We start from the raw sequence: 57,671 nt of genomic DNA, 5'->3' as shown, positions 1-57,671 counted from the left end.
ATGGTTTTCCCGCCGCTTCGCACCACGACCACGTTCAGGGCCCAGTCGAACGCGTCCGGCGGCAGGAACATGTCGTCCAGCCAGGCTGCGCGGACGGCCGGCTCGGCATTGTGCGCCAGCATCTTGGTTGGCAGCGGCAGCACCCCGTCGCTGACGACCAGCACGTCGATCTCGCCGATCTTCAGCGCGTAGCGCGATGGCACCAGTTCGCTGGGTCCCGGTCGGCCGGTGCGCGAGACATTGTCGAGGCTCATGCTTGTCTCCTGCTGCGTGTTGCGGATCATCTGGTTCATCGTTGAAAACTCCTGCGTTCGATCCTGATGTCGATCCCGGCGGGTGTTTCCGCCCGTGGATTGGACATGGTGATGATCTAGCGGATCGGGTGTGGCGCTGCCCCAGAGCGGTTGCCGTCGCTGTAGAGCGATTGCTGCCAACGCATGCGCGCCGCCGCAGGCGAGCGCCGGGGACGAAACGGGAGGCAGCAGGCCATCGCCATGCCCCCAGCCACATGCGACACTTCGGATTGGCGAAGCCGGTTCAACCCAGGACTAATATTTCCTCGTCGAGACCCCGGAATTCGAACGTTCGGAGCAATTCATGGCCAAGCATCGGATCTATACGACGAGCTTCGCAAGCGTTTACCCGCTCTATGTCGCGAAAGCGGAGAAGAAGGGACGCACCAAAGCGGAAGTCGATCAGGTGATCTGCTGGTTGACCGGCTACGGTCCAAAGGAGCTAAAAGCTCAGTTGGAAAAACAAACCGACTTCGAAACGTTTTTCGCAAGGGCGCCTGAAATGAATCCTGCGCGGGCCCTGATCAAGGGCATGGTGTGCGGTGTCAGGGTGGAAGAAATCAAAGAGCCAACCATGCGGGAAATTCGCTACCTGGATAAACTGATCGATGAGCTGGCGCGTGGAAAGGCCATGGATAAGATCCTGCGCAAGGAATGACGCCGGATCGACCGGATTCCGTCCGTTCGGCGAGGCGACACTGGACGCTAATGCGTCGCCCGCAATGACGAAAGGACCGAGGGAGGGCCGCTGCCACTGATTTGCCCGACGGCGCAAGTCCCCGCAGCAAAAATATTTCGCTTTATCCGAAGCGTGACCCAGTGTATGAATTCCCCGTCTCACCCGATCGAGGGGCGCTTCGCGGTCGTCACGAACGTGGGTCGAGATGCGGTGGACGCTGAGCGTGGTGCTGACGAGAGCGCGCAAGGCGGACGGCGAAATCGTGCAGGCCTGACGCCCTAACGGCAGGTGTCTTTTCACATTGCGCGATGCGCGTTGTGGAGACGGTGACAACAAAGCCCAGTCTCGCCGGGGAGAGCACGTATAAGCCGTAACCCATCGCGCAGGGAAAGCCGGGTTGTTTCCGGTTACACCTGTGGTCCTACCCCCGAGCTTACTACCCATTGCTCGGGGCCCATGGGTGCGATCGGCACCCGGCTTTCCCTGCGCCCTCTGCTCAAGAGAGGGCGGAACGAAGAGCAAGACTCGGACAAGTCATGTCGCGAGAACGCGGATGTGTGACTCACAAGCGGCGCCACAAACTCCGCGTCGTCCCGGCGAAAGCCGGACCCATAACCCCAAATGCTGCTTGTTGCGCGATGTTGGAACGACGGTCCCGTCACAACTTCCGTCGCGGCGTATGGGTCCCCTGCTTTCGCTGGGACGACAGCCGGCAAGAAACGCGCAGCATTCGCGCCCGGCGAACCCGCCATTGCCAAACCTCGCATTGACCTCATCGCCGTGGCCGGGCACAGCGTGCGGGCGGTGTCATTGAACGGTCGCAAGAGCCGAAAGGGATACCGTCGCAGCGAATTTTGCAGTGCAGCAATGGTGCAATTAGCCCCTGCTAAAGGGGCAATGGCAATCGTCGTTGCTTGTCTGTAATGGTGCGACCGGATGTGCCCGGGGCCGGTATTCGTGCTCCGCAATACGCGGGAGGAAACATGCGTAAATTCATTCTGGCTGCGGCGTCGATCGCTGCGCTGACTTTCGTAGGACCGGCGTCGGCGCAGTCGCCGATCGTCATCAAATTCAGCCACGTGGTGGCCACCAACACGCCGAAGGGGCAGGCGGCCGAGAAGTTCAAGGAGCTGGCCGAGAAGTACACCGGCGGCAAGGTGAAGGTCGAGGTCTATCCGAACTCGCAACTCTACAAGGATAAGGAAGAGCTCGAGGCGCTGCAGCTCGGCGCCGTTCAGATGCTGGCGCCGTCCAACTCCAAGTTCGGCCCGATCGGCGTGAAGGAATTCGAAGTCTTCGATCTGCCCTACATCCTGCCCGACCTGAAGACGCTGCGGAAGGTCACCGACGGCCCACTGGGCGCCAAGCTGCTCAAGAAGCTGGATTCCAAGGGCATGACCGGTCTCGCCTATTGGGACAACGGATTCAAGCAGATGAGCGCGAACAAGAAGCTGGTCGCGCCTGCCGACTACAAGGGGCTCAAGTTCCGCATCCAATCGTCCAAGGTCCTGGAAGCCCAGTTCCGCTCGCTCGGCGCGATTCCACAGGTCATGGCGTTCTCGGAAGTCTACCAGGCACTGCAGACCGGCGTGGTGGATGGCCAGGAGAACACCTGGTCGAACATCTACACCCAGAAGATGCATGAGGTGCAGAAGTACATCACCGAGACCAACCACGGCTATATCGGCTACGTCGTGGTCGTGAACAAGAAGTTCTGGGACGAACTGCCGGCCGATATCCGTGAGCCGCTCTCCAAGGCGATGAAGGAAGCCACCGAGTTCGGCAACAGCCAGTCGGCCAAGGAGAACGAGGACGCGCTGGCCGAGATCAAGAAGAGCGGCAAGAGCGAGATCGTCAAGCTGACGCCGGAACAGGACGAGGCGATGCGCAAGGCGATGATGCCGGTCTACAAGGACGTCGCCTCACGCGTCGGCCAGCCCTTGATCGACGAGTTCCTGAAGGAAACGGGCCGCGGCCCGATGAACTGAGCGGACGTCATAGACCGCAAATGAGATGGAGCCAGCGGCCGGAACGGCCGCTGCAGGGGCCACGGCGCGGCGTATCCGCCCGACCGTGAGGGGGGAGCTTTGATGCTGCTGCGTATTCTTGACCGGCTCGAAGAGATACTGATCGCGACATTGATGGCGGCAGCGACGTTGCTGATCTTCGTCGCCGTCATGCATCGTTACCTGATCGGCATCCCTCTGCTTTATCCGATCCTGTTTCCGATCAACCTGTCCTGGGCGCAGGAGCTCTGCATCTACATGTTCGTATGGGTCGCCAAATTTGGCGCCGCGTACGGCGTGCGCACCGGCATCCATGTCGGCGTCGATGTTGTCGTCAATCAGCTCAAATCGCCGTGGAAGAACACGGTCATCCTGTTCGGCTTGCTTTGCGGCGCGTTTTTCACGGTGGTAATCGGCACCATGGGCGCCAAGTTCGTGTGGGGTCTGATGCACACCGACCAGGTCTCGCCGGATCTCGAGATCCCGAGTTGGATCGTCTATCTCTGCATTCCACTCGGCTCCTATTTGATGTGCTTCCGCTTTCTGCAAGTCGCGTACGTCTATTTCCGCACCGGCGACCTGCCGCATCATGACCATGCCCGTGTCGAGGGCGTTGAGGTCGATGGGCCAGGTGTTGGCGCCGCGGAGGTAACGCGATGACCAGCCTCATCATCTTCGGCCTTCTGATCGCGCTGATGCTGACGGGCATGCCGATTTCGATCGCGCTCGGCCTCACCGTGCTCACCTTCATCTACACGATGACCAACGTGCCGACGGAGTCGGTCGCGCTGAAGCTGTTTACCGGCATCGACAATTTTGAGATCATGGCAATCCCGTTCTTCATCCTCGCGGGCAATTTCCTGACCCATGGCGGAGTAGCGCGGCGAATGATCAACTTCGCCACCTCCATGGTCGGACACTGGTATGGCGGGCTGGGACTTGCCGGCGTGATGGCCTGCGCGCTGTTCGCCGCGGTGTCGGGATCTTCGCCCGCGACGGTGATCGCGATCGGCTCAATCATGATGCCGGCGATGGTCAGGCAGGGATTTCCCAAGCGCTTCGGCGCCGGCGTCATCACTACGTCGGGCGCACTCGGCATCCTGATCCCGCCCTCGATCGTGATGGTGATCTATTGCGTCGCCACCGGCGGCAGTATCGCGCTTGATCCCGCCGGCCACCGGGTGTCGTCTGCGTCGGTCGGGCAGATGTTCATCGCCGGCGTGATACCCGGCCTGATGCTTGCGACGCTGCTCGGGCTGACTACCTTCTACCGCGCCTGGCGCAACGACTACCCGCGATTGCCGAAGGCGAGCTGGGCGGAGCGGATCACCGCCTTCCGCAAATGCGTGTGGGGACTGTTGCTGATCCTGATCGTGCTGGGTGGCATCTATACCGGCATGTTCACGCCGACCGAGGCGGCCGCGATCAGCGCGGTGTATGCGTTCGTCATCGCCGTGTTCGTCTACCGCGACATGTCGCTGAAGGACGTCCCGAAGGTGCTGCTCGGCTCGGCCAACATGAGCGCGATGATCCTCTACATCATCACCAATGCAGTGCTGTTCTCGTTCCTGATGGCGAACGAGAACATTCCGCAGCAAATCGCAACCTGGATCACTTCGGTCGGTGTCGACTGGATCGTGTTCCTGCTGATCGTCAACGTACTGCTGTTGATCGCCGGTAATGTGATGGAGGCGTCCTCGATTGTGCTGATCATGGCGCCGATCCTGTTTCCGGTGGCGGTCAAGCTCGGCATCCATCCGGTGCATCTCGGCATCCTGATGGTGGTAAACATGGAGGTCGGCATGTGCCATCCGCCGGTCGGTCTCAACCTCTATGTCGCATCCGGCATTGCCAAGATGGGGATCACCGAGCTGACGATCGCGGTATGGCCGTGGCTGCTGACGATGCTGATCTTCCTCGGCGTCGTGACCTACGTGCCGGAGATCTCGCTGTGGCTGCCGCGCCTGCTCGGAATGCTCTAGCGCAAACAACAGACATCCAAAGCGCGACCTCGCGCCGTGGATGTTTCTGCGGTGCAATGAAAGCGGATTACATCTTGGTAACAGAGCTCTCTCTGTCCAATCCGTAAGTTGAAGGCGCGGGCGGGCGGCATCATCTTCGAGCAACCTTCAAAGGAGGTTCGTATGAAGAAAGTTCTGCTCGCCGGTATCGCGGCGCTCACGATTGCCGGTTCGACCGCGGTCTATGCCCAGCATCGTCCCTGGTTCCACGGCCATATGCGGATGAGCCCCGAGGATCGGGCCGCCTTCCTCGACGCGCGGATCGCTGCCGTCCACGCCGGGCTGAAGCTCAACGCCGATCAGGAGAAGCTGTGGCCGCCGGTTGAGGCCGCGGTGCGCGACTTCGCCAAGATGCGGCTCGATCGCGCCAACGCGCGCATGGCTGCCGAGAAGACCGATGCGGACAGGTCGCAGAAGCCGGACGATCCGGTCGCCCGCCTGCGCGAGCGCGCCGACAACATGGCGTCGACCGCGACGTCGCTGAAGAAGATCGCCGACGCCGCCGACCCGCTCTACAAGACGCTTGACGACAACCAGAAGCGGCGGCTGAGCATGCTGACCCATATGGAAGGGCGCGGCTTCGGGGCCGAAGGCTGGCGCCGCCACCGCCTCGAGCGCGGTATGGACCGCTGGGAGCACGGCGGCCGCGGCTTCGATCACGACCGTTTCGACCGCGACGACGGCCCTGATCAGGACCGCTCCGGCCGGCTCTAAGCGCCGTCCGCCGGCACCCTCGCCAAGCCCATGAAAGGCCGCCGGATTCCGGCGGCCTTTCGGCTGTCGGGAGGAGGCGCAAAAGTCGGGAAAACTTGCGCGAGCTTGCTGGACATCGGGGAATCGCTTTGCTAAACGACCGCTCTCTTGCGAGGGTCATTTCCGGACAAGTTCCGGGCGCATAGCTCAGTTGGTAGAGCAGCTGACTCTTAATCAGCGGGTCCCAGGTTCGAGCCCTGGTGCGCCCACCAAGCTTTTCAATAGCTTAGGTTAGCCCTCGTAGTTGTCATTCCGACAAGCAGCGGCGTCTATTCCGACAAACCGGCTGCTTTTGTTCGCTCCTCGCGCCGTTTCCTGGTCCCCGAAATCAGCTGTTTTCGCGTTCGCTTTGCATAGGTCGGCAATTGCCGTGCTGACCTGTGGCGGCCGGCGGCCCGCAGTTCCGCGTCGGTGAGGTCGCTGTCGGCACCCTCGGTGAAGCCGCCGTGGCGGAAAGAGGTGAATGAAAGTTCACCTCGAATGCCGGCTGCGGCGACGATGTCCTTTACGACGCTGCGCAGGTAGCGGAGGTCCTTGCGCTCAGTTGTCCACGGTAGCGGAGTACGCGACTTGCGGTGCGCGTGATCGCGCCTGAAGACCAGACCTGAAACCGTCACCTGCTTGATGGCATCGAGTTCGGCCATCAGTTCGGGGAAAAGTGCTTCGCCCCGATCATCGAACAGCGGCCACCCGGCTCCCTCGCCGTTCTTCGGATGCACGATCTTCACGCTATTGGGCCGCTCCTTGGGGCGGTAGTGCGAGATCTCAAAGGCGCCGAAGACATGCCCCTCGCGCTGCGGTCGCCGCGCTGGGGGACAACGAGTATCCAGCAAGATGTTGATCTTCTTGCACTCAAACCTGCAACCAGAACGTTATGAGTGGCCGAACGAGGATCGTTGACCTTTCGTTTCAGGGGCGAAGTCGCACTGACGGTCTCATGCTCCGAGCACCGGCTCCTTGCCGGTGAAGGCCCTGAGTATATTCGCCGTCAGGCGCGAAAGACCGTTGTCGCAGCCGTTCCAGGCCAGGGCGCCGGCATAGGCGATGGAGCCGACCGAAAACACCCAGCCGCCTCCATCGATCGGAAACAGGACCATGTCCGATCTCACCACGTCAGGCCGCTGTGCGCCTCCCTGATCCGGGAGCGAGAGAGTGAGATCCTCGATGACGAGCTGATACTCGTTGCCAAGCCCGGTCGAAGTCCCGAGCACATAGGCATGCTCGGGACTTCCGAGCGTAACGTCGTACCTGTCGACCTCGTCTCCCACCGCTCCGCCCAGCACATAGCCGTAATCGCCGACGATTTCCTCAGCGATGCCGTCGAACAATTTCGCGGCGGGCGAATTGTAGCTCGCCTCCAGACGCCGATAGCCGCAGCCCTTCGACCATCCCTCCGATGCGAAGCCCACGCCTAGCATCTTGTTCGGGGCGCGGCCGCGCGTGCGCCAGATGCCGCCGGCTTCAGTCGTCGCAACATGGGTCCGTTCGCCATAGGGGGCATCCCAGCAGCGCGTGCCGCTGTTGTCGCGGCGCACCTCGATGACCCAGGGCTTTGCACCGAGCCGGCTCGTTACCCAGTAGAAGCCGTTGCCGCCAAGATACATGACCCGGCCGCCGTCATGCAGGTATCCGTCGAGGATATCGAGGCCGGTTCGTGTCCAGTATTCCGGGTGCGAGCCCGTGACGATCGCCGCGTACCGGTCGGCCAGGTTGCGGCCGCCACGTTCGAAATCCTCGTCGGTTGCGACATGATATTCGATGCCGAGGTGCTCCAGCCATTCGATGATGTACATGTCGACGGGAAAGTGACGATACGAGCCCGTTAGCCAGTTCGGAAAACCAGGGCGGACGTTGAACAGCGGCCGTCTGCGGCCCGAATAGCGAACCGGCGTTCCGTCGGCATGGGTATCGTAGCAGGAGCGGCCCGGCTCCGGATGTGAGAACAAGTACTGTTCGTCCTCGGGCACCACCTTGTCATGAGGCATCACCGATGAGAAATCGAGCGAGGCCAGGTGGTCGTTCGCATAGGCCAGATAGGTGTTGGTCGGCACCAGGAACAGCACGGGTGCCGAGGTGCCCGGGACCGGCCTGACAAACAGCGGAAAATGATTGCGGCTTCCGCCGGCCTCGAGCTGAACTGCATAGACTCCGCTTTGAAAGTCCTCCGGCAGGTGGAATTCGAGATTATACCGCCAGCCGGCATCCACCATGTCGTCGTCGTGGAATTGCAGCGCACAGTAATGCTCGGGAACTTCGACGAAGGAGTCGCTTCGCCCGTCCCAGTTACGTCCGGTCACACCGCGCTCGACGCCGTTGACAAGGTGCCCCTGTCCGCCTCCAGCGTCCGGCTCAATCGTCTCTGACGCGAAGTCCCTGCCGAGTTTCCATGCTGCCCATGCCGGTTGCGCGGGAGTCTTTCCTGCGTGCCATGCGGCGATCGTCTCTGCGGATGGCTTCGCGAGGTGCAGCGTCGGCGAGTCGATCTTGCCGTTATATGGCTCCAACGGCGACCCGGACCGGCCGATGCCGGCCGCCGCGAGCAGGAGCGTCGCCGCATTTGCCGTCGCGCCGGTTGCCGCGCAGAGCGTGCGTTGTGCCCCAACCTTGGCATCAAGACGCCTGAGGTCGATGCAGACTTCGCCGTCGCCGATGGTAGTCAGGATCGAATACCAGTGTTTGGCGATGATCGCATCCGGCAAGACCGCGAGCGTTGCGCTGCCCATTCGAAGCGCAAGACCGCCTGAGATGATGACGAGCGCAATGTCGCCAATCGACCAGATGGCCTGGGGCGCGCTCCGCTCGGGGACGGTCGGCCATGCCCAGCAATGGACGCTGATCGCCGCATCCTTGATCGGTGAGGGAAGCGGAAATTCGGCGTGCGAGCCGACCACCGTGGATTGCACGCCGCCGGAAACGGTGCGGTCGAGCACCGACGAGAAATCGACCACCTTGCCCTCGATCGCTTCGTCGCGCCCGGGACCCGAGACCAGTCGCACGAGGCTTGCGCGGACGGTGGCGTGCGGCGTGCTGATCGCAAGCCGGACGACATCGCCGGGCTCGCAGGACCACTCCTCGAAATAAGCCTGGATATCCATCTGACGCCGCCCACGCTCGCTGGTTAAGTCCGCTTCGGACGCGCAATGTCCGAGCGCGCGCCCATCATTCGCGGATCAAAGCCGGCGGGGAAACATCTGTTGCGGCATTCTGGAGTCCGGGAGCAACAACACTGGAGAAGAGGACAGGCGCGCCGCGGCTGGTCCCGAAAGTCCGCGTCACAATCCGCGCAGGAACCGGTCGCCGAGCGCGACCGTTCCGTCGGTGTAGCCCGTACCCAGGCGCCGTGCGGTTTCGGTGTCCGAATGCGAAGCGAGCCAGGCCGTCAGCAGCATGCGCCTGAGCATCACGAACGCAGGCAGCATGGCCTCGTCGTCGCGCGAGACCGGTGCGACGGTCCGGTATCCCGCAAGCCACGACTGCTGGAGCAGGTCCATCACCGGCTCGTGCTCGATGAAGCTGACGGCCGCGGCGAAGTCATAGAAGAACCACGAGAAGCCGCAATCGTCGAAGTCGATGACGCCGAGCCGGTCGCCTTCGACGAGCAGGTTGGCGAGGCGGAGGTCGGCATGAACGAGGCCAAACCGCTGCTCGCCCCGTCCGTAAGCCTCGACGCGCCGTTCAAGTTCGTCGGCGACCCTCTGCAGCAGCCTGCGGCCATCGTCGCGCAGGCCAAGACCGGCGCGCCAGTCACCCCATAGTGGCCGGCGGCCCAGCATGGCATCGAAATCCCAGACCTTGCGCTGGAACGTTGATGGCATTGTCCATCGGCGGCTGTGCGCGTGAAGCCGCGCGCTGGTCGCGCCGAGCTTGCCGAACCAGGTGGCCAGATCGCCCGAGGCGTCCGGCTCCTTGCCGCTGAGGAATTCGAACGCAACGACGTGTCGCGTCGCGCCACTCAGGGGAATGGGGCACAACAGGTGTCCCTCCCGATCGGCGACCGGGCGCGGCGTGAGCACCACGTTGTCTGCGATCACGGCGTCGATCCAGGCGAGCTCGGACGCAATCTCGTCCGGCGAGTGATAGCCGGGCCGCTGCACGCGCAACACGAGTTTTTGCCGAGCGGCCGGGTCCTGCGCAAGAAAGGTGGTGTTCTCGGAATGGCTGAGAAAGACGAGCGTCGATTGCGATGATAGTCCCCAGCGCGGCAGGCTCGCCGCGAGAGAGGCCTGCATGCTCTCGATGAGGCCGGGAGTCATCATCGCGGCCAACCGACCGTCTCGGGGGGCGCGAGGTCAAGAAGGCTCGCGATGATGCGATCGGGAACGACGTCTGCAACCGCATTGAAAGGGACGTCGCTGGCGAGCAGGATCGACCGCATGCCGGCGGCCTTTCCTGCGGCGATATCGGTGCCGATCTGGTCGCCGACCATGACGGTCTCATGCCGGGCGGTGCCGAGATGCGCCAGCGCCTGTTCGATCAGGAACGGTTGCGGCTTGCCTAGCACGATCGGCTTCGTATTGGGAACGGCCGCCGCAATCGCGGCCGTGATCACGCCGACGCAAGGATCGTAGCCGTCATGAACCGGCGTCAGGACATCTGGATTGGTGGCGATGACGGTTGCGCCGGCGAGTGCGGCCCTGACCGCGGTACGCAGCTTGACGTAGTCGAACGCGGCATCGAATCCGAGCACGACGATCTTGGGTTCGACGCAGGTCAGGCGATAGCCGCTGTCCTCGATCGCCTCGAGCAGTGGTCGCTCGCCGATCGCAAACACGGGCGTGGTGCGCGCCCAGCGCCGTTCGAGCAGGGATGTGACCGCCGAAATCGTCGTGAAGACCTGTGACGGCTCGGCCGGAATGCCGATGCGGCTCAGCTTGGCTGCAAATTGCGCGGCGGATTTGGTCGAATTGTTGGTGACGAACGCATAGGGCAGGCCCCGCTCGCTCCATCCGAGAAATGCCTTGACGGAGTCTTCGATCGGAGTGTCGCCGCGATAGGCGACACCGTCGAGATCCGAGATGATGCCGCGAATGGGATGGTCGGCCGGAGCAACACGCTGTTCCAATGCTGGGATTCCGTTCAGTTCCGCGAGCGTGATCATACGGTTGCCGGCATGGCGTTGCTGCTCTGTGCATCCATGATTTGTGTGCTGCACACTGGAGAGGCGTCCTTGCTTGCCGTGCGTCATGTTTCCGGGAGCGGAAAACCTCTGTGCGCGACTGCGGCGCCCGGGAGTGTCAGCAACGGAATCGTGGAGCAGCAGGAATCGGGCGATTGCCGTCTTTGGTCTAGGCTTTGCAGGCGTGAAAGCCACGATTTGTGCAAGACGATCGAAACGGCTGAGTGCCTTGCGGCCTCGAGAGCAGTTTCAGCGTTGCCGAAATCATCGAGGGATTACCATATGATCAACCGCAGAGACTTGATGTTAGGGGGACTGGCCGGGGCCGCGGCGTTCGGCTTCGGGCGGGTCAATCCCGACTTTCTTGTGAATTCCGCCTTTGCCGCCGAGGGCAAGAAACTGCGCTTTCTTGGCGCGGAAGCGCTGACCGGCAACTGGGACCCAACCACCCATACCAATCTCGGCCAGCTCATCGTCGAGGGCTTCGTGTTCGGCTATCTGACGCGGGCGCCGATGCGGCCGGAGAAACCGGACGAGCTGATCTTCGAGCTGGCTGAATCGATGAAGCCCATCGACACCTATAAGATGGAGGTGAAGCTCAGGAAGGGCGTCAAATTTCATGACGGGACCCCGTTCACAGCGGCCGACGTCAAGGCGACCTACGAATATGGCTGCCAACCCGATCGTCCGGCGCAGTGGTACCCCGGTCTCGTCACCGTCGACGTCGTCGACGACTACACCTGCCACATCAACACCAAGGCGCAGGGCTATCCGGCGACGCTCTACTACTATCTGTCGTCCTTCCTGCCGATCATGTCGGCCAAGGACGTTGCCAACAAGGCGCAGCTCTCGGCGCGCATGAACGGCACGGGCCCCTACAAATATGTCGAGCAGAAAGGCGACACCACCGTTCTCGCCGCCAATCCCGACTTCTTCCTCGGCGTAGCGAAGATCCCGGGTGTCGAGTATCACTTCGTCGGTGACACCACGACGCGCACGCTGTCGCTGTTGAACGGCGAGGCCGACATCATCGAGCGGCTCGAGCAGGAGCAGGTCGAGACCATCTCGAAGGATGCCCGCTTCAGCATCCACAAGGCGGTTTCGGTCGAGAACAAATACCTGTTCTTCCGCTGCTCGAAGAAGCCGTTCGACGATCCGCGGATTCGCCTCGCCGCATGCTACTCGATCGACCGCAAGCAGGTGCTCGACGTGCTCGGCGTCTCCGGCATCTATTCCAAGGCGCACATCTCGCCGGTCAAGTTCGGCTATGCCGAGGTGGCCGACTATCCTGAATTCGATCCGGACAAGGCGCAGAAGCTGCTCGCGGAGGCCGGCTTCCCCAAAGGCCAGGGCCTGCCCGAGCTCACCTATTACACGTCGGTCGGCTTCTATCCGAAGACGAAGGAATATGCCGAGTTGATTACCGGCATGCTCCAGGAGCAGGGGTTCAAGGTCAATCTGCAGACGCTCGAAGTCGCGGCGTGGGGTAATTTGCTTTACGACAAGCCCGGCGGCGGTGAGGGCAACATGATCGACTGCGGCTGGTGCACCGGCTCGCCCGAGCCGGATCTCGTCCTGCGCACACACTTCCACTCCTCCTCCAAGCGCATCACCGGCATCGTCGACAAGGACATCGACGCGGTGCTGGACAAGGAGCGCAACGCCACGACAATCGAGGAGCGCAAGAAGATCCTGCAGACCGAGACGCTGCCGACCATCGCCAAGAAGGCCCCGGCGCTCGCGTTGTTCACCTCGGTCTTCATCCATGCCTACAGCAAGAAGCTGGATGGTCTGTACATCTATCCGAACGGCATGCAGGACATGACCAAGGCAACATTGGCATGATGATTGCTCGGCAGGCCGGGTAGGCCCGGCCTGCCGGTTCGCGTCGGGTCTGGTCCTCATGAATTGCAAGGGTAGCCCTTCTCGATGTTGATCCTGGAATTCCTGGTCAAGCGGATCGCGCAGGGCATCCTGATCGTCTTCATCACGTCGTTGATCATCTTCACGCTGCTGCGCGTGGTGCCGGGCGATCCCGTGCGCCTGATCGTCGGCGGCATGGCGCCGGCCGACGTGGTCGAGAAGGTCGCGACCAAGATGGGGCTGCGCGACCCCATCATCGTGCAATATGGTCGGTACATGCGCGGGCTGGTACAGGGCGATCTCGGGCAATCCTATTTGCGGCCGCGCAGCGGCATGATCGCGACCGGCGGGCAGTATGTTGACCCGACCAAGTCGGATATGGCGCCGGTGATCGATCTCATCCTCGAACGCCTGCCGTTCACGCTGCAACTGGGCGGCATGGCGCTCGTGTTCGCGCTGCTGCTGTCGTTTCCGATTGGCATCGCGGGCGGGCTGCACCAGCATCGCTGGCAGAATGCGTTGGCGTTCGGAATGCAGTCGCTGTTCGTCTCGATTCCGAATTTCTGGCTCGCGATCGTTCTGATCCTGTTTCTGTCGGTGAAGCTGAAGCTGCTGCCGGCGCTCGGTTACCAGGGATTTTCCTATGTCATCCTGCCGGCCTTCGTGCTCGCGGTGGAGATCGCCCCCTTCATCATCCGCACGCTGACGACCTCGCTCGGCGAGGTCATGCAAGCGCCGTTCATCGATGAGGCGCGGGTACGCGGCCTGTCTCGCCGCCGTATCGTCTATTCGCACGCCCTGCGCAACGCGGCAGTGCCGCTAGTCAACCTGCTCGGGATCCAGCTTTCGACGCTGATCGGCGGCGTTCTCGTGATCGAATACATTTTCGACTATCCTGGCCTCGGCAATCTGACCGTGGTCTCTGTCGTCGGGCGCGACTTTCCGGTCATCCAGGGCATCGCCATCACGACCAGCGCCGTCTTTGTCTTCATCAATATCATCGTGGATTTGGTCGCCTATCTGATCGATCCCCGCGTGGAGATCTGAGCATGACGGCCACCACGATCATCGCCGAGGAGCCCGCCTTGCCGGCGGCCCCAATCCGTTCGGTCAACCGCCGCATCATGGCCGCCGCCTGGCGCATGCCGAGCTTCAAGATCGGTTTCTTCATCTTCATGGCGCTGGTGCTGGCCTCGGCCATCTATCCCGAGGTGTCCTCGATCAGTGCGACCAAGATGGTGGTGAAGGACAAGTTCATGTCGCCGGTCTTTCTCGGCGACAAATGGACCTGGGATCATCCGCTGGGTACGGATCAGCTCGGCCGCGACATGCTGATGCGCAGCCTGATCGGCCTGCGCTATTCGCTGCTGGTCGGCGTCGTCACGGTCCTGCTCATCTTTGTCATCGGCTGCGGCCTTGGCCTGTTCGCCGGCTTCAAGGGCAAATGGTGGGACACCGTCATCATGCGGATCACCGATGCCCAATTGTCGATTCCGATGATCATCCTGGCGATCACCATTCTCGGTGTGTCGCGGCCGACGGTGCCGACCATCATCATCGTGCTGGCGCTGTCCGGCTGGCCGCTCTACGCGCGCGTGGCGCGCAGCGCCGCGGTCACCGAGCGCAGCAAGGAATATGTCCGCGGCCTGCGCGTGCTCGGCGCCGGGGACTGGCGGATCCTGTTTCTGTTCGCCGCGCCGAACATCCTGCCGCCGATCGCATTCGTCGCCGTGCTCGACGTCGCACGCATGATGATCTTCGAAGCGATTCTCGGCTTCCTGGGGCTTGGCATCCAGCCGCCGACGCCGAGCTTCGGCAGCATCATCGCCGACTCCCGCAAATACCTGATCAATGCCTGGTGGATCGCGACCACGCCGGGCGTGTTCCTGGCTATCGCGCTTACCTCGATCAACCTGATGGGGTCGGCGCTCGAGAAGGCGCGCAACCGCATCTATGGAGGTCTCTGAGATGGATCTCTCGCTCATTCTGGAGGTCGACGACCTCACGGTCGGTGCTTCGGCGCCGGGCGCCGCGCCGATCCTCGATCACATCTCCTTCCGCCTCAACACGTCGGAGATCTTCGGCATCTATGGCGAAAGCGGCGCCGGCAAGACCGTGCTCAGCCGCGCATTGGCGAACTGGCTGCCGGAAAGTCTGGCGTATCGCTCCGGACGGGTCACGTTCGCCGGCCACGACATTCTCGGCGCCGGGGCGCGCGAGGTGCGGATCGGCCGCGACATCGCCTATATCGGCTCCAAGCCGCAAAGCTCGCTCGATCCGACGATACCGGTCGGGACCCAGATCGCGGAAAAGCTGCACAGCGTCAGGCCCGAATGGAATCCGCGCGAATGCCGCGAGCGGGTCGTGCAGCTCCTCGGCGAGGTCCGGATTCCATCGCCGAAAGAGCGCTATTGGGACTACCCGGCAAAATTTTCCGGCGGCATGATGCAGCGCGCGATGATCGTGGACGCGATCTGCGCCGAGCCCGCCGTCCTGATCGCCGACAACATTACCCAGCCGCTCGATGTCACCATCGCGGCACAGATCGTGGCGCTGCTCCACGACCTGTGCCTCCGCCACAGGATGGCGACAATCTATCTGTCGTCTTCCTTGCCCACGCTCGGCCAGTTCGGCGACCGCACGGCCGTGCTCCATCAGGGCCGGTTCGTCGAGCAGCAGGCGTTTGCCGGCCTGCTCGCCTCGCCACAGACCGACTACACGCGCAAGGCCATTGCCAGTGTGCCGCGCATGTGGGCGACCACGGAGGGTCCGCTGGCCCGCCGCAAGGCGCAAGACGAAGTGCCGCTGATGAAGGTGGAGCACGTTGTTCGGACCTATCGCGCGCGCAAGCGGGGGACGTTCAATACCTACAGCAACGTGCAGGCGGTGCGCGGCGTAACGCTCGACATCATGCCGCGCGAGAATTTCGGCATCGTCGGGGAATCCGGCTGCGGCAAGTCGACCCTCACGCGCCTGCTGGCCTGGCTGGAGGTTCCCGACAACGGCAGCATCGTCCTCAACGGCACGTCGCTCGGGACGTTGTCGCCGCGCGAGCTGATCCGCACCCGCAGCGAATTCCAGCTGCTGCTGCAGGATCCGTACAATGCGCTGCCGCCGCGCACCACCGTCGGCCGCATGATCGAGGAGAGCCTGCTGATCCGCGGCAATGTCGCCCGCGCGGACCTGCGCAGCCGGGTCATCGCAGCGATGGCCGAGGTCGGTCTTGCCGCCGAGCTCTATGACCAGCTCCCGAACACGCTCTCCACCGGCGAGCGCCAGCGCATCTCGATCGCGCGTGCCCTGATCCTCGATCCCAAGCTGCTGATCCTCGACGAAACCTTGTCCGCGCTGGATCAACGCGAGCAGTCAAGGCTGATCGACCTGTTCTCGAAGCTGCAGGAGAAGAACGACCTCACCTATGTCTTCATCTCCCATGATCTCGCAATGGTGCGCAGGGTCTGCACGCGCATTGCCGTGATGTATCTCGGTGAGATGGTCGAGATCGCCGACAACCGCGAGCTGTTCTTCGATCCCCGGCATCCCTACACCAAGGCATTGCTCTCGGCCGCCCCGACGCTGGAGGAGAAGCCGTTCAACCCGGCGGACTTCTTGCTGGAGGGCGAACCGCCGAGCCCGATCGATATCCCGGCGGGATGCAGCTTTGCCTCGCGCTGCCCGAAGGCGTTCGGCCGCTGCCGGCTGGAGACGCCGAAGCTGGTCGAACACGCGCCGGGGCGCTTCGCCGCCTGCCACCTTCTCGACGGCGAGCCGGCGCAGGCCGCGGCCTGAGCGCTCAGGGCCGTGGCTTGAACGGCCAGTCCATCGCGACGGTGCGCATGTCTTCCAGCGCCTTGGTCACCTGCAGCACGCCGAGATCGTCGAAGCGGTGCCCGGTCACTTGGACGCCGATCGGCAGATGGCGGGAATCGAATGCCATGCAGACGGTGGAGGCGGGCTGGCAGGTCTGGTTGAACATGGCGGTGAACAGCGTGTGCGCGAGCGGCATCTCACGCGACACGCCGGGCTCCTCGGCCGGGAAATTCACCACCGGCAGCGTCGGGGCGATGACATAGTCCCAGCCCTCGAAGGCCGCGAGCAGCGCCGCCTTCATCTTGGCGATCTGGCCCAGCGCCCGGTAGAGGTCGGCGCCCGAATGTTTCGCCCCGCCAAGGCACCATGCGCGAACGTAGGGATTGATGTCGCGTGCGGTGTCGCCATGCGGCGGCAGCGATGCATATTCGAGATAGCCGCGCACCTGGAGGAACAGATCGATCGGCGCATAGGCGTCGTCGGTGAGCGGAGAGGTGAACGGCTCGACGATCGCGCCGGCGCCCGCGAGCAGCTTGCCGGCCGCTTCGACCGCGCAGCGAACCGCCGCCTCCGCCTTCATGCCGAAGCCCATGTCGGTGAGGACGCCGATCTTCAGTCCCTTCACGTCGCGCTTCAGATGCTCGTGATAGCGCACGCCATCGGCGGGCAGGCTCCAGGTGTCGCGCTCGTCCTGCCGCGTCAGCACGGTCAGGAGGCGCGCGATATCGTCCACGCTGCGGCCCATCGGGCCTGCCATGCGCATGGTGTCGGCCGGCAAATGCGGCACACGGCCATGGGTCGGCTTCAGTCCGGCCAGTCCGCAATGGGCGGCCGGAAGGCGGACCGAGCCCGCGATATCCGTGCCGACGGAAACATAGCCGGCGCCGGCGGCGACGGAGGCGCCTGCGCCGGCCGACGAGCCGCCGGTATTCCAGGCGAGCCCCCAGGGATTACGGGTAACGCCGTGCAGCGAGCTGATGCCCGACGCCATTAGACCGCAATCCGGCATCGTGGTCTTGGCAAAGATCACCGCGCCGGCCTCGCGGAGCGCGATCGTCGGCGGCGAATCGTAGTTGGAGGGCGGCAGGGCACGGTTGGCGCCGATGCCGTGAAAATAGGGCCAGCCGATCATGGCGACGCTGTCCTTGACGGTCATGGGGACGCCGTCGAGCGGACCCAGCGCCGCTCCCGCCTTCCATCGCGCTTCCGAGCCTTGCGCGGTTGCCATGGCTTGCTCCGGACGGAAGCAGAACAGCGCATTGATCGCGGGATTGACCGCCTCGGCATGGCCGAGCACGGTTTGCAACACCTCCACCGGCGACAATGCGCGCGATGCGTAGGCCTCCGTCAGCCCCGCAAGGCTCATCCCGATCAGTTCCGCAGCAGACATCTTGGCCTCGACAAATGGCGTTTTGGATCAGTGTCCGGATAGCGAAAGTCGCCCCTGTCGGGGTAGTGCCGCTGCCGCAACGGCATGATTTGGTGGAGTGCGAGGCATCCCTTTTGCATCTGTCTTGATCGAATTTGTCATCAAACCGGGAGGCCCGCGACACGCGGGCCGAACGATATTCGCGAGAGATCAGAAGTCGTCATGAGTCAATCTGGAACGCAAATCGCCACGGTCCGGAACTACATTGCCGGGCTCCCGGGATGGGGGACGGGCGATATCGTGATCGAGCCCGCCATTCCGGTCCTCGCCTCGCCAAGCTGGCGCGGGGTCGACGGCGCTCCCTGGCGCGCCACCAGGAACGGAAGCGGCGAGAGCATCTTCATCAAGAGCATGGATGTGGATGCCAAGCTCTACATCGACGTTGCCTGCGCGTTCGAGGCGGCCCGGCGCGCATCCGATCTCGGTATCGGTCCCAAGGTGCTTGCGGCGGATCCGGACGCGGGACTTCTGGTCATGGAGGATCTCAACCGTGGCTGGCGGGTCGGCACGCTGGAGCGGATGCTGGAGCCGAGGATCGTCGACGCGGTCATCGCGGCGCGGCGCCTGTTCCAGGCAGGGGCGCCTCTGCCGCGGCGCATGGGAGTCTTCGACGAGATCGAGCATTTCTACGAGGCGGCAAAGGCCGCGAAGGCGCAACTGCCCTCGGATGCGGAATGGCTGGTCAAGGAGCTGCGTTTTGCGGCCGATGCCTTCGGGAAGCTCGACATCAAGCCGGTGCCGATCCATGGCGACGGCAATGTCTCGAACATCCTGATCAGCGACACCGGCGAGGTTCGCCTGATCGATTGGGATCGCGCCACGACGGCCGACCCGCTGGAGGACCTCGGCAGCTTCCTCGTGGAAGCCTTCGCGCAGGAGCCAGAGGCGCGCGAGGCCTTCAGCCGCAGTGCCGGCGGATTCGACGAGCGCGCATTCAGCCGCGCCCGCATCTACGGTGTGGCGGATGATCTGCGCTGGGGCCTGATCGGCGCCGTGCTCGCCGCGCGGTCGGCGCGCAACACCTTTGAGTTCTACAAGTTCGCCAGCTGGCGCTTCGTGCGTTGCCGCATGACGGTCCGGGAGCCGCGCTTTGGCGAGATGCTTCGGAGGATCGCATGACTGTCCGCAGGAAGCTCGGCGAGGGAGCGACAGTCCACGAGCGCAATGTCGAGGCGGCGATCGCCCGCGTGCCGCAATGGCACGGCAAGGGGGCCGCCTATACCCCGCTGGTCGGCGGCCTCATGAATCAGAACTGGCTGGTCGAGATATCCGGCGATGGACGGCGCTACTTCATCAAGGTACCCGGCGAGGGCTCGGAGATGTTCATCGATCGCGTGACCGCCAACGAGGCTGCGCGCAATGCCCACGCCATGGGCGTTGCGCCCGAGGTGATCTTTTTCGACGCCGCGGACGGGCTCGAGATCAGCGAGTTCCTCGAAGGCTATCGCGCCTGCACCAATGCCGATTTCGGCGATGCCACCATCCAGGCCGACGTTCTCGACCTTTACCGCCGCCTGCACGCCGGCCCGAAGCTCGGCCAGACCAAGACCATCTTCGACATGATCGAGGAACATATCGAGCAGGGCAGGGAGCTCGGCGCGCATTTCCCGCAGGACATGCCCTGGCTGATGCATCGCTACAATCAGGCCAAGTCGGCGTTCCTGGCGTCGGGTCTCGATCTCGTGCCGTGCTTCAACGATCCGATGCCGGGCAATTTCCTGATCTCGGCGGAATCAGGCGCCCCAAAGCCGATGAAGCTGATCGACTACGAGTTCGCTTCCAACAACGAGCGTAGCTATGAGCTCGGCGTGCTGTTCGCCGAGATGTTCTTCGACGAGCATCTGACGGAGGCCCTGATCGAGCAATATCTGGGCGAGGTGCGGCCGCAGATGGTCGCGCGCGTGATCCTCAACCGGGCGCTCGCCGACATGAAATGGGCGTCATGGGCGGTCGTGAACCGGAAGCTCAAGGACTGGGATTTCGACTATCAGAAGTACGGCGTCTGGAAATACATGCGCGCCCGTGACGTGATGTACGATCCCCGCTGGGACGGCTGGTTGCGGCTCGTCTGAGCCGCGCCGCAGGATGGTCTCCGCAACCTACTGATCGAGGATCGCGAGTGCCTGCTCGAGCAGGCTGTCGTTCGCAGCCGCGATGACCCGGCCATCGGAGTCCGGCGACAGCGGCTGCCCCTGCCAGTCGCGGACGATGCCGCCGGCGCCCTCGACCACCGGAATCAGCGCCATGAAGTCGAACGGCTTGAGGGAGGTTTCGACCACGAGATCGCAGTGGCCGGACGCGAGCAGGCCATATTGGTAGCAGTCGCCGCCAAATCGCCGGAACATGGCTTTCTGGCTCAGCGCGTCGTAGCGGGCCCAGTCGCCCGGCGTGAAGAAGTCCGGCGATGACGTGTAGATCTGTGCGTCTTCCAGTCGCGTCGTGCGGCTCACTTTTGCCTGCTTGCCGTTGAAGGTGGTGCCTTGCCGGGTGCCGTACCACCGCTCCGCCAGCGCGGGCATATCGATCATGCCGGCGGCGACCGAGCCGTCTTTCCCGTCGGCGAGCGCGACGAGCGTGCCGAACAGTGGCATGCCGGAGATGAAGCTCTTCGTTCCGTCGATCGGATCGAGATACCATGTGTAGCGGTCCCCGGCAGTCGATCCCATCTCCTCGCCGAGGATGCCGTGATCGGGGAAGCGCGCGCCGATCAGTCGCCGCAGCTCCATCTCGATCGCACGATCGGCGATGGTGACCGGCGTCAGGTCCTGCTTGCGTTCGAAGTCGACGCTGGAGCGGAAGTGCGTCACGGCGATCCGTCCGGCCACGTCGGCAAGTTCGTTGAAGAACGAAGCGAGCTCGCTTGCGGATAATCTGTCTTGAATGTCGTCCAATGATCGCTCCGGGCGGGAGGCGCGCCGGCGTCGCAGGACGCTCGACGCCTTGCCTTGGGATGGGGTGCTACGCCGTCTCGTGGACCGGCTGCTTGTCGATCTCCCAATAGGGGGAGCCGTATCCGTTACGCGGCGCCACCCGGGCAGCAGGGCTCTTTGGCTGCGGCGAGCGCGCGCTTGCCGCCGGCTGCGGCGCCGCCACCGGCGTCTGGCGAACGTCGCGCGGCGCCACCTTGAAGTGCCGGCTGAAGCAGCGCGAGAAATGCGACACGTTCTTGAAGCCGACCTCGTAGGCGACCTCCGAGACGGTCCGCCTTCCCTTCGGGTCGGCGACCAGGATTTCATACGCCCGCTGCAGCCGCTTGGTCTGGACGAACTGGCTGACCGTGGTCTCGTTGTCGTTGAACAGGCTGTAGAGATAGCTGAGCGAGATGCGGCTCGAAGCCGCGATCTTCTTCGGCGACAGCGACTGGTCGCCCAGATGGCTCTCGATGAAGTCGACGATCCGGCGGCGCAGATGATATCGCGCGTTGCGTACATCGGTTGCCGCGCCGCGATCCTCTGATCCGATCGTCAGCGCGACGAAGCTGATCATTTCGGTTGCGAGCGCCTGGGGGTTCGGCGGCGGCGAGGCGACGAACAGCTCGGCCACGCTGCGGATCATGCCCGCGAGCAGGTGCGTCATCTGTTCGTTCGGCTTGAAGCGCCGGCTGATGTGATCTTCAACCGAGACCAGCCGGCCGCGCAGCTCGGCGGCCGGAATGCGCAGCATCAGGAAGCGCGCGGTCTTGTCGGACGACAATTCGTAGAAGGCGAGCTCGCTGAGCAGGACATATTCGCCGGGACGGGCGATCCCGATGCGGCTGTCCTGGCTGAATGCGACGCATCCGGTCAGGGGAAACACCAGCACATAGGCGGCATCGTGGATGCAGGCGACGCGCTCCCAGTTGCGGGCAAAGGCGTGATCCGGCCCGATCAGCTCGAGATCGAGGCGTCCTATCCGGGTCCGCCAATCTTGCGTGAGACCGGGGCCCTTGTCGTTGCCAGCATGAAGGCCGGTGTGGTCCTCGCGGGAAGCGACAGATGTCAGGCGTGCCATGGCTGGGCCTTTCTCAGGGTTGCGCAACGATGATCTCCGTTCCGGCCGCACGGAGAGCGGTTGCCAGGGCTCCCTCTGGTTGCCGATCGGTAACCAGACGATCGATATCGGTCCAATGTGCGAAGACGGTGAGCGCACGCTGGTCGAACTTGCTGTGATCGGCCACCAGGATGGCCTCCGCGGCGCGCTTGGCCATCGCGCCATAGATGGCGCCGGCCTCGTCGTCGGCATCGTTCGCACCGCGCGCGCTGATGCCGGTCGCGCTCACGATGGCGCGGTTGGCCTCATAGCTGTTGATGTTCGCGATCGTCTGCGTGCCGAACACATAGCCTTCGTTGGGGTGATAGCGGCCGGGACAGCAGAGCACGCGGATCGACGGATTGACGGCCAGCGCGGCCGCGATCGCGTAATCATGGGTGATCACGGTGATATCGTGCGCGCGCGAAGCCAGCCGTCTTGCGATGTGAAACGTGGTAGCGCCGGCGCCGAGCATCAGCACCTCGTTCGGCAGGATGAGGTCGGCGATTACCGCGGCCATGGCCTCGCGCTCGGCGATCATGATCGCCTTGCGATCGGTCAGCGCCGGCTCGAGCGCGAAGGGACGGGACGCCCCGCCATAGGTGCGGTTGATAAGCTTCTGCTCCTGAAGCTCCATCAGATCGCGCCGAATGGTCTCGCCGGAGACGCCGAGCACGGCGGCGAGCTCGGAAGCCCGCAGCGTCGGCGCGGCGGTGAGTTGCGAGATGATGTGCTTGTGGCGCGCGAGCTTCGAGAGGCGGTCGCCGTCGGCCTTTCGTGGCCGCTTGTCGGCCGCAGCAGGGGCGTCATCAGTCATTCCGCTGTCTCTCCGGCTGCAAACCTCTCCAGCGTCCGCCTCATGATCGTTCCCCAAGCGATGTTGTGAGTCCACACCAATTATGTGGCATATTCCCCATTCTTTGGGCGCCGCGCTGCCTATGCTCTTTGCAAAGGGATCGCGACGATCGCATAAGGCACTGAAACATATGGAATATGTTTTTGGAATGCGGAGCGCATGCCTGACGTTCTGATGTCTTGTGCCTGCAATCCGCTTTTCAATTGTGGGAATTCGCACATGGATCCAAGGTCGTAGCGGAACGGCTGGGGCATGATCGCTGCAGGGGACGGCTTTGGTCCGCGCAGGCCGCGGGCCAAAGGGAAGGCGGGCGATGCAGCAGGAAAAAGAGATTCTGGCGTTGAACGCCTTCGATCAGGACCGGGTGTCGTCAATCGACCCGGCGCTCCGCGAGGCGGTGCAACGGCGCCTGCGTTCCTTCGGAAAGGCCTCGGTCTTGTTCTATCAGGAGCCGATCCGGATGGTGCGCGCTGAAGGCGTCTACATGGTCGACGTCGATGGCCGGCGCTATCTCGACCTCTACAACAACGTGCCGTCGGTCGGGCATTCGCATCCGCGCGTCGTCGAAGCGATCAGCCGTCAGGCCAGCCTGCTCAGCACGCACACACGCTATCTCAACGACGTCGTCGATGGCTATGCCGAGCGTCTCCTCGCGACGTTTCCGCGCGGGATCGATCATCTGGTTCTGACTTGCACCGGCAGCGAGGCGAATGACCTGGCGCTGCGGGTTGCGAAAGTGGCGACCGGGCGGACGGGCTTCATCGTCACGGAGACCGCCTACCACGGCAACAGCACAGCCGTGACCGATGTCTCGCCGTCCTCGCGTCCCGGTCAGCCGCTGCCGCCCCACGTGCGCGCCGTTCCTGCACCCGAGATGTATCGCAATCCGGTCGGCGATCCCGGCCAGCGCTTCGCTGAGAGCGTTGCCGCAGCGATCACCGATCTTGAGCGAAGCGGCTTCGGCTTTGCCGCGCTGCTGGTGGACACGATCTTTTCGAGCGACGGCATCTATGCCGACCCTGCCGGCTTCCTGGCCCCCACCGCGAAGCTCGTGCATGAACGTCAGGGACTGTTCATCGCCGACGAGGTGCAGCCCGGCTTCGGGCGAACCGGGGCGGCGATGTGGGGCTTCGCACGCCATGGCGTCGTCCCCGACATCGTCACGATGGGCAAGCCCATGGGCAACGGCTTTCCGATGGGAGGCGTCGCCATGCGCGCCGCGCTGCTCGATGGCTTTGCCGCGGAAGTGAAGTACTTCAACACTTTCGGTGGCAACCCGGTGGCCGCGGCCGCAGGCCTTGCCGTGCTCGACGTCATCGAGGACGAGGGCTTGATGCAGAATGCGGGCGAGGTCGGCCGTCACCTGATGGATGGATTGCGCGAGATCGGCAATCGCCACATGACCATCGGAGACGTTCGTGGTGCCGGCCTGTTCATCGGGCTCGAGCTGGTGCGCGACCGCGACAGCAAGGAGCCCGCGCCGGAGCTCGCGAGCCTGCTGATCAACCGCCTGCGCCGGCGCGGCATCTTGATCGGTGCTGCCGGTCCGTTCGGCAGCACGCTCAAGATTCGTCCGCCGCTGTGCTTCGGCAAGTACCACGCCGACATGTTCATCACTGCCTGCGATGAGGAGTTGCGCGCGATCGCCGCGTCGTGACGCGATCGCCGATAGCCCGCGATGACACAGAAGCCGAAGATTTGAAGATCATGGATGCAAGAAGCGTACGAACTACCGCCGAGGCGAAGGCCCTTGTCGAGGAGCGGGGCCTCTCCCACGTCAAGCTCGGCATCGTCGATCTCGACGGCGTCATTCGCGGAAAATATCTCGCGCGCGATAAATTCGTCGGTGCGCTTGAGGCGGGCTTTAGCTTCTGCGACATCGTGTTCGGCTGGGACTCCAACGACCAGATGTACGACAATGGTGCGTTCACCGGCTGGCATACGGCCTTTCCCGACGCGATCGCGCGCATCGATCCTTCGACCTGCCGCGATGTGCCGACGGAAGAGAACATGCTGTTCTTCCTCGGCGAGTTCGAGGGCGCCGCGGCCGGGCTGTGTCCGCGCCGGCTGCTGCGCCGCGTCATCGATCGCGCCGAAGCCATGGGGTTCTCGCCGTCCGTGGCCGCGGAGTTCGAGTTCTTCGTATTCGACGAGACACCGCACAGCGTGCGCGAGAAGGGCTTTCGCGGCCTGAAGAATCTTACGCCGGGCTGGTTCGGCTATTCCATGCTGCGTGCCTCCGTCGAGTCCGAATTTCATCGCTCGCTGCTCAAGCTCTGCAACGAAATGGACATGCCGGTCGAAGGCCTGCACACCGAGACCGGACCCGGCGTGCTGGAGGCCGCGATCCAATACACCGATGCGCTCGCCGCTGCCGACCGCGCCGTGCTGTTCAAGACCTTCTCCAAGGTCTGGGCCGAGCGTCAGGGCAAGATGCTCACCTTCATGGCCAAGTGGTCGAACACCTATCCCGGGCAATCCGGGCATCTGCATCTGTCGCTGCGCGACCGGGACGGCAAGCCGGTCTTTCACCAGGGCGGCAGACCCGGCGACATGTCCGACATCATGCGCTGGTTCGTCGGCGGCCAGCAGGCGCTGCTGCCGGAGCTGCTTGCGATGGTTGCCTCGACCGTGAACAGCTACTCGCGTCTGATCCCTGGCTTCTGGGCGCCGACCGACGCGACCTGGGGAATCGAGAACCGGACCTGTGCGTTGCGCGTCATTCCCGGCAAGCCGTCGAGCCAGCGCGTCGAGTACCGCGTCGCCGCCGCCGACATCAATCCGTATCTCGCGATCGCGGCTGCGCTCGGATCGGGCCTCTGGGGAATCGAGCACCGGATCGAACCGGACGAGCCGATCACCGGCAATGCCTATGAGCGCATGCATCCGCCCGAGCGCGCGTTTCCGCGAACACTATCGGAAGCGGCCGACCGGCTGGTCGCCTCGCAGGCGGCGCGCAACCTGTTCGGCGACGTCTTCGTCGATCACTACGCGATGACGCGGCAGTGGGAGGAGCGCGAGTTCCGCAAGGCCATCACCGACTGGGAGCTCGCACGCTACTTCGAGATCATCTGAGACCGATCCTGCCTCGAAAACGAGTGACATCACGTGAACGATATCGTCTGCATTTCTCCGGTCGACGGCAGCGAGGTTGCCCGGCGGCCCGTCGCAACGGGTGCCGAGGTCGCAGCGGCTCTCGCGCAAGCGCGGAAAGCGCAGCAGGAATGGTCAAGGGTGCCGCTCGCCGAGCGCAAGGCCATGATGCTCGCCTTCCTGCACGAGATGCGGGCGCAGAACGACGAGGTCGTTCCGGAGCTCGCGATGCAGATGGGCCGGCCGGTGCGCTATGGCGGCGAACTGCGCAGCCTGGAGGAGCGCGTCCGCGCACTGGTCGAGCTCAGCGATGAGGCGCTGGCGCCGATCGTGCCGGCCGAGCGTCCCGGCTTCCGCCGCATGATCAAGCGCGTCCCTGCCGGCATCGTGCTGGTGATCGCGCCCTGGAACTATCCCTATCTCACGGCGGCCAACACCATCGTGCCGGCGCTGCTGGCCGGCAATGCCGTGATCCTGAAGCATGCCGCACAGACCCTGCTGGTCGGCGAGCGCTTCCAAGCGGCACTGGATCGGGTCGGCCTGCCCAAGGGCTTGTTCAGGACGCTCACGCTCGACCATGGCGTGACCAGGGAGTTGATCTCATCGCGCTCGGTCGACCACGTGAACTTCACCGGCTCGGTCGCCGGCGGCCGGGCGGTCGAACGGGCGGCGGCCGGGACGTTCATCAGCCTTGGGCTGGAGCTCGGCGGCAAGGATCCGGCCTATGTGCGGCCGGACGCCGATTTCGATTTCGCGGTCGAGCAGCTCGTGGACGGCGCCTTCTACAATTCCGGCCAGTGCTGCTGCGGCATCGAGCGGATTTACGTGCATGAGCGGATCTATGGCTCCTTTGTCGACGCCTTTGCCGACCTGACCGCGCGCTACCGGCTCGGCAATCCGCTGTCGCAGGACACGACGCTCGGCCCGATGGCGGCGACACGCTTTGCCGATGCCGTCCGCGTTCATATCGGCGAGGCCGTGGCAAAAGGCGCGCGGCCTCTGATTGATCCGGCCCGGTTCCCGGCGGACAAGATCGGTACGGCCTATCTGATGCCTCAGGTCCTGGTCGGCGTCGATCACTCCATGCGGGTGATGATGGAGGAGAGTTTCGGGCCCGTGGTCGGCCTCATGAAGGTCTCCTCCGATCAGGAGGCGATTGGCCTGATGAACGACAGCCCGTATGGCCTGACCGCATCGGTCTGGACCGAGGACGCCGCCGCAGCCGAACGCATCGGTGACGGCATCGCAACGGGCACCATGTTCATGAACCGCTGCGATTATGTCGATCCCGCTTTGGCATGGACCGGCGTCAAGGACACCGGACGTGGTGCCGGCATGTCGCGCCTCGGCTTCGCGGCGCTGACGCGACCCAAATCATTCCACCTTCGCATCGAGCATTGAGAGCAGCACATGGACGTTCAGATCACCGGCGGCTGGAATTTTCCGACGCGCGTCGTCACCGGCGCGGGCCGCATTGCCGAGCTTCCCGAGGCGTGCAGGACCAACGGCCTCACCAGGCCATTGCTGGTCACCGATCACGGTCTCGCCAAGACCGATCTCATCGCCGGTATCGTCGACCGCGTGCGCGAGGCGGGCATTCCGCTCGCCGTGTTTTCCGACGTGAAGACCAATCCGACCGAAACCAACCTGACGGCCGGCGTCGAAGCCTTCAAGGCCGGCGGTCATGATGGCGTGATTGCCGTGGGTGGAGGTTCGGCGCTGGACGTCGGAAAATGCGTGGCGTTCATGGTGGCGCAGTCGCGGCCGGTCTGGGATTTCGAGGACGTCGGCGATTGGTGGACGCGCGCCAACACCAAGGGCATCGCGCCGATCATTGCGGTGCCGACGACGGCAGGCACGGGGTCCGAGGTCGGCCGCGCTGGCGTGATCACTCGTGAGGATACCCATGAGAAGAAGATCATTTTCCATCCCATGATGATGCCCAGGATCGCAATCGAGGATCCCGAGCTCGCGGTCGGTCTCTCACCGTTTCTCACCATGGCAACCGGCATGGATGCGCTGTCGCACTGCTTCGAGGCCTACTGCGTCAAGGCATTTCACCCGCTTGCCGACGGCATCGCGCTGGAGGGGATGAAGATCGTCGACAGCTATCTGCCGCGCGCGGTCGAGAACGGTCGCGACCTCGAAGCGCGCGCCTACATGTTCGCCGCGGCCTCGATGGGAGCCACCGCGTTCCAGAAGGGGTTGGGCGCGATCCACTCGATATCCCATCCGGTCGGCGCCCGATACGATACTCATCACGGGCTGACCAATGGTGTGGTCTTCCCTTATGTCCTGGTCTGCAACAAGACTGCGATCGCCGACAAGATTCCGCACATTGCCCGCGCGCTCAACCTGCCGGGCCAAGACTTCGATGCCGTGCTGTCCTGGCTGCTGGCCTTCCGCAAGAAGCTCGGCGTGCCGCATACGCTCGCCGAGCTCGGGGTGAAGGAGACCGATGCCGGAACGATCGCGGCCGATGCCGTCAAGGATCCGACGGCGGGTGCCAATCCGCGGCCGTTGACCGAGTCCGAGTTCAAGCAGCTGACGCTGGCCGCCATTCGAGGCGATCTTGGAAGCTGAGCCGTGCTGAGGCTGCTCGTTCTCGAGGGCAACACGCTGGCCGGCCGGCGACGGATCGCCGAGACGGCGGGCGCAATGCCTGCGGAGAGCTATGCGGCGGTCCTGCGGTCGCTTGCACCTCGCGTCGTCGTCGACATCGCGACCCCGGCGGACGCGAGCTTCGCGCTGCCGCAACCGCTCGAAGCTTACCACGGCATCGCGATCACGGGATCGGCCCTCAACATCTACCAGCGGGAGGTCGAAGCGCTGCGGCAGATCGACCTCGTGCGCGAGATCTTCGTTCGCGGCGTGCCAATGTTCGGCTCGTGCTGGGGCTTGCAGCTCGCGACGGTCGCGGCGGGCGGCGAGGTCGGTCTCAACCCGGCGGGACGCGAGGTCGGATTCGCGCGAAGGATCATGCTGACGGCTGAAGGCCGCGCTCATCCCATGCATGCTGGTCGTGCGGCGGTTTTCGACGCGCCGGCCATCCACAGCGATATGGTCACCCGCCTTCCGCAGTCCGCAACCGTCACCGCCTGGAATACCATGTGCGAGGTTCAGGCGGCGGAGATCCGTTTCGGTCGCGGGCTATTCTGGGGCGTGCAGTATCATCCCGAATATCGCCTGCACGATGTCGTCGCCGTAATCCGGCGCTACGGACAGCTCCTGGTTGACGAGGGTTTCTTTGCCGATCTGGACGCGCTCGCGCGTTATGCCGCTGACCTCTCGGCGCTCGACGCGGACGAACGGCGTGGCGATCTCGCCTGGAAATTGGCACTTCACCGCGACATTCTGAGCCATGATTGCCGGCAGACCGAGCTGAGGAACTGGATCGCATCGCTGGAGCAGACATGACCGCATTGCATGACCTCATCGCGCGCTTTGCCAGGATCGGTGCGACCGACGACGGTGGCGTGTGCCGGCTGGCTGGAACGGCGCGCGACAAGGAGGCGAGGGACCTCTTCCTGCACGAGATCGCCGATCGCGGCCTTGTTCCGAGGATCGATGCGATCGGCAATCTGTTTGGCGTGGCGATGCTGGCGCCGGCGTCCACGGACGTCGTCATGACCGGCTCGCACCTCGATTCCCAGCCGACAGGAGGACGATATGACGGGGTCTTCGGCGTGCTCGCCGGGATCCTCGCGGTCGAGGCCGTCAGGGAGCGTTGCCGTGCCAATCCCGGCGCCGCGCGACGCAACCTTGCCGTCGTGAACTGGACCAATGAGGAGGGTGCCCGCTTCCAGCCCAGCCTGACCGGCAGCTCGGTTTTCGCCGGCGCCCTGAGCTTGAAGGATGCATATGCGTGCAGCGACGCAGAGGGCGTCACCCTGGGCGAGGCGCTGTCCGCGATCGGCTATTGCGGGACGACGCCGCTCGAACACAATCCGGTGGGCTATGTCGAGTTGCATGTGGAGCAGGGCGATCGCCTGGAGCAGGCGGCTGGCGACATTGCCGCAGTGTCCGGCGCGTGGATGACGCGCAAGATATCGGTGACGTTCGAAGGCGACTACTCGCACACCGGACCGATGCCGATGGCGCTCCGCCGCGACGCCCTGCGCGCAGCGGCCCGGGCGATCGAGGCGCTGTACCAAGAGGTCGCGAGCGAGACTGCGGGCGCCCATGCCTCCGCGGCGCGCATCAGTGTTCATCCCAACTCGCCGAATGTCGTGGCGGGCCGTGTTCGGGTCTGGTTCGAGATCCGGCATGAGGCCGAAGCCGTGGTCTCGGCGATCAGCGACCGCTTTCTGAAGCGAATCGAGCGTGAGTCGGGCGAGATTGGCGTTGGTCTCTCGATCGCTGCCGACGAGAGGCGAGCTGGGACCGTGCTTGATCCGGGCGGCGTGGCACTGGTTCTTTCTGCCGCCGCGGATCTCGGTTTCAAGGCCATGACGTTCAAGACCATCACCGGCCACGACGCGCTGGCGATCCAGAAATCTGTTCCGTCCTCGCTGATCTTCGTTCCGAGCCAGGGCGGGCTCAGCCACAATCCGCGCGAGTTCACGGCGCCCGCGGCCCTCGACAAGGGCTACGCCGTGCTGACCGAGGTGCTGTGGAGAATGGTTACCGCGAAGGCGTGAGGCGTTTCGGGTGCGATGATCCCATAGGCGACGAAGGGACACCACCCGTCCGGCGGGACTCGAATCTGCAACCAGACCGTATGAGCGACGATCGCGTTCGAAGCTCGTCTGCCGCAGTAGACCGTTAGCTGATTTCCGCTTCTGGCCGTGGTCGTGGAGAAACTCGTGAGCATGCCGCGAGAAGTCAGGGCAATGCGTCTTTCTTCAGAAGCTGCCCGCGGGCCTCATCCCCCTTCTCGACGCTGAGGCCCATCGCGTGAAGGATCACGTCGACTTTCGAGAACTGGACGTCGCTGGCTCGCAGAGAAGCCGAAGACTAAAGCCATGGGCGAACGCGTCGATAACGGTGTTGGGGATGATGTTGAGCAGGAATTCGGCGATGGTCTGCTCTTTGGCTTTGCCGGCGTAGACTGCAACGGCCGGCCACGGCGATGCCGCAGAAGAAGCCACAGCCGCGGCGGGCGGATAACGATAGTCATCCCTTAATGATGAGGCGCCCCAGGAACGCATTGCAGGCCCGCTCGGCTTCAGCGAACGAACTGAAGGGAGACCCGGATACGTGAGCCGCTGGCATATTCAGAAAGTCGGGGCGATATGATGCAACAAAGCCCGGCTCTCCATGCAATCCAGGTCCACTCCGGCTCTCGTTGCTGATGACGAATGAATAGTCGTCGCTGCTAGCGATCCATATCTCCAGTTCAGTATCGACTCGGCGGAAGTGCAGGGCCATTTCACCCTCCACAAACTTTGGTCCTCCGTGATCATCCACAAGGGACCGCTTTAGCCTGCTTTTGTGCGGTTGGCCGCTTCTGCCTCCCGCGCCAGCCGTTCGGCCTTTAGGCGCTCTCGATTATCATGGACCGCTTTTTGCGCTTTGGCGTAATCCGTCATAGCATCCTTCGGCCTGACGGTTTTGAATGCCTTGTTTGCTTCGCGTTCCGCAGCCGTCGGCGTCCGTCGGTCTCGCTCTTTAATCATTGTTGACCTCCCATTTGGGCTGACTAATCAACGCGCCTTGTCCGGGCATGGCAAAAAGATCGCTTCAATTGAATAGCCGTTGATTTTGCTAACAAATCATACGCCTCTTAATCAGCGGGTCCCAGGTTCGAGCCCTGGTGCGCCCACCAAGCTTTCATAGCTTAGGTTGGCCCTCGTAACGGTCATCCCGGCCCGCGGTCACTTCTGTTCCGACAGCCGCTATTGGCTGCGTCCTCACGCCGCTTCCTGATCCCCGCACTTAGGCTTGCGCATGTCCGCTATCGCGCGGAATTTCGATCGCCGTTCGGCAGCGGTCTGCGTTTGACGAAGTTCACCATGACGGATCCGCGCTCACTGCGCTGACAGGCGTCGGGGTGAAGGTGCGGGCTGAACGCGGGGCGCCCTGCGGCGACGGCGGTTGACAGCGGAGGGCGCCCACTTTAATCACCTGACTAATTAATCAATTAATTAAAGCTCAAAACCCTAGGGAAAGAATCCGCCTGATGCTGGCCGGCCGAAGACATCCGAAGCTGCTTGCCCCGCGCGGTCGCGGCTTCACCCGGCTGGAAAACCAGGTGTTCGTGCATTCCGTGCGCAGCGGCGTCGAGGGGGCTGAAAATGACCTTGGCGAGCGGGCCGCACGCTTTGCCGAGCGCAGCGTCGGTGTGATCACCGCGGGCGGACCGAACGCCGGAGCGACCGGCCATCGCGTCAGACCGTCGATCCCGGAACAAGCTGTGCAGCACCGCTGCCCACGCGGTGCGCGCCGCGGACCCCTGCCGCCAAATCCCGCACATGAGTTCGCGCGCGCGAGCGTTGCGCGCCCGGCCGTGGTGTCGCGGATCGGGGGCTGCCGCCCGAAGCAGAGTGGGCTTCGTTCACCCGTATGGAAAATGAGGAGTGAGGCGTAAACGATGGGACGTCGATCTGAGGTACTGATGGCGCAAGAGACCGCCGGCACGGACAACCGGCGCGTGATCCAGGTGGTGTCGCGCGCATTCGACATCGTGCGTTGCTTCGAAGGTCGAAGCATACGCCTGGGAAATCGCGAAATCGCCGATCGCTGTGGTCTTCCCCGATCGACGGTATCGCGTCTCACCTTGACGCTTACCCAGATCGGCCAGCTGATCTATCTGCCGCAAGAGCAGAAATATGCTCTCGGTCCCCACGCCGCCGCAGCCGGCGCGCCGTTGTTTGCGCAGGGTTGCGACAAGCCTGTCTGCGCCGACGAGCAGCAGCTCCGGCAGGTGCCGCGCTTCGGGTACTTCGAAGATCAGCGCAACTCGATTGCCGAGCCGCTTGCGGTGACGCCACACCGTTGACGCCTCGCGGAAACGGTTGGGACCGCCGGCACGAGCGCAAGCTAATGAAACATCCGAAGCAAAGGGAAACGCATGTCTGAAGCATACATCATTGACGCCGTTCGCACGCCGCGGGGCATCGGCAAGCCGGGCAAGGGGGCGCTGTCGCACCTGCATCCGCAGCACCTGGCCGCGACGGTGCTCGGCGCGCTCAAGGAGCGCAACAAGCTCGATACGTCGACCGTCGACGACATCATCTGGTCGACATCGACCCAGGAAGGCAAGCAGGGCGGCGATCTCGGACGCATGTCGGCGCTCGCGGCGGGCTACGATATCAACGCCAGCGGCACGACGCTGGATCGTTTCTGCGGCGGCGGTATCACGTCGGTGAACCTTGCGGCAGCGTCAGTGATGTCGGGGATGGAGGATTGCGTCATCGCCGGCGGCACCGAGATGATGAGCTATCAACAGACCCTCGCAGCCGAGCGCTCCAAGGCCGGGCAGCCGGCGCGGATGATGGGTTCGGGCAATCCGGCGCTTGACGAGATTCACCCGCAGTCGCACCAGGGCGTGTGCGGCGACGCCATCGCGACGCGCGAGGGGATCAGCCGCGAGGCCTGCGATGCCCTGGCGCTGACGAGCCAGCAGCGCGCCAAGCGGGCCATCGATGAAGGGCGTTTCGCCAAGTCGGTGATCCCCGTCCTCAACGACGACGGCAGCGTTGCCCTCAATCGCGAGGAATTCCCGCGCCCGGAAACCACTGCCGAAGGACTGGCTTCGCTGAAGCCGAGCTTCGAGCAGCTTGCCGATTTCGACCTCGGCAACGGCACGACGTTCAAGAAGCAGATCCAGCGCCGCTATCCGGACCTCGAGTGGAAGGGCGTGCACCATGCCGGCAACAGCTCGGGCGTGGTGGACGGCGCCGCCGCGGTGCTGATCACGTCGAAGGCATATGCCGAGAAGCACGGCCTCAAGCCGCGCGGCCGCATCGTGGCCTATGCCAACCAGGGTGACGACCCGACGCTGATGCTTAACGCGCCGGTTCCGGCGGCCAAGAAGGTTCTTGCCAAGGCGGGCCTGACCAAGAACGACATCGACGTCTGGGAGATCAACGAGGCCTTCGCGGTCGTCGCCGAGAAATTCATCCGTGATCTCGAGCTCGATCGCGAGAAGGTCAACATCAATGGCGGCTCGATCGCGCTCGGCCACCCGATCGGCGCGACCGGATCGATCTTGATCGGCACGGCGCTCGACGAACTCGAGCGCAGCGGCGGACGTTATGGCCTGGTCACCATGTGTGCCGCCGGCGGCATGGCACCGGCCATCATCATCGAACGCATCTGATCGCGAAAGGATATTGCCATGAAACTAGATTCATCGGTCGCCGCCGTCGTCACCGGCGGCGCTTCGGGCCTTGGTGCCGCCACCTCGCGCGCGCTCGCTGCGCAAGGCGTGAAAGTCGCGATCTTCGACTTCAACGATGAGAAAGGTGAGGCCATCGCCAAGGAAATCGGCGGTGTGTTCTGCAAGGTCGATGTCACCTCGGACGAGCAGGTCGATGCAGGCTTCGCCAAGGCCCGCGCCGCGCACGGCCAGGAGCGCATCCTGGTGAACTGCGCCGGCACCGGCAACGCGGTGAAGACCGCGGGCCGCGACAAGAAGACCGGCGAGCCCACCCACTTCCCGATCGACGCCTTCAACCGCATCATCCAGATCAACCTCGTCGGCACGTTCCGTTGCATCGCCAAGTCGGCGCAGGGCATGCTGTCGCTGGCTCCGCTGGAGCACGGCGAGCGTGGTGCGGTCGTCAACACAGCCTCGGTCGCGGCCGAGGACGGCCAGATGGGGCAGGCGGCTTATTCGGCCTCGAAGGCCGGCGTGGTCGGCATGACCCTGCCGATCGCGCGCGACCTGATGGCCGAGGGCATCCGCGTCAACACCATTCTGCCGGGCATCTTCAACACCCCGCTGCTGCAGGGGGCGCCTGAGAACGTCAAGGCCGCGCTCAGCGCGTCGGTGCCGTTCCCGAAGCGTCTCGGCATGCCGGAGGAATACGCGCAACTGGCGCTGACCATGATCACCAACGGCTACTTCAACGGTGAAGACGTCCGTCTCGACGGCGCCATCCGCATGGCCCCGCGGTAAGCGATCAGGAGACCAAAGCGATGTCCGAAGAAACTCCGGTCCTCACTGAAGTCCGCGGACCGATACTGATCATCACCCTGAACCGGCCGGAAGCCAAGAACGCGGCCAACCTCGCCCTCTCCAAGGGCGTGGCCGCGGCGATCGACCGGCTCGACGCCGACGATGCCTTGAGCGTCGGCATCATCACCGGCGCCGGCGGCACATTCTGCTCGGGCATGGACCTCAAGGGGTTCCTGAAAGGCGAGCGGCCGTCGATCCCCGGCCGCGGCTTTGCCGGCCTCACCGAGGCGCCACCGAAGAAGCCGCTGATCGCGGCTGTCGACGGCTACGCGCTCGCCGGCGGGATGGAGATCGCGCTGTCGTGCGACATGATCGTCGCCAACCGCAACGCCAAGTTCGGGATCCCCGAGGTGAAGCGCGGGCTGGCCGCTGCGGCCGGCGGCCTGATCCGCATGCCGCGCCAGATGCCGTTCCGCGTGGCGATGGAGTTCGCGTTGACGGGCGAGTTCTTCGGCGCTGAGCGTGCCTACCAGCTCGGCATCATCAATCGTGTGACCGACGGCCCGGCGCTCGCTGCCGCGCTCGAGCTTGCGGCCGCGATCGGCGCCAACGGCCCGCTCGCCGTGAAGGCATCCAAGCAGGTGATCGTCGAATCCCGGCTCTGGCCGGAAGATGAGATGTGGAAGAGGCAGCAGGAGATCGTCGGTCCTGTCTTCGTATCCGAGGATGCCCGCGAGGGCGCGGCTGCCTTTGCAGAAAAACGCCCACCGAACTGGAAGGGCAAGTAGGGCATCGCCTGTTTTGATGACGGAGCGTCGGTTTTGATTGCAGCAGAACCGGCGCTCCAAACTTTTTACCGGTGCCTCGCCGCACGCCGGCGGGCTTCCAAGAGAGCGCTATTGGGTGATTGATGCGCAGCTTTACCGAAGACCAGGTCATCTTCCGCGACTCCTACCGCAAGTTTCTCGCCAGCGAGATTGCGCCCCATATGGAGGAATGGCGGGAGGCCGGCATCGTCGACCGCAGCGCGTTCAAGAAGGCCGGTGACCTCGGCTTCCTGATGATCTGGCCCGAGGAAAAATATGGCGGAATGGGCGACGAGGACTTCCGCTACGAGCAGATCATCATCGAGGAGACTGCGCGCTCGGGCTGCAAGGGCTGGTACAACACGCTGCACAGCCGCTTGGTCGGTCCTTATTTCAAGCGCTTCGGCACCGAGGAGCAGCGCGACCGATTCCTGCCGAAATGCGTCAGCGGCGAGACCATCCTGGCGATCGCGATGACCGAGCCCGGCGCGGGCTCGGACCTCGCTGGCATGCGGACGACGGCGGAAGACAAGGGCGATCATTTCCTGCTCAATGGCTCGAAGACCTATATTTCCAACGGCATCAATTCCGACGTGGTGATCGTGGCGGCAAAGCTCGCGGGCGCCGAGAAGAAGCATGCCATGGTGCTCCTGATCGTCGAGCGCGGCATGGAAGGTTTTGAGCGCGGCCGCAATCTCAAGAAGATGGGCATGCCGGCACAGGACACTGCCGAACTGTTCTTCAACAATGTGAAGGTGCCCAAGGCCAACGTGCTGGGAGAACCCGGCAGGGGCTTCTACTATCTGATGGAAGGCCTTGCCGAGGAGCGGTTGATCTCTGCGGTCGGATCGATCGCCAACGGCCGCAAGGCGTTCGACATCACGCGCGCTTACGTGATGGACCGCAAACTGTTCGGCCGGCCGCTCGCCGAACAGCAGAACACCCAGTTCCGCATGGCGGAGATGGATGCCGAAATCGATCTCGTGCAGGTCTATGTCGATCACTGCGTGGCCGAGCACAATGCCGGACGCCTGACCAGCAACATGGGCGCGAAGGCCAAGATGATGTCGTCGGAGGTCGAGTGGAAGATGCTCGATCTTGGCGTCCAGTTGCACGGCGGCGCAGGTTACATGGATGAATATCCGATCAGTCGGATGTTTACCGACGCGCGCGTCAATCGAATCCTCGCTGGAAGCTCCGAGGTGATGCGGCTGATTATCGGCCGCGATGTCTTCTCGGAGCACTACAAGAGCATTCTGGACTAGCCGGTCACCACGACCGCCTAGCTGCCTCCGCTCCGCGTCAGCCGCGGGCCTGCCGCAGTGGCTCGCGCGCATGCTCCTTCGAGCGCAGCAATGCATCGACGAAGATCGGCTCCCAGGAGCGGATGTGCGTGCGGAGCAGGGCGGTCAGCGCCTCGGTCTCGCCGGCGAGCGCGAGCTCGATCAACCGGTAATGCTCGGGCACTGACGCTTGCTGCCGCTCGTGGCCGGCGCGGGAACTGATGCCGTAGAGCCGCATCTTGTCGCGCAGGCCCATCACCGTGTCGGTCAGCAGGTCGTTGCCGGCGGCCGCGATGAACTCGCGATGATAGTTGCGGTCGGCTTCCAGATAGAGCTGGACGTCGTCGGTCTCGACGGCCTTGGCGATCTGGTCGGCCCAGCCGCGCACGACTGCCAGATCCTTTGGCGGGTTGGCGGCGACCAGCACGGCGGCGTGCAGCTCGAGCACCTCGCGCATGTCGAACAGATTGCGCAACTCGGTCAGCGTCGGCTCGACCACCTTGAAGCCGCGGTTGCGCATCGGCTCGACCAGGCCGCCGCGGCTGAGCTCGAGCAGTGCTTCGCGCACCGGCGTCGAGGAGACGCCGAGGCTCGCGGCGAGAGACGGCACCGAATACATCGTGCCCGGAAGGCTCTGCCCGGAAATGATCTCGGCCCGCACCCGCTGCAGCACCTGTTCTCGCAAATTCTGGTCCATCGGTGGTCGTCGCCGCCTCTCGCTGGGAACTCCGATTCGTCCCTGATTATTACTTAGCCTTGACGCCGCCGGTAGCGTATGACGTAAATGTGTAACGCATTACAAAAATGCGTCACATGGGCTGACGGGATAGGTGAAACGGCGGTGAAACAGCGGCTACCCGGCTATTGCACGCTTTGTCGCTCGCGCTGCGGTGCCGTCACCGTGGTCGAGGACGGGCGCCTTGTCGGCGTAGAGGTATTGAATAACCACCCGACCGGCGGCGCGCTTTGTGCCAAGGGCAGGGCGGCGCCCGAAATCGTCGCCAGCCCGCGCCGGCTGACCGTTCCGCTGAAGCGGACCCAGCCGCGCGGCGCCGCCGATCCGGGCTGGGTCGAGGTGTCCTGGGACGAGGCGTTGACCGAGATCGCCGCTCGGCTCGGTACGATCCGCGCCGAGAGCGGCGCCGAGGCGGTGGCGTTCGGCGTCACCACGCCGAGCGGCACGCCGATGGTCGACAGTTTCGAGTGGGTCGAGCGTTTCATCCGTGGCTTCGGCAGCCCGAACCTGATCTATGCGGTCGAGATCTGCGGCTGGCACAAGGACTATGCGCACGCGCTGACCTTCGGCCGCGGCATTGGCTTTCCCGATTACGACAATGCCGATGCGATTATCCTGTGGGGCCACAATCCGGCGCGCACCTGGCTCGCCCAGGCAACGCGGATCGCCGATGCGCGGCGGCGCGGCGCCAAGGTCGTGGTGGTCGATCCCAAGCCGAACGGCTCGGGGCAGCAGGCCGATCTGTGGCTGCGCATTCGCCCGGGCGCCGATGGTGCGCTCGCGATGGGGGCGATCCGTCACCTCATCGCAACCGGCAGCTTCGATGCGGATTTCGTCAACGCATGGACCAATGGATCGCTGCTGGTCGATCGTGCGACGGGACGCTTCCTGCGCGCCGACGCGTTGTGGCCGGATGGCGCGTCGGAGGCTTTCGTTCGTCTCGATGCGTCGGGCGCGCCGGTACCTTGCGACACCCGCTACGCGCCGGAGAGCTGTGGCCAGCTGCGCGGCGCGTTGCAGGTCCGCACACGCGACGGCCGGATGATAGCGGCGGCAACTGCGTTCGAACTGCTTGTCGAGCGAGCCGCGCCGTACACGCCGGCCCGCGTCGCGGAGCTGACCTGGCTTCCTGTCGAGGACGTCGACGCGTTCAACACGCTTCTCGCTCGACGGCCACGGCTCGCCTATCATTCCTGGACCGGCGTCGGCCAGCACACCAACGCGACCGCGATCGAGCGCACGATTGCAACGTTGTATGCGCTGACCGGCGCTTGCGATCGGCCCGGCGGCAATCGCTGGCCGGTGCCGCCGCCGACCCGTGCTCTCAACGACTACAACATCCTGTCGCCGGAGCAGCAGGCAAAGGCGCTGGGCATTACTGAGCTGCCGCTCGGCCCGCCGGCCAAGGGCTGGATCACGGCGCGCGACTTCAGCCGGGCCGTGCTCGACGGCGAGCCCTACCGGGTGCGCGCGCTGGTCGCCTTCGGCACCAACTTCGTCGTCTCGCAGGGCCATTCCGAGCGCAACCGCGCCGCGCTGAACGCGCTGGAATTCCAGGTTCATATCGACATGTTCATGAACCCGACCGCGGAGAGCGCCGATTTCGTGCTGCCCGCCAGCACGCCGTGGGAGCGCGATGCGCTGAAGATCGGGTTCGAGATCACGCAGCAGGCCGTCGAGACCGTGCAGTTTCGCGCGCGCATGGTCGAGCCGGTCGGTGAAGTGAAGGCGGACTATGAGATCGCTGCCGCGCTCGCGCTCAAGCTCGGCATGGACGAGCTGTTCTTCGGCGGCGACATCACGGCCGGGTGGAACTATCAGCTCGCACCGCTCGGCATCGATGTCGAGGATCTCCGCGCGCATCCCGAGGGTCGTCGGTTCCCGCAGGCCTTCCGCGACGAAAAATACGCCGTGGCGCGCGAGGACCGAACAGTCGCCGGATTTGCGACGCCGACGCGCCGCGTCGAGCTTTATTCCGAGCTGATGCTGGGACACGGGTATGATCCCTTGCCCGACCACGTCGAGCCGGTCGGCAGCCCGCTCACGGCAGCGCCGGACGCACGCTTTCCGCTCGCGCTTTCCACCGCCAAGAGCGGCTGGTTCGTTCACTCCTCCTATCGGCACGTCGCCTCGCTGCGGCGCAAGTCGCCCGATCCGGCCGTCGAGATCAGTCCGCAACTCGCCGAGAGGCGCGGCCTTGCCGAAGGCGACTGGGCCGTGGTGGAGACGCATGGCGGTGCCGTGCGCCTGAAGGTGCGCCTCAATGCGGCGCTCGACGATCGGGTCGTCGTCGCCGAATTCGGCTGGTGGGAAGAATGTCCGCCGCTCGGCCGCGAGCGTTCCGCGACGGCAGGCATCCACACCCGCAACATCAACGCCGTGCTGCACGACGATGCACGCGATCCGATCAGCGGCTCCGTCCCGCTGCGCGCGATTGTCTGCGATATCAGGCGCGACGGAATTGCCAGTCGTGGCCTGTGGAGCGGTCAGCGGCGGTTCACGGTCGGCGCGCGCCGCGCCGAGGCGGATAATGTCGTCGCGCTCAAGCTGCTGCCACGTGACGGCGGTCCGCTGCCCGACTTCCTGCCGGGCCAGCACGTCATGGTCTCGCTGCCCGGCGCGGCGGAGGCTCGGGCCTATTCGCTGACCGGATCGGCTGATCTGCCGCATGCGCTGTCGATCGCGGTGAAGGGACGTTTCTTCAATGAGGCGCCGGGTGGCGACGCGGCGTTCTTCATGCCGGATCGTCTGCATCGCCTGGCCGTCGGCGACGAGGTTGTGCTGGAGCCGCCGGGCGGCATCTTCACGCCGCCATTGAAGGGGGCGCGGCCGCTGATTTTCCTCGCGGCTGGCATCGGCATCACGCCGTTCATCAGCCATCTCGAAACGCTGCAACGGATCGCACCACAGGATCGCGTTGGCGAAATCTTGCTGCTGCATGGCTGCCGCAGCAGCCGGGAGCATCCGTTTGCCGAGCGGCTTGCACAGTTGGACGCCGGTATTCCAGGGCTGAAGCGTGTGACGTTCTATTCCGCGCCGTTCGCGCAGGACCCGATCGACTCGCATTCGTTGCGCAAGGGGAGGGTTGATCTCGGACAGGTCAAGCCGCTGTTGGCGCGCCGGCCGCTGGTCTACATCTGCGGCTCGCCGGAATTCGTTGCGGCGCAGATCGAGGCCGTGACGGCGCTCGGCGTGCCGCGCTTCGACATTTTCGCTGAAAGCTTCGTGTCGCCGCCGTCGGTGCCGAGCAACCTTGCGCCGCGCACCATCCGGCTTGCGGGCAGCAAGCAGAGCTTTTCCTGGAAACCCGAGCAGGGGACGCTGCTTGATGCGGCGAGTGCGGCGGGTGTCGCGCTGCCGAGCGGCTGCCGTGTCGGGCAATGCGAAAGCTGTGCGGTTCAGGTCGTCGATGGGGAGTTTACCCATCTCGGCCCTGTCGATGGCAGCGAGGGACAGTGCCTCGCCTGCCAGGCCGTGCCGCTGACCGATCTCACGCTCGCGCTTTGATGACCAAACACGATTGAAGGCTGTAACCGTATTACCGGAAGGGGATCAGATTGATGACGAATGCAACGCACGATCAAACCGTGAGCTTGCGAAAACCTGTCGCGGACAACATCATCGCGCGATTTTCGCAAGCCCTGGTGGCGTTTGCGGAGCGCTGGTTTCCGGATGCCTACGTCTTCGTCCTGATCGCGGTGATTGCGGTCGCGATCGGCGCGATCCTGCATGGCGGTTCGCCGCTCGCCGTCAGCCGCGCGTTCGGTGACGGGTTCTGGAACCTGATTCCCTTCACGATGCAGATGGCGCTGGTCGCGATCGGCGGCTATGTCGTGGCGATGTCGCCGCCGGTGGCGGCCGTGCTGGCGCGGCTCGCCAGCGTGCCGAAGACCGGGCGCGGCGCCGTGGTCTTTGTCGGCGTGCTCAGCATCTTTCTGTCGCTGCTGAACTGGGGCCTGAGCCTGATCTTCTCGGGTCTTCTGGTGCGGGAGATCGCACGGCGCACCGACATCAGGCTCGACTACCGGGCGGCCGGTGCCGCCGGCTATCTCGGGCTCGGTTGCGGCTTCACCCTCGGCATCACGTCATCAGCCGCGCAGCTGCAGGCCAATGCCGGCAGCATTCCGGCATCGCTTCTGCCGATCACCGGCGTGATCGGTTTCTCGGAAACCATCCTGACCTGGCAGAACATGGTCACCGTCGTGATGGTGACCGTGGTCTCTGCTGCGATCTGCTATTTCACGACGCCTGCGCCCGAACAGGCGAAGACGGCGGAAGACCTCGGCGTTGCGCTTGGCGATGATCGCATCGAGGCCAGGAAGCCGGCGCGTCCGGGCGATTGGCTGGAGTTCAGCCCGCTGCTGACGATCCTGATCGCCGTGCTTGCCGCCGGCTGGTTGTGGCAGACGTTCCAGTCGGGCAATCCGCTGATCACGTTGTCGGGCCTCAACACCTATAATTTCGTCTTCCTCATCCTCGGCATCGTGCTGCACTGGCGTCCGCGCAGCCTCATCGAGTCGTTCTCGAAGGCGATGCCGAGTGTCTCCGGCGTGCTGTTGCAGTTTCCGTTCTACGCCGGCATTGCGCAGATCCTGACCAAGGTCCCGAACGGCAGCGGCACGACGCTGTCGGACACGATCGCACACTGGTTCGTCGGCGCCTCCAGCAATTCCACCGTGTTCTCGTTCCTGGTCGGAATCTATTCGGCGCTGCTCGGCTTCTTCGTGCCGTCGGCCGGCGGCAAGTGGATCATCGAGGCGCCCTACATCATGAAGGCGGCCAACGACATCGGCGCGCATCTCGGCTGGACGGTGATGGTCTACAACATCGCCGAGACGCTGCCGAACTTCATCAACCCGTTCTGGATGCTGCCGCTGCTCGGCATCCTCGGCCTGAAGTCGAAGGATCTGATCGGCTACACCTCGGTGCAGTTCTTCATCCACTTTCCGATCGTGATGCTGCTGGCGGCGATCCTGATGGCAACCTTCACCTATCATCCGCCGATCCTGCCTTGAGCGACCATGGCCGGGCACCGGGATGCACGGTGCCCGGCCAAGTCAGCGCTCGACGACCGTCATTACCAAAACTGTGCTGTTTTTCCGCCGGCCGCGAACGAGCCATCGCGCCGGACAGTCATCTTTGGACAGTCATTTCATTGACCGCCGCGCGGTTTGGCTGGATATTGATGCGCGATATCCGTGTTGTCCAAGGTCACCGCAATGAGACATGACCACTGCAGCTTGATGTGCGACATGCGAAGCCGCATGCAGCATCGCTGTGTCTCGGCGGCGACCGGCGTCTGTTGTTGATCGCTTTAATAAATCAAAGCATCCGACAATCAGACAGGAGCGCCGTCATTCGGCGATTGAGCACGCATGTCCCAAGCCCAAATGCCCCAAGCCTATGTCATCGAAGTATCGGATCGCACCGCCGGCATCGTCGTCAGCGATAGCCGCGGCTTCTGCTTCTTCTCCTCCGACCGCGCCTTTGACGGCCTCGACGGGGGCTATTTCGGCTCCGCGCGAGCCGCGGAGCGTGCGGTGAGGGCGCACTTGCAGCAGCGCCGGGAGGTCGGGGGCCGTGCGACGCGCGGTTGAGGCGGTTTCTCAGGAGGCTGCGGCGAGCGGCGGCGAGACCATCTGCGGCGCCTCGGGCGCCTGCGTGGCAGTCGTTGCCAGCTGGAAGCGGATGCCGTGCAACGAGCAGGTCAGCGGGATGCCGCGAAAGTCGTCGTGGAAGGCACGGATCCGGCGCGCCAGCTCGCCGGCGCTGATGCCGGCGGGAAGCTCGCACATCTCGCGGTACATCTGCCGGGTGCTCTTGATTCCGCACCAGGCGATCTCCAATTCCGCCAGCGGCGTGGGATCGCAGGCGAGATCGCGCGACATCCGCCAGAACAGATGGGCAAGCCGCACATAGGCGATCTGTTCGAGCCCGCGCACGCTGATCCTGTCGGGAACGATGAAAGACTCGACCCCGACGATCGGGCCGGAATCGACGCGCGCCGCCATCGCATGGGCCGTCGCGCCGAAGGTGCGGGCACCGTCATAGAGCGCGAAATGCGCCGGCGCCCAGCCGGGATATTGCGGCGGGCCGGGATGGAAATTGTAGGCGCCATGGCCGAGCGCCGCCAGAATGTGCTCCGGCGCGATGACGCTGGTGGTGAAGGCCAACAGCCGGGCCTCGCGCAAGACCTCCGGCCCGATCGCGGCGAGCTCGTCGGCCGTTACCACGCAGCGGAACGACAGCGCCGGATTGTGCGCCTTCAGCAGTTCGGTGAGCGCGAATTGCTGGTTGGCGACGCCGGTAAGAAGGATGATTGTCTTCATGATGTCGATGTCCTTCCCTTGCTCTGTCTTCCCCGCGTTCATCAGCCGCGCTGCCCGGCCATCACGACGACGCTGCCGGCATCGCGGGACTGGCCCACGGTGCGGAACAGGTCGGCCGGCAATGTCTGCCACGGCGCGATCTCGATGATGCGGTTGTTCGCGCTTCTCGCGGCCGATTTCGCCGCGCGGATATCGTCCTGCCAGGGGCAGAGTGCGAGCTCGAGCCGGCCGAATCCGCCGCAATCGGCCGCGAACGCGCCGGTGACCGCCTCGATGCCGGCAGCCATTTCGCGCGCGTCGCTGGTCGCTATATCGCGCATGATCACGGTGATCGCCTCATTCGAGGCCGCCTGCGACCGGATCACGATCATGGCGTCACGGCCGCCGCTGCGGCTGGCGCGCCGCGCGGCCCGCATCGCGATGCCGAATTCGGCGTCCGGTCCAAGATCGCTGCCGTCGGTGGGCAGGTTGTGAACGACCGTGGTGTGGCGGGGCGTGCCGGCGTCTTCGGCCGGGGCGTGGTACGAGCGCGGCAGCCAGACCGTGTCGAGCGCCATCTGCGACGATGTCAGGCTCCAGGCCTGGTCGAGCAAATAGCCTTCCCAGACCGCGGGATAGGCGCTCGCGATGTGGTGCCAGTTGCGCAGCACCGTTTCGGCGGCAGGCGAGCGGCCGAGATAGAGGGTGCGCGCCGACATTTCCCACCGGTTCCATTTGTGGAGCGCGACGTCGCAATCAAGGTATGACGGCAGCAGTGGCGGCTCGCTGAGGACTGCGTCGGCCTCGATGAAGAGCAGCGGCTCGCGGTGCTGCTCCCACATCCGCAGCATGAAGCCGGATTTATCGGCTGCGCGCATGTGTTCGCCGTCTGCGGTGTCGATCGGTGCGATATCGCAGGCGATCCGGAATTCGGCCAGCTTGTCGCGGAGGGCGCGGGCGCGATCGTCGCCGCAAGCGCGGGGGTAGCAGGAGACCACGCGCAGCGATGCCTCGGACCTCGAGCCTTGCTCGGGCGCGATCGGGCGCCAATTGAGGCCGCCCCACCACATCTCATGCGGGCCATCGAAGCTCGGCCCGATCGTTCCGAAGTCGGTCAGCTTGGATTTCAGGAAGTCGAAGGCGGGATTCTCGCCGAAGGGGACGACGACCGCGCAGTCGGCGCGAAGCGACCGGTAAAGCATCTCGGCGGCGGGGCCGCTCGGCGGCTCGACGAGGATGATGACGCCATGGTCCCTCGCCGGCACCGAGCCGGCCTGATGGACGACCGCGGGTCCGAGCCGCTCCGACAGCCATGCGAGCCGTCGGCGCTGCGCGGCGCTCATCCGGATGCCGTTCGCCGTCAGCAATTGGTCGAAGTTCGTCTGCAAGCCGTCCGCTTGCGCCGTGTCAGCCGAAATCATGCCCGCACTACCCCTCGTTAACCTTCTACGTGCGGGACGACCGGATCAGGCGGACAAATCATCTGTTGTTGTTCGTTGCCGGCATGCCTTTGGCGCTGCGCCAGGTCAGTGTGGCCGAGGGGGCACCGTTGCCGTCGCGGTCCGCGACCGCAAGGATGCGGTCATGGTCGAGGGCGGTCAGCGCGACCGTGTAGATGGCGACGTCGTCTTCGAAGCCGTCGACCGGCATCAGCAGCATGCCGTCGTCACTGCTAGCGCGGAAGTGACGGCCGCGCCGTTCGAGGCCGGCATCGATGAGCCGTGCCGCGGCGATCGCTGTCACGTTCGCACTCTCGGCGGCCTTCGCGGCGCTCTCGCCGTATTGGACCGTGATGCCGTGGAGCATCCCGTCGCGGGTGAGCTTGGCCAGCGGCAGCGCGATGGTCGCGATTGCCATCCGGCGCGACAGCGGTATCCGCAGGCGGAGGTCGCCGAGCCCGGTATGATAGACGCTGACCGCCTCCAGCGACGCCTGGCCGTTCCGGTCGAACAGACCGACCTGCAGCGTCCCGCACAGTGCTTCGCCGAACACATTCGCGGGCAGGCGATTGGCGCCGAACAGCGTATAGAGATGGGCGTGCGACGGCGAGAGGGCGGCAAAGCTGCCCGCCAGCCACATCGGGGGCGCCGGAGCCGTGCAGGCGCTCATGAGGCCGCGGGCGATGACGCAATCATTGACGAAGTCGGCATCGAGCAACGGCGCCAGGGCCTGGCTGCCGAGATTGACGTCATGCTTGATGCCGCCAAGCAACGCGAGCTCATCGTCGTCCGGCAGCAGCAGGAGGCGTCCGAGCACGGCGGCGGCCCAGCGCGCCGCGACCGCGGGATCGGCATCGGGCTGCAATCCGTAGCGTGGTGCCAGCTCGCGGGTGCGCGAAACATAGGCCAGCGTTCCGGATTGCACCTCGGCCGCCAGCGCCAGCTGGGCGGCCGGGCGCTGATCGCCCTCGCGCAACACGTCACCGTCGCGATAATCCCGCGCCGATCCTTCCCTGGAACAGCACAACTGCTCCAGCAGGGCGACGTTGCGGATCAGCATGCGCTTGACGTGCGGCGTGACGACGCGATCCGAGATCAGGCCCTCCGCGGTGTCGTCATCGGCGATGTCGTCGAAGGCATCGTCAAGCGTCAGCAGATAGGTGCCGTGCAGGCGGATGCGGATGCCCTCGCGATCGAAAATTCGTCGCAGCGATTTCTGCACGCTTGCGGAATAGCCGAGATCGACCAGGATCAGATCGGTGCAGCCGTCGAAATCCCGGATATGCGCGCGAAGGTAGGTGAGTAGACGCGCCCGGACGCCCGCAGCGATATCGGTGATTTCGCGCCGGTCCATCAGATCGGGCAGGGCGTCGGCGAGTTCGCGGCCGCTGGCAATGCCGTCGGGATACTGCGCAAAAAACTTCATCACGGCGGGCGGCCGCACCTTGACGATGTCGACAAAGGTCGTCGCGTCGATCATGACGACCCGGCTCAGCAGCTCACAGAGCGGTTCGAGGGTGTCCGCGGATCCGACCAGGCTGACGCGACGATTGATCTCGATATAGGCGCCGGTCTCGCCGTGGTTTGCCTGCCAGACCCGATACGGCAGCAGGCCGTCGCGGCCGAGGAATCCGATCGCAACGCGTGCGCCATTGCGAGCAAGCGCCGCGCGCCGGGCGGCAATGAATGCATCGAACGCCGCCATCGCCGGGCCGAGAACCGTCAGGCCGAGGTTGAAAGCGGGAGAATGCTCCGCGCTCTTCGTCGTCACCGCGCGCCGCAGCGTGCGGGCGCCGCAATCGAGCCGCGACGGCTGATCGGGGCACAGCAATTCGAAGATCGATGTCTCGCGCTGAAATTTGGAAGCCAGCGCCGCGCCGGCCTGCGGGTAGTAGCGCGGGCGGATGCCGTGACGGCGCGCGCCGTTGACATCGGCGGTGTGGTTGTCGCCGACATGGAACGAGCTTGCCGCGTCGATGCCTTGCTCGGCGAGATAGGCCTCAAACAGCGCTTCGCTCTTGCTGCTGCCGTGATCGCAGGACGCATAGAGGAAATCCCAGCTCAGCCCGGGACTGCAGGAACGCAGCAACTGCGCGAGCTGGTCGGTGCTCCAGTAAGTGTCGGAAACGAAGCCGACGCGAAAACCGCCGCGCTTCATGTCCAGATATTGCTCGAGCATTTCGGGATTGACGCGGCACAGCTCGAGTTCGCTTTCGAACTCGATCTGCGCGAGATCCTGCAACGCATTGCGGCCCAGGCCGAACAGCCTGAATGGAAAGTATTTGTAGATGTCGGCGATGCGCACTTCGGTGGAGCCGCACCGCTCCTGCGATACCTTGCGCGCCCGCGCCTCCGCCTGGATTCGATGCTGAACGAAACTGGCGGACATGTTCGGAAATTTTTCAGCAATGCAGGAACGCTGAAAAACCCTTTCAAATACGCCATCCGGCGTCGTGCAGGCGCGCAACAGAAATGTATCGAAAACATCGAATGAACATGCAGAAACATTCTGCGCTCGACGCGTCGCGTCGACCGTCATGATCGTCATGCGCAAAATTCCCGCCAGTCCTCATGCGTTGAACGCGCGCATGAGACAAATCAGGCGCGACAGTTCAAAAAAGTTGATGCGGGATTCGAAAACGGGCGCTTCGCGACTGACAGATTCAAAAAATCCGATAACGTCGAAACAGTGATTCGGAAAAAATTGCCTAGTCGCAATCGTCGAATGCAAGATGGCGACCAACGGCGATGAATCACTCGCATGCTCCGCGCATGCATGTGTTCGCGTGGCGTTAGTTGGTGTGACAACAGCGTTTTTCCGACGCGACGATCTCTTCCGCGGAAATGCGAGGCGATGCCGAACGACTGCTCCAAACTCCGTCGAATTTTTCCCTGCGCCTCTGCGCAGCGGCAGCTTTTGCCGGGCGGCCGGCAAAATCATCCAGCTAAGCATTTGAAAAATAACGAAAAAAGTTCGCCTGGTTTGCAAGGCCTCTCCGTTCAACGCTCAGAAGCCGCATGGAATGTGTGCCAGCGGCGTTGGTTGGAGAGCGGCGGATGAGTTACGCGCTTGATATGAGAGCACCGGCCGAAGTGGAGGCCACGCCGGCCGCGGTTGCGCCGGCCGAAGCGGCTGCTCCGTGGAGCAACGTCCCCACCGTTGCCGATGCGGGCCCGCTCGACACCGTCGAGATCCACGACGAAGACAAGGAATTGCTCGACCGCCTTGCTGCCGGCGACGAGACGGCGTTTCGTGCTCTGGTCGAACGTCATGTCGATCGCGCCTACGCGATCGCGCTGCGCATCGTCGGCAACGCCGCCGACGCCGAGGACGTCGTGCAGGACACGATGCTGAAGGTGTGGACGCATCGCGGCCGCTGGCAGCATGGCCGCGCCAAGTTCTCGACCTGGCTCTATCGCGTCGTCAGCAACCGCTGCATCGATCTGCGCCGCAAGCCGCGCACCGAGAATGTCGACGTCGTGCCCGAGGTCGCCGACACCCAGCTCGACGCCTCCGCCGTGATCGAGCGCAACGAGATCGGCAATCTGCTGGAGGTCGCGATGCAGCGGCTGCCCGAGCAGCAGCGCGTCGCGGTGATCCTGTCCTATCACGAGAACATGAGCAACAGCGAGATCGCCGAGGTCATGGACACGACCGTGGCTGCGGTGGAGTCGCTGTTGAAGCGGGGACGGCAGCAGCTGCGCGAGATGCTGAAGCGGCACGAGCGCGACCTGCGCGGCGCGTTTACCGACTGCTAACCATAAATTCCGGCTTCTGAAGATTTTGCGCCTGACCACCGGCGGCCGATCCGTTTGATCGGGCGGACGGGGGCTGGATCCGCGTCACCTCTCTTTTTCACGATGCGGCATGCCATGCCCCATCAGCACAGGAGCTACTCATGCCGGCAATCTCCACCAACACCGCCGCGAACTCCGCGGTCCGCTACCTCAACATCAACTCGCAGCAGGAAACCAGCGCGCTGTCGAAGCTGTCGAGCGGTTCGCGCATCACCTCGGCTTCCGACGACGCGGCCGGCCTTGCGATCTCGACCCGCATCTCTTCCGACATCACGACGCTGCAGCAGGCCGCCACCAACGCGGCGCAGGCGACCTCGATCCTGCAGACCGCCGATGGCGGCGCCTCCAACATCTCGGACATCCTGGCCCGCATGAAGTCGCTGGCTTCCGAGTCCGCCTCGGGCACTGTGGCGGATTCCAGCCGCGCCTACATCAACTCGGAATTCACGCAGCTCAAGGGCGAAATCGACTCGATCGCCAGCGGGACCCGCTACAGCAGCCAGAGCTTGCTCGATGGTTCGAGCGTGTTCTCGTCGGGCGTCTCGGTGCTGGTCGGATCGACCTCGGCCGACACCATCACGATCACGCTGACGAGCCTCACGGCCTCTTCGCTGTCCGTGACGTCGCTCGACGTGTCCAGCCTGTCGAGCGCCACCAGCGCGATGTCGGCTCTCGACACCGCGATCGACAAGGTTTCGTCCGCACGCGCCGAGATCGGTGCGCAGGAATCCCGCTTCAACTTCAGCGCTGACTCGATCTCGACCCAGACCCAGAACCTGCAATCGGCCAACTCGGCGATCAAGGACGTCGATATCGCCTCCGAGCAGGCGACGCTGTCCTCGGCGGAGGTGAAGACGCAGGCCGCGGTTTCGGCGGAAACCGCGGCGAACCAGATGCCGCAGTACCTGCTGAAGCTGCTCGGCTAATTCGAAAGACCGGTCGGGCCGGCATGATGCCGGCCCGATTCCTATCGCGGCGGAAGTGTCGACATGACGGTTAGCAGCGCCACCTCGAGCACATCAGGCACCACGTCGACCAGTTCCGCCAGCACGGTGACAACGACCGGCACGACCAATTCGACCAGCATCGATTGGGATGCCCTGATCGAGGCCGAGGTCAATGCCAAGCTCGCAGCGGCGACCTCGATCACCACGACGATCACCGCGAACCAGGCCAAGATCACCGCCTATCAATCGCTGCAGACCGAGCTGTCGACGCTGGCAAGCGGGTTGTCGTCGCTCAGCACCTCGATCATCAATTCGATTGCCACCAACGCGTTCGCCACGCGGGCGGCGACTATCTCGTCCACCGGTGACGTCAGCGCCTCGTCGGCGCTGAACATGAGCGTCAACAGCGGCTCGGCGACCGGCGATCACACGCTCCAGATCACCCAGCTGGCGACCGCGCAGAAGGTGATCGGCTCTTCGCAGTCGAGCAGTTCGACCGCGCTGGGCCTCTCCGGCACTTTTTCGCTCGGCCTGTCCGGCGGCACCAGCACGGCGATCTCGATCACCAGCGGCATGTCGATGCAGGATGTCGTCGACACCATCAACGCCCAGACCTCGACCACCAATGTCCAGGCCTCGATCGTCCAGGTGTCGAGCGGGTCCTATGAGATGGTGCTGACAGGGACGCAGGACGCCGCTGACATCACCTATTCGTCGACGTCGGGCGATGACATCCTGAACAGGCTCGGCGTCACCGACACGTCCGGAGCGTTCACCGACGTGCTGCAGAAGTCGCAGTCCGCGGAATTCACCCTCGACGGCATCGCACTCACGCGGAATACCAACGACATTTCCGACGTCCTGTCCGGCGTCACTTTCGACCTGCTGCAGCCGACGCCGAGCGGCACCAGTCTCAACATCAGCATCGAGACCGACACCAGCCAGATCACGTCCGCGCTGCAGACCTTCGTCACCAACTACAACGCATTTCGCGACCAGGTGATCGCGCAGTCGGCGCAGAATTCCGACGGCACGGCCGCATCAAGCGCGGTGCTGTTCGGCGACAGCACGATGCGCGATATCATGACCCAGCTGCAGCAGGTGCTCAGCGGGACGGTCGGCGGCATGACGATGGCCGATCTCGGCCTGTCCTTCAACGAGAACAACGAGCTCCAGCTCGATACCGGCACGCTGTCGACGGTGTTGACGCAAAATCTCGCCGGCGTCACCCAATTGCTGTCGGCGCAGACCACCACTTCGTCCAGCCAGCTCAGCGTGGTCAATACCGGCACATCGCCGCAATCCTTCACGCTCGACCTTACGGTGGACTCCACCGGTATGCTGACCGGAGCCTCGATCGGCGGCGACAGCTCCGGCTTTTCGGTGGTCGGCAACACGATCATCGGCAATTCGGGCACGATCTACGCCGGCATGGCCTTTACTTATACCGGCTCGACCTCGCAGTCGATCACGGTGACATCGTCGTCCGGTTTGGCGACGCAACTCTACCAGCTCGCGCATACCAGTTCCGGCACCAGCGGTCAGCTGCAGACGTTGATCACGAATCTGCAGTCGCGCGACACCGACCTGCAGTCCCAGGTCAGCGACATTCAGAGCAATGCGGCCACATTCAAGGCTCGGCTGCAGGTTCAATACGCCAACTACCAGGCGGCCATCGAAAGCGCGAACAACACGCTGGGCTACCTGAAAGCACTCCTAGACGCATCATTGAGTAACTAATGACCCAGAACGCGACCGCCTACCACGCCAACAATGCCTATCGATCCGCCGCGGTGGCGGTGCCGCCGCTGAAGGCGGTGGTGATGCTGTGCGACGGTGCGATTACGCTGTTGCAGAAGGCGCTGGAAGCGCACGAGGCGAAGCGCTTCGAGGAAGGGCACATCTATCTGACGCGGGCGACCGCGATCCTGCGCGGGCTGAGCCACAATCTCGATTTCACCCGCGGCGGCGCGATGGCCGATCGTCTCTACCGCACCTATAACGCCCTGATCATGGCGTGCCTGCGCTCCTATGGCCGGCCGCAGGCCAGGGAAAATTTCCGGCGCATCATCGCGAGCCTGGCGGAATTGCGCGACGCCTGGAAGTTCGTCGAGGCGACCGCCGGCAAGGCCGCCAAGGCCAGGGCGCTCGACAAGACGCTCGAATCAGCCGCGGGCCGCTGAGCCCCGAGAGGCAGCGAATCACCCGCCGAGGGCGTTTCGCCGGCGCAGCTGAGACCCTGAGTGGGCGCCTGGTTGGGGAAAAAATAGCCGCCCGGCGAGCACCATGCTGGACCTGACGCGACAGCGGCGGAAATTGATTTCCGCCGTCCCGCGAATGCTTTATGACAGCCTTGGCGACGAGGCTGGATTCTGCGCGCGCGATGGATGTTGCGACATTCGAAGACCTGATCGACCGGCTGGGGGAGGATCTGTCCCGCTGGCCCGATGATCAGCGTGTTGCCGCCGTCCAGCTCCTTGCATCCTCGGCTGAGGCGCGGACGCTCTACGAGGAGGCGAGCGCGGTACGCCGCGCACTCGCGGCGCCGCCGGTTCGCGCACCTCAGGGCCTTGCCGACCGCATCGTGACCGTAGCGGCGAAATTGCCACAGAAGCCCGCTTCGGGGCCGGCCCCGACTGACGATCAGCCGAACGATGCACAAGCACCGGGCCGATCCGCACCGCAAGGCAAGGTGCTGCCGGCGCTGCTGCTGGCCCTCTGCCTGTTGCCCGCATTGACACCGCCGGCATTGATGCTCGGCGAGCCGGATCTGCCGATCAGCCTCTCGCTCTAAAACGCTCCGCATTGCCGTTGCGGCTGTTCGCGTGTTTTCGCGGCGAGATGCTTGCGCACGCCTGCGAGCCATGAGCCCGCAACGGACACGGCAAATTCTGCCGCTTCATCACGTGATTCCGGGCGGATGAATCCGCGCCTGAAATCGGCGCGTCATCCGTTTTATCTGCGAACGACATCACGACCCCAATGTCCCACCGCGTTCCGTCGCGCATCCCGCGGCGAAGAGAGCCTTGTCATGACCGTTTCCTCGGCAACCTCTGCTGCAACCTCCGCCACGTCGAGCTCGTCGTCGAGCGCGTCGATGGGGATGAGCTCGACCGATTTCCTCAACCTTCTCGTCAGCGAGCTGCAAAACCAGGATCCGCTGAACGCCACCAGCACGACCGACTTCATCAACCAGCTCACCTCCTACGCCAATTTCACCGAGCAGCAGTCGACCAACGCCAGCATGACGTCGCTGGCGAGCTCGTTCTCGAGCCTCGTGACGCTCAACTCGGTCAACTATATCGGCCACACCGTCGAGGCGAAGACGAACACGGCGGAGCTGACCAACGGCTCGGCGACCTTCGGCTACTCGCTCACCTCGGCCGCGTCGAACGTCGCGATCACGATCCAGGATTCCTCGGGCAACACGGTGTGGAGCGGCAAGGGGACCGGAAACGCCGGCTCCAACACCTTCACCTGGAACGGCCAGACCTCCGACGGCACCCAGCTCAAGGACGGCGGCCAGTACACGATTCAGGTGACCGCGACCGACTCCGCCGGAAACTCGCTGCTCAGCTACACCACGATGACGGGAACGGTGACCGGCATCGATGCCTCCGGCTCGACGCCCTCGCTGCTCGTGAACGGCGTTCCCGTCAGCGCCGCCAACATCATCGGCGTCACGTCCTGATTGCTACCGGAGTTTTATCATGAGTCTCACTGGTGCTCTTTCCTCAGCGATCTCGGCGCTCAATGCGCAGAGCCAGTCGCTGGCAATGATTTCCGACAACATTTCCAACGCCGACACCACGGGCTACAAGACCACGTCGGCGATGTTCCAGGATCTGGTGACCGCGTCGAACAGCGCCACCTCATACACGTCCGGCGGCGTCACGGTGTCCGGCCGCGCCAACATGACCCAGCAGGGATTGCTGTCCGCGACCACCAACGCCACCGACGTCGCGATCCAGGGCAGCGGCTTTTTCGTCACCACCAACGCGACGTCCGGCGGCACCACCTCCTATACGCGCAACGGCGCGTTCACCACCGACAATCTGGGCTACCTCGTCAACAACGGCAACTACCTCGAGGGCTGGCGCACCGACGCTGACGGCAACATCATCGGCAATGCGTCCGCCGCGAGCCTCGGACCGATCAACACGCAGGTGGCGTCCACCAGCGGCAGCGCCACCACCAAGACCACGGTCGCGGCGAACCTGCCGGCCGATGCCGCCGTCGGTGCGACCTTCAATAGCTCGATGACTGTCTACGATTCGCTGGGCACGGCGAGCACGATCCAGATCGACTGGAAAAAGACCGCCGACAACAGCTGGCAGGCCAGTTTCGAGACGCCAAAGCTCGCCTCGGACTCCACGACAGACAGCGCCAACGCGATCACCGATACGGTGGATATCACCTTCAACAGCGACGGCTCGCTCGCCTCGACCAGCCCGAGCCCTCCCGTCATCTCGGTGACGGGTTGGAAGGATGGGGCGGCCGACAGTTCTGCCGCCAACGGCACGGCCATCACGCTCAACCTCGGTACGGCCGGCAAGACCGATGGCCTCACGCAGTATTCGTCAGGCGAGACCACGCCGGCCGTCGATCTCACGAGCATCACGTCGGACGGTCTGCCCTATGGCAAGCTGAGCAGCATTTCGATCGGCAAGGGAGGTGTGGTCAACGCCACCTACTCCAACGGGCAGACCATTGCGATCTACAAGATTGCGGTCGCGACCTTCAGCGATCCCAACGGATTGAGCGCGGCCAGCGACGGCATGTACTCCGCGACGGCCGCCTCCGGCAACGCCACGCTGCAGACCTCGGGCACCAACGGCGCCGGCACGATCTACGGCAGCGAACTGGAGTCGAGCACCACCGACACCAGCGGCCAGTTCTCCAACATGATCTCGGCGCAGCAGGCCTATTCGGCGGCGTCGCAGGTGATCACCACCGTCGACAAGATGTTCGATACGCTGATCTCGGCGGTGTCGCGATGATGACCCAGAAGCGGAATGACCGCTTGCTGGTCAGGCTTCAGCGGCTGCAGGCGAAGGCCGCCTCGGTCCGGCCGGACGACCGGGCGCAGCTCCGCGCGTTGCTCGACGATGTCGGAACCTTGCGGGACCAGCTGATGCGCGAATGCGCGCGGCTCGACCATGAACTCAACCGGGCCGCGGTCCGGGTAACGGCAATCACCGCGTATGGGCGCAGCGCACAATCGGTTCGCGCCCTGCGTCGCGGACACTAGCTTGAACGGGAGCGATGGCATGACACCGGAACGCAACATCAAGATCAATCCCGCGGGCAATGACCAGCGCGCAAGGTCGTTGATCGCGCTGATCGACAACCTGATCGCGATCGTGAACGAGGAGAATGTCGAGCTCGCTAAGGGCTTGCCGGCCTCGCGGCTGAAGCAGGTCGACGAGAAGCACCGCCTTGCCACCCTGTTCGAGCAATGTGTGGCGGAGGCAGTCGGCAAGACGGCAAATCTCAACGTCCAGGACCGCGTGCTGCGCGAGCAGCTGATGGACCGGATCCTGAAGCTGCGCATGGCGATGGACGAGAACGTGATGCGCCTGCGCGCGGCGATCGATGCCAGCAATCGCAGGATCGAGGCGATCATGCAGGCGATTCGCGAGCAGATCGCCAACGTATCGCCTTATGGCGCCGGCGGTCGTCGCGTTACGCCCGCAATGTCCTATGGCACCAATGTGCGGGCTTGATCGGGCCGCCGCCGAAGGGAGTCGGCCGTGTCGTCGCTCGATATTGCACGAAGCATCGCATTCAGCGGGCTGTCAGCCACGCAGGTGCAGATCAGCGTGGCCTCGGCCAATATTTCCAATGCCGACACCAAGGGCTATACCGAGAAGACCGCCAACCAGAGCAGCAGCGTCACTTCCGGTGTCGGTACCGGCGTCACGATCACGGGGATCAGCAGCGCGGTCGACAAGCTGCTCCTGAAGTCGCTGGTCGGGGCCGACTCCGATCTCGGTGCCGCCGACACCACCAACAGCTTTCTGACCGAGCTCCAGCAGCTTTATGGCAGCACGTCGAGCTCGGACAGCTCGACGACGGGCACCTCGCTGGCCAACACGATCGCGGCATTCGAGTCGGCGTTGTCGTCGCTGGCGAGCACGCCGAGCAGTGCGTCGCTGCAATCGAACGCCGTCAGTGCGCTTGCGGCGGTGACGACGCAGCTGCAGCAGACCTCGAGCGGCATCCAGACGCTGCGCTCCAATGCGGACCAGGACACCGCGTCGTCGGTTACCGACATCAATTCCGACCTGCAGCAGATCTCCGACCTCAACAAGCAGATCAAGCAGCAGGCGGCAGCCGGGCAGTCGACGGCCGATCTGGAGGACCATCGCAACAGCGCGCTGCAGGATCTCGCGTCGATGATGAATGTGAGCTACTTCACTACATCGACCGGCGATTTGCAGGTCTATACCGGATCGGGGCAGGCGCTGGTCGATAGCACGGCGAATCCGCTGAGCTACACGGCGCTGCCCAGCGTCACGGCGTCCACGACGTATAGCGCGGGATCGTCAAGCGGGTTCAGCGGTATCACCGTCAACGGGGTCGACATCACCTCGCAGATCTCCTCGGGCAAGGTCAGTGCGCTGATCACGCTGCGCGACCAGACGCTGCCAGCGGCGCAGTCGCAACTCGACGAGCTTGCCCGGCAACTGACCGCGACCGTCAACGCGGTATCGAACCAAGGCACGTCGGTGCCGCCGCCGGCGAGCCTGACCGGAACCGGCACCGTGAGCAGTACGACGCCGTTCTCGGCGACCGGCACGGTACGCATCGCGGTTGCCGACAAGAGCGGCAACCTGGTGTCGTACCAAGACCTCGATCTGTCATCTTACGCCACGGTCGGTGATCTCGCCGCTGCGATCAATGGTATCTCGGGGCTGTCAGCTTCGGTCGATGCCAACGGACACTTGTCGATCTCGGCGACCACATCCGGCAACGGCGTTGCGATCAACGAGATGACGAGCTCGGTCGGCAGTTCTGGTGAGGGTTTTTCGGATTACTTCGGGTTCAACGACCTGATCACCGGAACCGGCGCGTCCGACATCGCCGTTCGCAGCGACATTCTGAACGGGACGGCGGCGCTGCCGACGGCGACGCTCGATGCGTCGTCGACGCTGACAGCCGGAAACTCGGTGCTGTCGCCGGGCTCGGCGACGGTGGTGAACGCGCTCTCGAGCGCGCTGACGGGGTCGACCGATTTCGGCATGGCCGGCGGTCTCGGCGCGACCACCTGTTCTTTCACGGACTACGCGGCCGCCATCGTCGCCAACGTCGCCGGCAAGGCGACCCAGGCGTCGGCGGCCTATACCGCCAAGCAGACGGC

The 57,671-nt window shown here is 64.2% G+C and carries 50 protein-coding genes, 1 tRNA gene and 1 pseudogene (2 of these 52 running past the window's edge); 37 read left to right on the top strand and 15 right to left on the bottom strand.

Annotated features, from left to right (window positions below; all coding sequences use genetic code 11):
* Positions 1–293, bottom strand: the 5' end (the start) of a protein-coding gene (locus tag XI02_RS31285) for an MBL fold metallo-hydrolase (protein ID WP_172647489.1). It extends 664 nt beyond the left edge of the window; only the first 293 of its 957 coding nucleotides appear in the window; the start codon lies at positions 291–293; its stop codon lies beyond the left edge, outside the window.
* 304 nt (positions 294–597) lie between these two features.
* Between XI02_RS31285 and XI02_RS31280 the strand changes: the two genes are divergently transcribed.
* From XI02_RS31280 to XI02_RS31255, 6 genes are all read left to right on the top strand, one after another.
* Positions 598–951, top strand: a complete 354-nt coding sequence (locus XI02_RS31280) for a DUF2200 domain-containing protein (RefSeq protein ID WP_172647490.1) — start codon at positions 598–600, stop codon at positions 949–951.
* Positions 952–1,955: 1,004 nt separating this feature from the next.
* Complete coding sequence (locus tag XI02_RS31275) at positions 1,956–2,960, top strand: TRAP transporter substrate-binding protein (RefSeq protein ID WP_018272965.1); 1,005 nt, start codon at positions 1,956–1,958, stop codon at positions 2,958–2,960.
* Between the two features lie 102 nt (positions 2,961–3,062).
* The gene (locus tag XI02_RS31270; RefSeq protein WP_018272964.1) at positions 3,063–3,638 is read left to right on the top strand and encodes a TRAP transporter small permease; all 576 of its coding nucleotides are present in this window, start codon (positions 3,063–3,065) and stop codon (positions 3,636–3,638) included.
* Positions 3,635–4,960, top strand: coding sequence for a TRAP transporter large permease (locus tag XI02_RS31265; RefSeq protein ID WP_069277913.1), 1,326 nt, complete (start codon positions 3,635–3,637; stop codon positions 4,958–4,960). Before XI02_RS31270 ends, XI02_RS31265 begins: the two co-directional genes overlap by 4 nt.
* 162 nt (positions 4,961–5,122) lie before the next feature.
* Positions 5,123–5,713, top strand: coding sequence for a Spy/CpxP family protein refolding chaperone (locus tag XI02_RS31260; RefSeq protein WP_026193118.1), 591 nt, complete (start codon positions 5,123–5,125; stop codon positions 5,711–5,713).
* A gap of 175 nt (positions 5,714–5,888) precedes the next feature.
* A tRNA-Lys gene (locus XI02_RS31255) sits at positions 5,889–5,964 on the top strand.
* Positions 5,965–6,021: 57 nt separating this feature from the next.
* On the opposite strand, the gene XI02_RS31250 is transcribed toward XI02_RS31255, so the two are convergent.
* From XI02_RS31250 to XI02_RS31235, 4 genes are all read right to left on the bottom strand, one after another.
* Positions 6,022–6,585 (bottom strand): hypothetical protein, encoded by a 564-nt coding sequence (locus XI02_RS31250; protein ID WP_172647491.1) that lies wholly within the window; start codon positions 6,583–6,585, stop codon positions 6,022–6,024.
* A 102-nt stretch (positions 6,586–6,687) separates the two neighbouring features.
* Entirely contained in the window at positions 6,688–8,847 is a 2,160-nt protein-coding gene (locus XI02_RS31245; RefSeq protein WP_172647492.1) for a N,N-dimethylformamidase beta subunit family domain-containing protein, read from the bottom strand.
* A 177-nt stretch (positions 8,848–9,024) separates the two neighbouring features.
* A complete protein-coding gene (locus tag XI02_RS31240; protein ID WP_069275618.1) occupies positions 9,025–10,008 on the bottom strand; it encodes a phosphotransferase enzyme family protein in 984 nt (327 codons plus the stop codon).
* Positions 10,005–10,814: an HAD-IIA family hydrolase gene (locus XI02_RS31235; protein WP_038375837.1), complete on the bottom strand. Its 810-nt coding sequence runs from the start codon at positions 10,812–10,814 to the stop codon at positions 10,005–10,007. Before XI02_RS31235 ends, XI02_RS31240 begins: the two co-directional genes overlap by 4 nt.
* A 336-nt stretch (positions 10,815–11,150) precedes the next feature.
* Here XI02_RS31235 and XI02_RS31230 point away from each other — a divergent pair, with 336 nt between their 5' ends.
* The 4 genes from XI02_RS31230 (at position 11,151) to XI02_RS31215 (ending at position 16,520) form a co-directional block, all read left to right on the top strand.
* Positions 11,151–12,713, top strand: coding sequence for an ABC transporter substrate-binding protein (locus XI02_RS31230; RefSeq protein ID WP_172647493.1), 1,563 nt, complete (start codon positions 11,151–11,153; stop codon positions 12,711–12,713).
* Between the two features lie 84 nt (positions 12,714–12,797).
* Complete coding sequence (locus XI02_RS31225) at positions 12,798–13,778, top strand: ABC transporter permease (protein WP_018272936.1); 981 nt, start codon at positions 12,798–12,800, stop codon at positions 13,776–13,778.
* 2 nt (positions 13,779–13,780) lie between these two features.
* Positions 13,781–14,698 (top strand): ABC transporter permease, encoded by a 918-nt coding sequence (locus XI02_RS31220; protein ID WP_172647494.1) that lies wholly within the window; start codon positions 13,781–13,783, stop codon positions 14,696–14,698.
* A 1-nt stretch (position 14,699) separates the two neighbouring features.
* Complete coding sequence (locus XI02_RS31215) at positions 14,700–16,520, top strand: ABC transporter ATP-binding protein (protein WP_172647495.1); 1,821 nt, start codon at positions 14,700–14,702, stop codon at positions 16,518–16,520.
* 4 nt (positions 16,521–16,524) lie between these two features.
* Here XI02_RS31215 and XI02_RS31210 read toward each other — a convergent pair whose 3' ends face one another.
* Positions 16,525–17,931: an amidase gene (locus tag XI02_RS31210; protein WP_075968916.1), complete on the bottom strand. Its 1,407-nt coding sequence runs from the start codon at positions 17,929–17,931 to the stop codon at positions 16,525–16,527.
* Between the two features lie 201 nt (positions 17,932–18,132).
* Here XI02_RS31210 and XI02_RS31205 point away from each other — a divergent pair, with 201 nt between their 5' ends.
* Together XI02_RS31205 and XI02_RS31200 are read left to right on the top strand one after the other, a co-directional pair.
* The gene (locus XI02_RS31205; protein ID WP_075968917.1) at positions 18,133–19,089 is read left to right on the top strand and encodes a phosphotransferase; all 957 of its coding nucleotides are present in this window, start codon (positions 18,133–18,135) and stop codon (positions 19,087–19,089) included.
* Positions 19,086–20,042 carry a choline/ethanolamine kinase family protein gene (locus XI02_RS31200; RefSeq protein ID WP_172647496.1) on the top strand — a complete coding sequence of 319 codons (957 nt, stop codon included), beginning with the start codon at positions 19,086–19,088 and terminating at the stop codon, positions 20,040–20,042. The genes XI02_RS31205 and XI02_RS31200 overlap by 4 nt, the downstream gene beginning before the upstream one ends.
* Positions 20,043–20,069: 27 nt before the next feature.
* Here the strand turns inward: XI02_RS31200 and XI02_RS31195 are convergent, their stop codons facing one another.
* The 3 genes from XI02_RS31195 to XI02_RS31185 form a co-directional block, all read right to left on the bottom strand.
* Positions 20,070–20,861 (bottom strand): inositol monophosphatase family protein, encoded by a 792-nt coding sequence (locus XI02_RS31195; protein WP_172647497.1) that lies wholly within the window; start codon positions 20,859–20,861, stop codon positions 20,070–20,072.
* Between the two features lie 67 nt (positions 20,862–20,928).
* Positions 20,929–21,960, bottom strand: coding sequence for a helix-turn-helix domain-containing protein (locus XI02_RS31190; RefSeq protein ID WP_172647498.1), 1,032 nt, complete (start codon positions 21,958–21,960; stop codon positions 20,929–20,931).
* Between the two features lie 13 nt (positions 21,961–21,973).
* Positions 21,974–22,795, bottom strand: a complete 822-nt coding sequence (locus XI02_RS31185) for a DeoR/GlpR family DNA-binding transcription regulator (RefSeq protein WP_016844659.1) — start codon at positions 22,793–22,795, stop codon at positions 21,974–21,976.
* A gap of 352 nt (positions 22,796–23,147) precedes the next feature.
* Between XI02_RS31185 and XI02_RS31180 the strand changes: the two genes are divergently transcribed.
* The 6 genes from XI02_RS31180 to XI02_RS31155 are packed head-to-tail and all read left to right on the top strand — an operon-like array spanning position 23,148 to position 30,567.
* Positions 23,148–24,491, top strand: a complete 1,344-nt coding sequence (locus tag XI02_RS31180; protein WP_172647499.1) for an aspartate aminotransferase family protein — start codon at positions 23,148–23,150, stop codon at positions 24,489–24,491.
* A gap of 50 nt (positions 24,492–24,541) precedes the next feature.
* The gene (locus tag XI02_RS31175; protein WP_038379078.1) at positions 24,542–25,909 is read left to right on the top strand and encodes a glutamine synthetase family protein; all 1,368 of its coding nucleotides are present in this window, start codon (positions 24,542–24,544) and stop codon (positions 25,907–25,909) included.
* A 33-nt stretch (positions 25,910–25,942) separates the two neighbouring features.
* Positions 25,943–27,328 (top strand): aldehyde dehydrogenase family protein, encoded by a 1,386-nt coding sequence (locus XI02_RS31170; RefSeq protein ID WP_172647500.1) that lies wholly within the window; start codon positions 25,943–25,945, stop codon positions 27,326–27,328.
* 9 nt (positions 27,329–27,337) lie between these two features.
* A complete protein-coding gene (locus XI02_RS31165) occupies positions 27,338–28,510 on the top strand; it encodes an iron-containing alcohol dehydrogenase (RefSeq protein WP_172647501.1) in 1,173 nt (390 codons plus the stop codon).
* Positions 28,511–28,513: 3 nt separating this feature from the next.
* Positions 28,514–29,344 carry a type 1 glutamine amidotransferase gene (locus XI02_RS31160; RefSeq protein WP_018272926.1) on the top strand — a complete coding sequence of 277 codons (831 nt, stop codon included), beginning with the start codon at positions 28,514–28,516 and terminating at the stop codon, positions 29,342–29,344.
* Entirely contained in the window at positions 29,341–30,567 is a 1,227-nt protein-coding gene (locus tag XI02_RS31155; protein ID WP_172647502.1) for a Zn-dependent hydrolase, read from the top strand. Before XI02_RS31160 ends, XI02_RS31155 begins: the two co-directional genes overlap by 4 nt.
* A gap of 264 nt (positions 30,568–30,831) precedes the next feature.
* Here XI02_RS31155 and XI02_RS31150 read toward each other — a convergent pair whose 3' ends face one another.
* Together XI02_RS31150 and XI02_RS31145 are read right to left on the bottom strand one after the other, a co-directional pair.
* Positions 30,832–31,077 carry a hypothetical protein gene (locus XI02_RS31150; RefSeq protein WP_129965171.1) on the bottom strand — a complete coding sequence of 82 codons (246 nt, stop codon included), beginning with the start codon at positions 31,075–31,077 and terminating at the stop codon, positions 30,832–30,834.
* A gap of 270 nt (positions 31,078–31,347) precedes the next feature.
* Positions 31,348–31,545: a hypothetical protein gene (locus XI02_RS31145; protein WP_075968426.1), complete on the bottom strand. Its 198-nt coding sequence runs from the start codon at positions 31,543–31,545 to the stop codon at positions 31,348–31,350.
* 503 nt (positions 31,546–32,048) lie between these two features.
* On the opposite strand from XI02_RS31145, the gene XI02_RS31140 reads away from it, so the two are divergent.
* From XI02_RS31140 to XI02_RS31115, 6 genes and pseudogenes are all read left to right on the top strand, one after another.
* Complete coding sequence (locus XI02_RS31140; RefSeq protein WP_125459161.1) at positions 32,049–32,456, top strand: hypothetical protein; 408 nt, start codon at positions 32,049–32,051, stop codon at positions 32,454–32,456.
* 3 nt (positions 32,457–32,459) lie between these two features.
* Positions 32,460–32,723, top strand: a pseudogene (locus tag XI02_RS45555) (helix-turn-helix domain-containing protein); the annotation flags it as partial.
* Between the two features lie 216 nt (positions 32,724–32,939).
* Positions 32,940–34,190 (top strand): acetyl-CoA C-acetyltransferase, encoded by a 1,251-nt coding sequence (locus tag XI02_RS31130; RefSeq protein ID WP_018272923.1) that lies wholly within the window; start codon positions 32,940–32,942, stop codon positions 34,188–34,190.
* A gap of 18 nt (positions 34,191–34,208) precedes the next feature.
* Positions 34,209–34,991 (top strand): SDR family NAD(P)-dependent oxidoreductase, encoded by a 783-nt coding sequence (locus XI02_RS31125; protein WP_016844647.1) that lies wholly within the window; start codon positions 34,209–34,211, stop codon positions 34,989–34,991.
* Positions 34,992–35,011: 20 nt separating this feature from the next.
* Positions 35,012–35,779 carry a crotonase/enoyl-CoA hydratase family protein gene (locus XI02_RS31120; protein WP_016844646.1) on the top strand — a complete coding sequence of 256 codons (768 nt, stop codon included), beginning with the start codon at positions 35,012–35,014 and terminating at the stop codon, positions 35,777–35,779.
* Between the two features lie 122 nt (positions 35,780–35,901).
* Entirely contained in the window at positions 35,902–37,062 is a 1,161-nt protein-coding gene (locus tag XI02_RS31115; RefSeq protein ID WP_038379081.1) for an acyl-CoA dehydrogenase family protein, read from the top strand.
* A gap of 37 nt (positions 37,063–37,099) precedes the next feature.
* On the opposite strand, the gene XI02_RS31110 is transcribed toward XI02_RS31115, so the two are convergent.
* The gene (locus XI02_RS31110; protein ID WP_018272919.1) at positions 37,100–37,777 is read right to left on the bottom strand and encodes a GntR family transcriptional regulator; all 678 of its coding nucleotides are present in this window, start codon (positions 37,775–37,777) and stop codon (positions 37,100–37,102) included.
* 144 nt (positions 37,778–37,921) lie between these two features.
* Here XI02_RS31110 and XI02_RS31105 point away from each other — a divergent pair, with 144 nt between their 5' ends.
* From XI02_RS31105 to XI02_RS31095, 3 genes are all read left to right on the top strand, one after another.
* Positions 37,922–41,323 (top strand): molybdopterin-dependent oxidoreductase, encoded by a 3,402-nt coding sequence (locus tag XI02_RS31105; protein WP_197971364.1) that lies wholly within the window; start codon positions 37,922–37,924, stop codon positions 41,321–41,323.
* Between the two features lie 53 nt (positions 41,324–41,376).
* On the top strand, positions 41,377–42,831 hold the full coding sequence (locus XI02_RS31100; protein WP_172647503.1) for a short-chain fatty acid transporter: 1,455 nt from the start codon (positions 41,377–41,379) through the stop codon (positions 42,829–42,831).
* A 360-nt stretch (positions 42,832–43,191) separates the two neighbouring features.
* Entirely contained in the window at positions 43,192–43,413 is a 222-nt protein-coding gene (locus tag XI02_RS31095) for a hypothetical protein (protein WP_080586156.1), read from the top strand.
* 9 nt (positions 43,414–43,422) lie between these two features.
* Here the strand turns inward: XI02_RS31095 and XI02_RS31090 are convergent, their stop codons facing one another.
* The 3 genes from XI02_RS31090 to XI02_RS31080 are packed head-to-tail and all read right to left on the bottom strand — an operon-like array spanning position 43,423 to position 47,952.
* Positions 43,423–44,148, bottom strand: a complete 726-nt coding sequence (locus XI02_RS31090) for a formyltransferase family protein (RefSeq protein WP_244981139.1) — start codon at positions 44,146–44,148, stop codon at positions 43,423–43,425.
* Positions 44,149–44,186: 38 nt separating this feature from the next.
* A complete protein-coding gene (locus XI02_RS31085; RefSeq protein WP_172647505.1) occupies positions 44,187–45,545 on the bottom strand; it encodes a hypothetical protein in 1,359 nt (452 codons plus the stop codon).
* Between the two features lie 58 nt (positions 45,546–45,603).
* Positions 45,604–47,952: a hypothetical protein gene (locus XI02_RS31080; protein ID WP_311988725.1), complete on the bottom strand. Its 2,349-nt coding sequence runs from the start codon at positions 47,950–47,952 to the stop codon at positions 45,604–45,606.
* 668 nt (positions 47,953–48,620) lie between these two features.
* On the opposite strand from XI02_RS31080, the gene XI02_RS31075 reads away from it, so the two are divergent.
* The 10 genes from XI02_RS31075 to flgK all read left to right on the top strand — a co-directional run.
* A complete protein-coding gene (locus XI02_RS31075; RefSeq protein ID WP_038375816.1) occupies positions 48,621–49,322 on the top strand; it encodes an RNA polymerase sigma factor in 702 nt (233 codons plus the stop codon).
* 140 nt (positions 49,323–49,462) lie between these two features.
* The gene (locus XI02_RS31070) at positions 49,463–50,287 is read left to right on the top strand and encodes a flagellin (RefSeq protein WP_016844634.1); all 825 of its coding nucleotides are present in this window, start codon (positions 49,463–49,465) and stop codon (positions 50,285–50,287) included.
* A gap of 63 nt (positions 50,288–50,350) precedes the next feature.
* Positions 50,351–52,048: a flagellar filament capping protein FliD gene (fliD, locus tag XI02_RS31065; RefSeq protein WP_172647507.1), complete on the top strand. Its 1,698-nt coding sequence runs from the start codon at positions 50,351–50,353 to the stop codon at positions 52,046–52,048.
* Complete coding sequence (fliS, locus tag XI02_RS31060; RefSeq protein WP_016844632.1) at positions 52,048–52,491, top strand: flagellar export chaperone FliS; 444 nt, start codon at positions 52,048–52,050, stop codon at positions 52,489–52,491. Before fliD ends, fliS begins: the two co-directional genes overlap by 1 nt.
* A gap of 161 nt (positions 52,492–52,652) precedes the next feature.
* Entirely contained in the window at positions 52,653–53,102 is a 450-nt protein-coding gene (locus XI02_RS46490) for a hypothetical protein (RefSeq protein WP_371814000.1), read from the top strand.
* 237 nt (positions 53,103–53,339) lie between these two features.
* Positions 53,340–53,999 carry a flagellar hook assembly protein FlgD gene (locus tag XI02_RS31050; RefSeq protein WP_172647508.1) on the top strand — a complete coding sequence of 220 codons (660 nt, stop codon included), beginning with the start codon at positions 53,340–53,342 and terminating at the stop codon, positions 53,997–53,999.
* 19 nt (positions 54,000–54,018) lie between these two features.
* The gene (gene flgE / locus XI02_RS31045; protein ID WP_172647509.1) at positions 54,019–55,308 is read left to right on the top strand and encodes a flagellar hook protein FlgE; all 1,290 of its coding nucleotides are present in this window, start codon (positions 54,019–54,021) and stop codon (positions 55,306–55,308) included.
* Complete coding sequence (locus XI02_RS31040) at positions 55,305–55,559, top strand: hypothetical protein (RefSeq protein WP_069275377.1); 255 nt, start codon at positions 55,305–55,307, stop codon at positions 55,557–55,559. Before flgE ends, XI02_RS31040 begins: the two co-directional genes overlap by 4 nt.
* A 19-nt stretch (positions 55,560–55,578) precedes the next feature.
* Positions 55,579–56,034: a flagellar basal-body protein FlbY gene (locus XI02_RS31035; protein WP_069275622.1), complete on the top strand. Its 456-nt coding sequence runs from the start codon at positions 55,579–55,581 to the stop codon at positions 56,032–56,034.
* Between the two features lie 27 nt (positions 56,035–56,061).
* A protein-coding gene (gene flgK / locus XI02_RS31030) for a flagellar hook-associated protein FlgK (protein WP_172647510.1) crosses the window boundary here: on the top strand, positions 56,062–57,671 show its 5' portion. 166 nt of this gene lie beyond the right edge of the window; 1,610 of the gene's 1,776 nt are visible here — the first part of the coding sequence; it begins with the start codon at positions 56,062–56,064; the stop codon falls past the right edge of the window.

Origin of the sequence: Bradyrhizobium sp. CCBAU 21365 (assembly GCF_015291305.1) — a bacterium.
GTDB classification, from domain to species: domain Bacteria; phylum Pseudomonadota; class Alphaproteobacteria; order Rhizobiales; family Xanthobacteraceae; genus Bradyrhizobium; species Bradyrhizobium elkanii.
The sequence above is the reverse complement of the archived record's forward strand: the minus strand, read 5'-3'. Positions and strand labels throughout refer to the sequence as shown.

Excerpts from the sequence above, each read along its gene's own strand:
- XI02_RS31230 (WP_172647493.1), top strand. The coding sequence starts at position 11,151 with ATGATCAACCGCAGAGACTTGATGTTAGGGGGACTGGCCGGGGCCGCG.
- XI02_RS31110 (WP_018272919.1), bottom strand. The coding sequence starts at position 37,777 with ATGGACCAGAATTTGCGAGAACAGGTGCTGCAGCGGGTGCGGGCCGAG.
- XI02_RS31165 (WP_172647501.1), top strand. The coding sequence starts at position 27,338 with ATGGACGTTCAGATCACCGGCGGCTGGAATTTTCCGACGCGCGTCGTC.
- XI02_RS31100 (WP_172647503.1), top strand. The coding sequence starts at position 41,377 with ATGACGAATGCAACGCACGATCAAACCGTGAGCTTGCGAAAACCTGTC.
- XI02_RS31040 (WP_069275377.1), top strand. The coding sequence starts at position 55,305 with ATGATGACCCAGAAGCGGAATGACCGCTTGCTGGTCAGGCTTCAGCGG.
- XI02_RS31265 (WP_069277913.1), top strand. The coding sequence starts at position 3,635 with ATGACCAGCCTCATCATCTTCGGCCTTCTGATCGCGCTGATGCTGACG.
- XI02_RS31115 (WP_038379081.1), top strand. The coding sequence starts at position 35,902 with ATGCGCAGCTTTACCGAAGACCAGGTCATCTTCCGCGACTCCTACCGC.
- XI02_RS31185 (WP_016844659.1), bottom strand. The coding sequence starts at position 22,795 with ATGACTGATGACGCCCCTGCTGCGGCCGACAAGCGGCCACGAAAGGCC.
- XI02_RS31225 (WP_018272936.1), top strand. The coding sequence starts at position 12,798 with ATGTTGATCCTGGAATTCCTGGTCAAGCGGATCGCGCAGGGCATCCTG.
- XI02_RS31125 (WP_016844647.1), top strand. The coding sequence starts at position 34,209 with ATGAAACTAGATTCATCGGTCGCCGCCGTCGTCACCGGCGGCGCTTCG.
- XI02_RS31150 (WP_129965171.1), bottom strand. The coding sequence starts at position 31,077 with ATGCGTTCCTGGGGCGCCTCATCATTAAGGGATGACTATCGTTATCCG.
- XI02_RS31050 (WP_172647508.1), top strand. The coding sequence starts at position 53,340 with ATGACCGTTTCCTCGGCAACCTCTGCTGCAACCTCCGCCACGTCGAGC.
- XI02_RS31180 (WP_172647499.1), top strand. The coding sequence starts at position 23,148 with ATGCAGCAGGAAAAAGAGATTCTGGCGTTGAACGCCTTCGATCAGGAC.
- XI02_RS31130 (WP_018272923.1), top strand. The coding sequence starts at position 32,940 with ATGTCTGAAGCATACATCATTGACGCCGTTCGCACGCCGCGGGGCATC.
- XI02_RS31120 (WP_016844646.1), top strand. The coding sequence starts at position 35,012 with ATGTCCGAAGAAACTCCGGTCCTCACTGAAGTCCGCGGACCGATACTG.
- XI02_RS31215 (WP_172647495.1), top strand. The coding sequence starts at position 14,700 with ATGGATCTCTCGCTCATTCTGGAGGTCGACGACCTCACGGTCGGTGCT.
- fliD (WP_172647507.1), top strand. The coding sequence starts at position 50,351 with ATGACGGTTAGCAGCGCCACCTCGAGCACATCAGGCACCACGTCGACC.
- XI02_RS31035 (WP_069275622.1), top strand. The coding sequence starts at position 55,579 with ATGACACCGGAACGCAACATCAAGATCAATCCCGCGGGCAATGACCAG.
- XI02_RS31205 (WP_075968917.1), top strand. The coding sequence starts at position 18,133 with ATGAGTCAATCTGGAACGCAAATCGCCACGGTCCGGAACTACATTGCC.
- XI02_RS31155 (WP_172647502.1), top strand. The coding sequence starts at position 29,341 with ATGACCGCATTGCATGACCTCATCGCGCGCTTTGCCAGGATCGGTGCG.
- fliS (WP_016844632.1), top strand. The coding sequence starts at position 52,048 with ATGACCCAGAACGCGACCGCCTACCACGCCAACAATGCCTATCGATCC.
- XI02_RS31080 (WP_311988725.1), bottom strand. The coding sequence starts at position 47,952 with ATGTCCGCCAGTTTCGTTCAGCATCGAATCCAGGCGGAGGCGCGGGCG.
- XI02_RS31145 (WP_075968426.1), bottom strand. The coding sequence starts at position 31,545 with ATGATTAAAGAGCGAGACCGACGGACGCCGACGGCTGCGGAACGCGAA.
- flgE (WP_172647509.1), top strand. The coding sequence starts at position 54,019 with ATGAGTCTCACTGGTGCTCTTTCCTCAGCGATCTCGGCGCTCAATGCG.
- XI02_RS31280 (WP_172647490.1), top strand. The coding sequence starts at position 598 with ATGGCCAAGCATCGGATCTATACGACGAGCTTCGCAAGCGTTTACCCG.
- XI02_RS31260 (WP_026193118.1), top strand. The coding sequence starts at position 5,123 with ATGAAGAAAGTTCTGCTCGCCGGTATCGCGGCGCTCACGATTGCCGGT.
- XI02_RS31245 (WP_172647492.1), bottom strand. The coding sequence starts at position 8,847 with ATGGATATCCAGGCTTATTTCGAGGAGTGGTCCTGCGAGCCCGGCGAT.
- XI02_RS31275 (WP_018272965.1), top strand. The coding sequence starts at position 1,956 with ATGCGTAAATTCATTCTGGCTGCGGCGTCGATCGCTGCGCTGACTTTC.
- XI02_RS31210 (WP_075968916.1), bottom strand. The coding sequence starts at position 17,931 with ATGTCTGCTGCGGAACTGATCGGGATGAGCCTTGCGGGGCTGACGGAG.
- XI02_RS31220 (WP_172647494.1), top strand. The coding sequence starts at position 13,781 with ATGACGGCCACCACGATCATCGCCGAGGAGCCCGCCTTGCCGGCGGCC.
- XI02_RS31240 (WP_069275618.1), bottom strand. The coding sequence starts at position 10,008 with ATGATGACTCCCGGCCTCATCGAGAGCATGCAGGCCTCTCTCGCGGCG.
- XI02_RS31075 (WP_038375816.1), top strand. The coding sequence starts at position 48,621 with ATGAGTTACGCGCTTGATATGAGAGCACCGGCCGAAGTGGAGGCCACG.
- XI02_RS31095 (WP_080586156.1), top strand. The coding sequence starts at position 43,192 with ATGTCCCAAGCCCAAATGCCCCAAGCCTATGTCATCGAAGTATCGGAT.
- XI02_RS31270 (WP_018272964.1), top strand. The coding sequence starts at position 3,063 with ATGCTGCTGCGTATTCTTGACCGGCTCGAAGAGATACTGATCGCGACA.
- XI02_RS31200 (WP_172647496.1), top strand. The coding sequence starts at position 19,086 with ATGACTGTCCGCAGGAAGCTCGGCGAGGGAGCGACAGTCCACGAGCGC.
- XI02_RS46490 (WP_371814000.1), top strand. The coding sequence starts at position 52,653 with ATGACAGCCTTGGCGACGAGGCTGGATTCTGCGCGCGCGATGGATGTT.
- XI02_RS31175 (WP_038379078.1), top strand. The coding sequence starts at position 24,542 with ATGGATGCAAGAAGCGTACGAACTACCGCCGAGGCGAAGGCCCTTGTC.
- XI02_RS31190 (WP_172647498.1), bottom strand. The coding sequence starts at position 21,960 with ATGGCACGCCTGACATCTGTCGCTTCCCGCGAGGACCACACCGGCCTT.
- XI02_RS31070 (WP_016844634.1), top strand. The coding sequence starts at position 49,463 with ATGCCGGCAATCTCCACCAACACCGCCGCGAACTCCGCGGTCCGCTAC.
- XI02_RS31140 (WP_125459161.1), top strand. The coding sequence starts at position 32,049 with ATGCTGGCCGGCCGAAGACATCCGAAGCTGCTTGCCCCGCGCGGTCGC.
- XI02_RS31085 (WP_172647505.1), bottom strand. The coding sequence starts at position 45,545 with ATGATTTCGGCTGACACGGCGCAAGCGGACGGCTTGCAGACGAACTTC.